The sequence below is a fragment of the Frankia sp. EI5c genome (genome assembly GCF_001636565.1).
Taxonomy (GTDB): Bacteria; Actinomycetota; Actinomycetes; order Frankiales; family Frankiaceae; genus Parafrankia.
In genome coordinates this window covers 287,389-343,454 of the sequence record NZ_LRTK01000006.1, presented here as the reverse complement: position 1 = coordinate 343,454, position 56,066 = coordinate 287,389, and the positions used below count along the sequence as shown (strand labels likewise).

Genomic DNA, 56,066 nt, shown 5'->3' with positions numbered 1-56,066 from the left:
CTGGCGGGCGCTGGCGGTGCGGGTTAACGCGGGTGAACGCGGGCGGACGGTGGCGGGTGCGGGTGGGTGCGGCGAGTGATCTGACGGTGGCGGTCAGCGTTCCGGGTGGCGGCGTGGGTGTGGCGGTGCGGTGACTGAAGAGCTCGCTGTGTCTCTTCGGGAGAGGTGTTGACAACCCCGGTGGTGGAGGGGGCGCAACCCCGGCGGGAGCGGAGACACAACGAGGTCTTCAGTCGCTGTCGGCGCACACCCGCGGACGGGCGGCGCGGGGGTGGGTGGGGCTGTTTCGGGGCCTGTGCGGGCTCTGAAAGCCCTGGTGGTGGCGTTGCGGCGGGTTCGGTCGGGCCCGGTGGCCCGGTGGCGGGGCCTCGGCCGGCTGGCCGCGGGCCGAGGTGCCCGCGGGCGGGGCGGTGGACGTCGCCGGGGCGGGGCGGCGGTGTCCCGTTACTTGCCCGGGGCCGTCGCTCGTCGGGCCCCGCGGCCCGGCTCGGCACCCGGAGTTTCCCGTCCGATCAGACAGGTCTGTCACCCCGGGCGGCGGGCGGGGGCCCCGGGCTGGCCGCCCTCACCCCAGCGTCGGGTCAGCCGCCGCGGCCTCAGCTCTGCGGGCGCAGCCGCAGGGGCAGGCCGGCCACGGACAGCCACACCTCGTCCGACTCGGCGGCGAGCCGGGCGTTGACCTCGCCGAGCCGGTCGACGAACCGGCGGCCCACCGGCGTGGGCGCGACCGGTCCCGAACCGGCCTCGTCCGTCACCGCGACGACCCGGCGCCGGGCGCCCCGCCAGGCCTCGACCAGGCGGTGCACGGATTGCTCGAAGTCGGGTTCGTCGAGCCGGGCCGCGACCCACAGCGAGATGCTGTCGATGAGCACCGGCGGGCCGGGGGTACGCAGCAGCGGCTCAAGATCGAGGGTTTCGACGGTGCTCCACCCGGCCGGCCGGCGGTCGCGGTGGGCCTCGACCCGGGCGGACCAGTCGGGGTCCGACCCGTCCGCGGGGTAGCCGGTCGCCACGTAGACGACGTCCGGCTCGGCGAGCAGCCGGTGCTCGGCCTGGGCGGACTTCCCCGACCGGGTGCCGCCCGTGACCAGCGTGCGCCGAGGCGGTGGCGCGGGCGGCGGTGCGGGTGCGGGCGGCGTGGGCCCAGGCGCCCGCGGGGCCGCGCCGGGTTCCGTCCGGCCGCCGGGCGTGACGTCCAGGACGGTGCCGTCCGGCGGTGCCTGCGCGCCGAGATCGCGCAGCCGTCGCGCCAGCTCGTCCCCGGGCGGGTTGCGGTGGCTGAGGTGGACGGCGAGCACGGTCGTCGACGCCGTGACGGCGCCGAGTGCCCGCAGTTCGGTGAGGAGGCGGGCGAACGACGGCAGATCGAGATGCTCGCCGAACCCGGGGCGGTCGCCGTTGTTCTCCTCCAGCAGCACGACGTCGAACGCGCGGCCGGCGAGCGCGGCCAGCGTCGGCGCCGGCAGCGGGGCGGCGGTGTCGCAGCCGTAGAGCAGCCGGGCCCCGTCCGGGGCCGTCAGGTCGTAGAGCACCGCCGGCCCGATGCCGGCGTCCCCGTGCCGGGCGGCGACCGGGCGCACCAGGTACCCCGGCTCGCCGTCACCGGGCCCGCCGAGGGCGATCGGCTCGCCGGCGGTGGCGGGCAGCAGGCGCAGTGGCGACTCGCCGCCGCCGGGTTCCCGGCCCTCCCAGCGGCGCAGGAAGGCGCGGCAGACGTCCAGCGCGGCCGGGGGAGCGACGACGTCCAGCGGCTCAGCGGCGACGGTCGACCAGGACCGCCACATCAGCGCCTCCGGGCCGAGGTGGTCCGGATGGGCGTGCCCGACGAGGACGTGGCGCAGCCCGGCGAGGCTCACCCCGAACCGGGCGGCGGCCCGGGGCACGTCCGGCCCGAAGTCGATGAGCAGCCGGCCGTCGACGAGGACTGCCGTCTGCCCGCGCGGCTCATGCGCGCGGGCCCACTCGCAGGAGGCGCACTCGCACCACGGGTTCGGCCATCCGTCGGCCGAACCCGTGCCCAGCAAGGTGAGCTGCACCGTGCGACGACCCCCCTGCCCGCGGCCGGGGCGATCAGTGGTGGGAGTGCGGGTGGCGCTTGCGCTCCCAGAGCGTCATCAGCGTCAGGACCACGGCGAGGGCCGCGATGGCGCCGAAGGTGAGGAGGGTGGCGGCCCACCAGACCATGCCCCCCTCGTGGTGCTCGGCTGTTTCGGCGAGTACCGCCGCGGCGGTGTAGGCGGGAGTCACTGCTGCCTTCCTCTCTCCGAGCTGGACTGCTCCGTCGTCGGACTGCTCCGTCGCTGGACTGCTCCGTCGCTGGACTGCTCCGTCGCTGGCGCCGCGTGGACTGGACGGTGGAGCCGGCGCCGGGCCGGGGCCGCGCGAGGGTCGCGTGGCCGGAACCGACGTTACCGACCCGTGGGCGGCTGATGCCCGCCTGCGGGTGGAATCCGTGGGGCCATCGGCTCGGGATGGTGCATCCGGATGTCCCGGACGCCCCTGGCGGATGCGGCCCGCATCCACGGCCCGCACGCGCTTGGATGGGGTAATGGGCATTTCCCGGGGTCGGTGGTGGCCCCGGCCAGGCGGTCGACCAGGCGGTCGACGCCGCCGGACGTCGGGAAGGACGTGGACCGTGAGCTGGACCTGGCGGTACGAGGGAGAGGACGGCTCGGTCGTGGCGGTGGGGGGAGCGAACGGGTCGGAGTCGTTCACCAGCCAGGGTGACGCCGAGACCTGGATCGGCGAGAGCTGGCGCGAGCTGCTGGAGCTGGGGGTCGCGCAGGTGAGCCTGCTGGAGTCGGGAGAGCGCGTCTACGGGCCGATGAGCCTGCGCCCGGTGACCTGACGGGCAGGCGGCCGGGCCGCCCGCGGGCCCATGCCCGGCGGGCAGCAGAGCCCGGCCGCGGAAGTCACATCGATCGGGCCCGAACGGGTTGACATCCACCGGGCTAACGCTGTTAGCTAAGACCGTGGCTAACGGCGTTAGCCAACGCTGGCGGAAGCTGGAGCGAAGGTGGAGATCATGTCTGATGTCAGTGACTCGGTGCGGCACTACCGGCGGCCCGGCTGGTTCACCAGGAACGTCATGAACCGTTCGGTGGCGCTGTTCACCAGGCTCGGCGTGAGCGTGTGGGGCAGCCGGGTGCTGGAGGTCCGCGGCCGATCCTCCGGCGAGATCCGCCGCACGCCGGTGAACCTGCTGGCGCTGGACGGGCGGCAGTACCTCGTCTCGCCCCGGGGGCACGGCCAGTGGGTGCGCAACGTGCGGGCCGCCGACGGCGAGCTGGCGCTCGTCCTGGGCCGTCGGCGGACGGCCTTCCGCGCGGTCGAGCTGACCGGCGCGGAGCGGATTCCGGTGCTCCGCGCCTACCTGGAGCGGTGGAAGGCGGAGGTGGGAGTGTTCTTCGACGGCGCCGGCCCGGAGTCCTCGGACGAGGAGCTGGCGCGGATCGCCCCGCGGCACCCCGTCTTCGTGCTCAGCCCGCTGTGACGATCCCCGATCCGGGTCCCGATCGCGGTCCGGGTCCGGGTCCGGGTCTCGGTCCGGGTCTCGGTCGCGGCGCGGCCGCGGTGCCGCTGCCGCGGATCGCGCCGCGGCCACCGGCGCCGAACCGCTCGCCGCGGCTCACCGAGATTCTCGGCGCCGCGCTGCGGCTGCTGGAGGACGAGGGGGCCGAGGCGCTCACCATGCGCCGGCTCGGCGAGGTGCTCGGTATCCGCGCTCCGTCGCTGTACAAGCACCTGCCCGGCAAGGGCGCGGTCGAGAACGCGCTGGCCGAGACCGCACTGTGGGAGATCGGCGACGCGCTGCACCGCGTGGTGGACGCCGCCGGCCCCGACGACGTCGTGATCCGGCTGCTGGCCGAGTACCGGCGGTTCGCGCGGGAACGGCCGAACCTGTACCGGCTGGTGGCCGCCAACCCGCTCGGGCGCGCCGCGCTCACCCCCGGCCTGGAGGACTGGTCGGGCGAGCCGTTCTATCGGGCCACCGCCGACCCGTACCTGGCCCAGGCCCTGTGGGCGGCGGCGCACGGCACCGTGCTGCTGGAACTCGACGAACGCTTCGTGCCCGGCTCCGACCTGGCCCGGACGTGGGCGGCGCTGGCCTGGGTCTTCACCGCCCGGTGAGCACGGCCACCCCCACCCGCCGCCCCCGCCCGGCGGACGCGGGCCGTCAGCCGCCTTCCGGCTCCAGGATCGCGACGCTCGCGAGCACCTCGTCGATCCGGGCCAGCAGCTCCGGCTCAAGGACCACACCGGAGGCGCCGACGTTGTCCTTGACCTGCTCGGGCCGACTCGCGCCGACGATGGCCGAGGCGACGTTGTCGTTCTGCAGGACCCAGGCGACGGCGAGCTGCGCCATGGTCAGGCCGGCCTCGGCCGCGATCGGGCGCAGGTTCTGCACCGCGGTGAGGACCTCGTCCGTCAGAAAGCGGGCGATGAAGCCGGCGCCCGCGGCCGTCGCCCGGCTGCCGGACGGCGGCGGCGCGCCGGGCAGGTACTTGCCGGTGAGCACGCCCTGCGCGATGGGTGACCAGACGATCTGCGAGATGCCGAGGTTCCGGGATGTGGGCACCACGTCGGTCTCGATGGTCCGGTACAGCATCGAGTACTGCGGCTGGTTGGAGATGATCCGGTCCAGGCCCAGCTCGCCGGCGATCCGCACGGCGTCGGCGATCTGCGCAGCCGTCCACTCCGAGACCCCGACATAGAGGACCTTGCCGGCGCGCACCAGGTCGTCGAAGGCGCGCAGGGTCTCTTCCAGCGGCACCGTCGGGTCGTAGCGGTGGGCCTGGTACAGGTCGATGTGGTCGGTGCCCAGCCGGCGCAGCGAGTTGTGCGCCGACTCGATGATGTGCTTGCGCCCCAGGCCCTTGTCGTTCTCGCCGGGGCCGGTCGGCCAGAAGACCTTGGTGAACAGCTCGTAGGACTCCCGGCGCACGCCGGTGAGGGCCTGGCCGAGGACGGTCTCGGCCCGGGTCTGGGCGTAGACGTCCGCGGTGTCGAAGGTGGTGATTCCCGAGTCGAAGGCCGCGCGTACGCAGGCCGTCGCGGCGTCGGCTTCGATCTGGTCACCGTGCGTGAGCCAGTTGCCGTAGGAAATCTCGCTGACCGACAGTCCACTGCGTCCGAGGCGTCGATGCTTCACAGTGGAACCCTTTCACACCGGCGCCGGCCCGGTACCGCCCCAGGCCGGCAGCGGGCCGGGTGAGACCGGGCCAGGCCGGGCGGTGCGGGGAGACGGCGGGGAGACGGCGCGGACGCGGGAGCGTCAGCGATCCGTCCGGGAAACCCGGGGCCGGGGCATGCGCCAGCGGCGGGGAAGCAGTGCCCGCTGCGCGGCGTAGGCCCGCACCCGCACCCGGGAGTCCGGGTACTTCTCGGCGACCTTGCGGCTGACCTGCCGACCCAGCACGATCGAGTCCACGACGACCGCGATGATCCCGAACAGCATCAGGACGCTCGCCGCCGTCCGCACGTACGAGTTCGGAACCAGGCCGCCGACGAAGTAGACGACGGCCGCTCCGAGGAAGACCGGGCCGATGTTGATCCTCGTGTCCACGAAGTCACGGGCGAGGACACGCTCGGGCGCCTGTTCGCGGGGCGGGAGGTCCTTCACGTTGCCGGACGTCATGGCCGCGCGGTACCGCTGGGTCTGCTCCCGCCGCTCGGCCCGCGCCAGCCGGCGGGCGTCCTTGCTGTTCGTCGCGGTGCGTGCGGAGCCGGCGCTCCCACGGGGCCGGGCGGCCCGGGCCTGCGCCCGGGTCGGGGTCGGTCGCCCCTTCCCGGTGGTCGCCCGGGCGCTCGCGGGGGAGCCGGCCGTCGGCCTGACGGACCCGCCGGCCGACGGCTCCTCACCGCCGGGCTGGTCCGTGCCAGCCTCGGTGTTGCGCTTCTTCAGCAGAGCCATCAGGGCAGCGCCAACATCTGGTCCAGGGCCTTTCGGGCGTATGTCGCGACCTCGGGGTCGACGGTGATGCGGTTCACGGTCTCCCCACGGACGAGCGCCTCGAGTGTCCACACCAGGTGTGGCATGTCGATGCGGTTCATCGTGGAGCAGAAGCACACCGTACGGTCGAGAAAGACGATCTTCTTGTCGGGATGGCGGTTCGCCAGCCGTTGTACCAGGTTCAGCTCGGTTCCCACCGCGAACGCCGCCCCGGGCGGGGCAGCGTCCACCACCNTGATGATGTACTCCGTGGAGCCGACCAGGTCAGCGGCCTGGACCACCTCGCGCTGGCACTCGGGGTGCACCAGTACCTGTACCCCCGGGACGCGCCCGCGCACCTCGTCCACGCACTCCCGGGTAAACCGGCCGTGCACCGAGCAGTGCCCGCGCCACAGGATCATCCGGGCGTCCCGCAGCTGCGCGCGGGTCAGCCCGCCGCCGGGCCGGCGCNGGTCGTAGACCACGCAGTCGGCCTCGGACATGCCCAGTTTGTCGATGGCGGTGTTGCGGCCCAGGTGCTGGTCCGGCAGGAAGATCACCCGCCGCCCGCCCCGCTCGCCGAACGCCCAGTCCAGCGCCCGCTCGGCGTTGGAGGAGGTGCAGATCGTGCCGTCGTGACGGCCGGTGAACGCCTTGATCGCGGCGGAGGAGTTCATGTAGCTGACCGGGACGGTGTCCGCGGCGACACCGGCGTCGAGCAGATCGTCCCATGCCTGCGCGACCTGCTCGGCGGTGGCCATGTCGGCCATCGAACAGCCCGCGGCGAGGTCCGGGAGGATGACCCGCTGGTGGTCCGCGGTGAGGATGTCCGCGCTCTCGGCCATGAAGTGCACGCCGCAGAACACGATCGAGCTGGCGTNGGGCCGGGCCGCGGCCTGCTGCGCGAGCTTGAAGGAGTCCCCGGTGACGTCCGCGAACGCGATCACGTCGTCGCGCTGGTAGTGGTGGCCCAGGACGAAGACGTCCTCGCCCAGTGCGGCCTTGGCCGCCGCGGCCCGGTCGGCGAGCCCGGGGTCGGCGGCCGGCGGCAGGTCCCCGGGGCACTCCACCCCCCGCTCGCTGGCCGGGTCGGCGTCGCGCCCGAGCAGGAGCAGAGCGAGCGGCGACGCGGTGACGCCCAGGCGGTCCAGGGCTGGGTTGACGGTCATGTCCGCTCCTTCGGGCCGGTCCGGGTGGGCCGCCGCGCTCGCTGCTTGTGGGCTGGTCGTGCTCTCGTGGGTCTGGCCGTGCCGGTGGGTCCGGTCGTGCGCACAGCCGGTGCCGCCCGGTCGGGGCGGCGCTCGCGGCCGGTGGCGCTCCCGGCCGAACTGCCTGCCAGGAGGCTGCGCGCCAATCGCGAAAGTGTGTCAACCATGACAGTGTCCCGGGTGACTCCGAGCGCTAATGGTCGTTCAGACTCTAACTCTGGATCGCCTGGTCTGCGCGAACTTGGACCGGTCGGCCCACCCAACCCGGGGCGGATGTCACTTGCGCGTCGTGGCCGAGCTCCAACTCGCTGGCTACGATGGGAAGCGGATCCCTGCTCGCGGTGTTGAGCAGGAACGGCGGCACGGCAGGTGTGCCGCCCGTGGGGGGTGGTCGTTGTGGCGGCGCCTCCCGCGTACAGCAGCCATGGGTACCAGCCAGCCTGGTGAACCAGGCACGTCCACAAGGGCAGGGAGCAGCCCCTATGACCGTGCAGGACACAACCGAGACCGAGACCAGGCCGAGCAGCGTCGTTCTCACCGACACGGCCGCCGGCAAGGTGAAGACCCTGCTCGAGCAGGAGGGGAGGGACGACCTCCAGCTCCGGATCGCCGTGCAGCCGGGTGGCTGCTCTGGCATGCGCTACCAGCTCTTCTTCGACGAGCGGAAGCTTGACGGCGACACCGTCCTCGACTTCTCGGGCGTCAAGGTCGCCGTTGACCGGATGAGCTTCCCCTACCTCGGCGGCGCGACGATCGACTTCGTCGACACCATCGAGAAGCAGGGCTTCACGATCGACAACCCGAACGCGCAGGGCTCCTGCGCGTGCGGCGACTCCTTCCACTGATCGAACCCGGGCGGGGCGGGGGCCGTCCCGGCGGCCCGAGTCCCCGTTCCGATCGGTACGGGAGTCTGATTTCTCAGTAGGCGGAGCCCGGTGTGACAGCGTTCGTCACACCGGGTTCTGTCGTTCCCGGAGCCGGCGGCCTCGTCGCGGCGCTCAGACGTCGTTGCCCGCGGGCCGTGTGGCGGGCGGTAGGCTGCGCCTTCGTGCGTATCGCCGTGACTGGTTCCATTGCCACCGACCACCTCATGCGCTTTCCGGGGCGGTTCGCCGAGCAGCTGCTTGCGGACCAGCTTGAGCGGGTCTCGTTGTCCTTCCTCGTGGACGAACTCATGATCCGTCGCGGCGGTGTCGCGGCGAACATCAGCTTCGGCCTCGGGCGCCTCGGCCTGAACCCGATCCTGGTCGGCGCGGTCGGCGAGGATTTCGCCGACTACCGGTCCTGGCTGGACCGCCACGGGGTGGACACCGCCTCCGTCTGGGTCAGCGAGATCGCCCATACCGCCCGGTTCGTGTGCACCACGGACAGCGACCTCTGCCAGATCGCCTCGTTCTACCCCGGAGCGATGAGCGAGGCGGCGAGTATCGAGCTTCGTCCGGTGGCCGAGCGGTTCGGTGGGCTCGACCTCGTCGTCATCAGCCCGAACGACCCGCGGGCGATGCTCCGGCACACCGAGGAGTGCCGGGAGCGCGGCTACCCGTTCGCGGCCGACCCCTCCCAGCAGCTCGCGACGATGGACGGCGAGGGCATCCGCTCCCTCGTCAGCGGCGCGGCATACCTGTTCTGCAACGAGTACGAGAAGGCGCTGCTGGAGTCCAAGACCGGCCTGACGGACGCGGAGGTCCTCGGCGGGGTCGGTGTGCGGGTCACCCCCTCGGCAAGGACGGCGTCCTCATCGAGTCGTCCGAGGGCGAGACGGTGAAGGTTCCCGTCGTGCCGGCGCGCAGCACCCCCGACCCGACCGGGGTGGGTGACGCGTTCCGGGCGGGTTTCCTGGCCGGTGTCTCCTGGGACCTCTCGCTGGAGCGGTCCGCGCAGGTCGGCGCGCTGCTGGCGACCCTGGTGCTGGAGACGATCGGTACCCAGGAGTACAGCCTGGAGCAGGCCGAGGTCGCCAAGCGGCTCACCGAGGCCTACGGGCCCGCGGCGGCCGCCGAGATCACCGAAAGACTGCGGACGGTCTGACCCGCGCACGGGCTCCGTCGCAGACCCCGCTCACGGGGCCCGCCGGGCGGCGGCGCCGCCCGGCGGTGCGATCAGCGGCACCGGCGGACGAGGTAGGAGTCACCGCCGAGTGGCGGGTGCTGCGCCGCGACCAGTTCGTGGCCACGCATCCGGCACCAGGCGGCCACGTCGGCCGCCGCCGCGGGGTCGTCCGCCAGCAGCTCGATGAGCTGGCCCACCTCGACGTCGCCCAGGTGCCGGGCGAGCTCGATGATCGGTATTGGACAACGCCGGCCGCGCGCGTCGACGACAGCGCGGGCGGGCTCAGCGCGGGCAGGTTCAGCGCGGGCAGGTTCAGTGCCCCCGGCCGGCGGCGGCGGCCCGCCGGTCACAGGCCCACCGCTCCGGCGCGCTCCCGGATGGCGCGCACCGCGGGGGGCAGCGCGGCCAGCAGCGCGTGGACGTCCGCCTCGGTGGAGTCCCGGCCGAACGAGACGCGCAGGTTGCCGTGGGTCAGCGCGCCCATCGCCACCAGCACGTGGCTCGGGGTGAGGGTGTCGGAGGTGCAGCTCGACCCGGAGCTGACGGCGATGCCGGCGCGGTCGAGCTCGGTCAGCAACGCCTCTCCTTCGACATACAGGCACGAGAAGGCCACCACATGCGGCAGCGCGACCGCCGGCGCGGTCCCGCCGGGGCCCAGCAGCTCGACGTCCTCGACCAGGGCGGGCAGTCGGGTGCGGAGCAGGTCCGCGTAGCCGGCGATGCGCCGCGCCTCCTCGTCGATCTCGGTGGCCCGCACCGCCAGCGCGGCCGCCGCCGCGACGATCGCGGGAACGTTCGGGTAACCGGGTACGCGCCCGTACTCACGCTCGTCCGTCGGCGCGGGCCCGGCCCAGCGGGTGCCGGTCCGAACCACGAGGATCCCGACCCCGGGTGGGCCGCCGAACTTGTGCGCGCTCGCGGTGAGCAGGTCCGCACCCAGCGCGGGCAGATCGACCGGCACCCGCCCCAGCGTCATCGCCGCGTCGGTGAACAGCGGGACGCCGCGTGCCCGCAGCAGCCCCGCGACCCGGGCCACCGGCTGGACGGTGCCGACCTCGTGGTTGGCGTGCTGCAGGGCGGCCACGGCGGTGCCCGGGTGGGCGTCGAGGGCGGCGGCGAAGGCGTCCGGATCAACCCGCCCGTGGCGGTCCACCCCGATCGTCACGACCTGGCCCCCGGCACCTTCGTGGCGCTGGGCGGCGTGCAGGACGCTGGAGTGTTCCACCGCACTGACCAGGACCACGGCGCCGGCCCGGCGGCGGGCCGCGGCGGTACCGAGAAGTGCCAGGTGCGCCGCCGCCGTGCCGCTCGCCGGGAAACTGATCTCGGGGGCGCGGGCACCGATCACACCGGCGACGGTCTCCCGGGCGGCGTCGAGCAGCAGGCGTGCCCGGCGCCCCTCGCGGTACAGCCGCGCGGGGTCGGCCCAGCCGTCGTCGATCGCGGCGAGCAGCGCCTCCCGGGCGACCGGATGCAGCGGCGTGGTCGACGCGTGGTCGAGATAGGCCGGCACCAGAGTGACGCTACGCCCGTTGCGGAGCATCCGGGCACCCCCGCGGCGGCGGGGGACGGGCATTCGCGCAGGGAGGGGAAAGGCCTTGCGGGGTGTCGTGGAGAAAGCAGATGGCCGATACGGCCGTCGGGGGTCCGAACGGGCCCCACCGTCGGCCCGGATCGAGGGCACTCCGGCCTGTCCACGATGCCCCGCGGGTCGTGTCTCACAGCTCCGGACGGGGCCTGCGGCGAGAAGCTCGACCGCTGCTGGGATACGCTGCTGCCGCACCATCTACAGCGTGTCGAAGACAGTCGGAAGACGAAGCAGCGAGGCCGGTTGGACCGGCCGGCCCGCGAAGCGTTTCTACGCGGTCGCGAGGCGGTGGCGGAACTCGGATCCGTCCCCGCCCGCGCGCCCGCTAGTCGTGGGAGGCAGGACCTGGTGAGGAGATCCTTCGGTCGGACCCGGCCGTCGCTCGCGGATGTCGAGGACACGCCGATGGCCCCGGCTGACACCGCTGATGCGGACGAGCTGGCGAGCCGTCGGGTTGGACACCGACGGCCGGCCCGGCGTCGCGTGGGTGCGCGCATGGGCGCCATGCTGGCTGCCGTAGGCCTGCTGGCGACCGCCTGCGACGTCCCCAATTTTGGATTCCCGGAGGGTGTGACCAACCACACCCCGCGGATCTTGAACATGTGGCAGGGCTCGGTGATCGCCGCCCTGGCCGTCGGTGTGTTCGTATGGGCCCTGATCTTCTACGCGGTCGTCGTGTTCCGGAAGCGCAGTGATGTTCTGCCGCGCCAGGTCCGGTACAACCTTCCCGTCGAGATCCTTTACACCGTCGTGCCGGTCGTGATCGTCGCGGGCCTCTTCTACTACACCGCCCGGGACGAGTCCGAGATCACCAAGCTCTCGGACAACCCCGACGTCACGGTGAACGTGATCGGTTTCCGGTGGAACTGGCAGTTCCAGTACCTCGACACCGGCAAGACGCCGGGCAGCAACCAGGTCGAGGTCACCGGACGTCCCGGCGAGGCGCCGGTGCTGGTGCTGCCGGAGGGCCGGTCGGTCCGGTTCGTGCTCACGTCGCCTGACGTGATCCACTCGTTCTGGGTTCCCGAGTTCCTGTTCAAGCGGGACGTCGTCCCCGGGCGGATCAACGAGTTCGAGCTCACCGCAACCAAGACCGGGACCTTTGTCGGTCGATGCGCCGAGCTGTGCGGTACCGACCATGACCGGATGACGTTCTACGTCAAGGTCGTGCCCGGTGCCGAGTACGACCGCTTCATCGAGGAACGGGAGACCGCCGCGATCAGCGCGGCACCGTCCTCCGGCGCCACCACCGGGAGTGTCCAGTGACCCTTCTGCACGAGTCGCCGGCCGGCCCGGCCGGGCACGCCCACGAGGCGGCGGACTCGCACTACAAGCCCCCGATCGCGAATCTGCTGGGCTACCTGCGGACGACGTCCCACAAGGACATCGCGATCATGTACTTCCTGACGTCGTTCGTGTTCTTCGTGGTCGCCGGCATCCTCGCGATCTTCATCCGTGCCGAGCTGGCCCGCCCGGGCCTGCAGCACTTCTCGAACGACCAGTACAACCAGTTCTTCACCATGCACGGCACGCTGATGCTGCTGATGTTCGCGACGCCGCTGGCGTTCGCGTTCGCCAACTACCTCGTGCCGCTGCAGATCGGCTCGCCGGACGTCGCCTTCCCGCGGCTGAACGCGCTGTCCTACTGGCTGTTCCTGTTCGGCAGCCTCACCGTCTTCGCCGGGTTCCTGACCCCGGGCGGAGCGGCGTCGTTCGGCTGGTTCGCGTACGCGCCGCTGAGCAACGCGCAGTACTCGCCGGGCGTCGGCTCGGACCTGTGGGTGCTCGGGCTCACGGTGCAGGGTCTCGGCACCATCCTCGGTGCCGTCAACTTCATCACCACGATCCTGTGCCTGCGTGCCCCGGGCATGACGATGTTCCGGATGCCGATCTTCTGCTGGAACCTGCTGGTCACCTCGATCCTGGTGCTGGTGGCGTTCCCGGTGCTGGCCGCCGCGCTGCTGGCGCTGGCCGCGGACCGAAGGTTCGGTGCCCACATCTTCGACGCCGAGAACGGCGGCGCGATGCTGTGGCAGCACCTGTTCTGGTTCTTCGGGCATCCCGAGGTCTACATCATCGCGCTGCCGTTCTTCGGGATCATCAGCGAGATCATCCCGGTGTTCTCCCGTAAGCCGCTGTTCGGCTACAAGGGCCTGGTGTTCGCCACTGTCGGCATCGGCGCCCTGTCCGTCGCGGTGTGGGCGCACCACATGTTCGTCACCGGCGCCGTGCTGCTGCCCTTCTTCGCCTTCCTGTCGTTCCTGATCGCGGTGCCCACCGGGATCAAGTTCTTCAACTGGATCGGCACCATGTGGCGCGGGCAGCTCAGCTTCGAGGCCCCGATGCTGTTCGCGACGGGCTTCCTGGTGACGTTCCTGTTCGGTGGTCTCACCGGTGTGCTGCTGGCCAGCCCGCCGATCGACTTCCACGTGAGCGACAGCTACTTCGTGGTCGGGCACTTCCACTATGTCGTGGCCGGCCTCATGTTCGCCGCGTTCGCGGGCGTCTACTTCTGGTTCCCGAAGGTCACCGGCCGGATGCTGGACGAGAAGCTGGCGAAGCTGCACTTCTGGTCGCTGTTCCTGGGCTTCAACGCGACCTTCCTGGTGTTCCACTGGCTCGGCACGCAGGGCATGCCCCGGCGGTTCGCGGACTACGGCCCCGACGACGGCTTCACCACGCTGAACACCGTCGCGACGGCCGGTTCGTTCCTGATGGGCCTCTCGACGTTGCCGCTGCTTTACAACCTGTGGTACTCCTACCGCAAGGGCCCGATCGCCGCGGTCGACGACCCGTGGGGTTACTGCAACTCACTGGAGTGGGCCACGTCGTGCCCGCCGCCTCGGCACAACTTCCGGTCGCTTCCGCGTATCCGCTCCGAGCGTCCGGCCTTCGACCTGCACTTCCCGGGGGTCGTCGGAAAGGCGGATTACCACGCCACACCGGAACTCGGTCAGGGAGCAGCACGATGAAGGTCGAAGGCTTCATCTTCAACTTCTTCGGGATATTCGCCGGTGCGGCCGCGCTGGTCTACTGGTTCTGGGCGAAGGACCCGACCGGGACCGCCGCGCTGACGCTCTGCGCCGGCCTCGGCTTCCTGGTCGGCGGCTACCTGGTGTTCACCGGCCGCCGGATCGGTATGCGGCCGCAGGACCTGCCGGACGCGGAGGTCGTCGACGGGGCCGGGGAGCTCGGGCACTTCACGCCGGGCAGCTACTACCCGTTCTTCCTCGCCGCGAGCGCCTCCGTGGCCGCGATGGGCCTGGCCTTCGGCATCTGGCTCACCATCCTGGGTGGCGTGATGACCTTCGTCGCCGCCGTGTGCCTGGTGATGGAGAACTTCTGGCACCCGCCGCTGCCCGAGGACTGATCCAGCAGGTTTCGCGCGAAGGGCCGCGGTCCGGGGGGATTCCCGGGACCGCGGCCCTTGTCGTGTCTGCCGCCAGCCGTGGCCGCGTGGCCCGGCCGGGGTGTGGGGCCCCGCGCTCAGCCCCGGGCTCTGGCCGCGTTCTGGCTCGCGGCGGCCCAGCGCCGCAGGGTGTCGGCGGCCGAGCCGGAGTCGATGGCCTCGGCGGCCCGCCCGAGCTGGGCCGCGATCTGCTCGGTGACGGGCGCGTCCGTGGGGCCGACGGCCGCGACCAGCGCGGCGGCGGTCGCGAGCAGGACGGCGTCCCGCACCGGCCCGGTCTCGCCCGAGAGGATTGTGCGCACCACGCCCGCGTTGTAGGTCGCGTCGGCACCCCGCAGGGCAGTCGTGTCCGGTGGCGCTATGCCGAGGTCGCGCGGATCGAAACGGTCCCGGCGCACCCGTGCCACGCCGGCTCCGCCCGCCGGCCCGCCCGGCGCGGTGACGACCCAGACGGTGGACGGCGCGGCGGTGGTCAGCTCGTCCAGCCCGTCGTCGCCGCGGAAGACCAGACCGCGGGTACCCCGGTCGGCCAGGACGTCGGCGACGATCGGGGCGAGCCGGGCGTCGGCGACACCGATCGTCTGGGCACCTGGCCGGGCGGGGTTCGCCAGCGGGCCGAGGATGTTGAAGGCGGTCGGCACCCCCAGCTCCTTGCGGGTGCTGCCGACATGCCGCATGGCCGGGTGGAAGACCGGCGCGAAGCAGAACGCGATGCCCGCCGCCGCCAGGCAGGCCTCGACACCGGCCGGCGGCAGGTCGATCACCACGCCCAGTTCGGCCAGGACGTCCGCCGACCCGCTCGCCGAGGACGCGGCACGGTTGCCGTGCTTGACGACGGTGACCCCGGCCCCGGCCGCCACGATGGCGGCCATGGTCGACAGGTTCACCGTGTTGGAGCGGTCGCCGCCGGTGCCGCAGGTGTCGACGGCCGCGGTTCGCAGCTCGTCGGCGAGGGTGAGCGGCTCGGCGATGCTCAGCATCGTGCGGACCAGCCCGCCGATCTCCTGGGCGGTCTCGCCCTTGGCCCGCAACGCGATGACGAATCCCGCGACCTGGGACGGAGTGGCCAACCCTCCCATGATCTGCTCCATGGCCCAGGCCGTCTGGTCGGCGGCGAGGGCCTGGCCGGCGAGCAGCGTGCCGATCAGATCCGGCCAGTTGTCGGTGGCCGGGCGCACCGCGGCGGTGCCGGCGGCGTTCGTGGGAGCGGGTGAGGCCGCGGTCGTGGGGGACGGCACGGCCGTCGCCGGCCTCGGTGCCGAACCTGTGCTCGTCATGGGTGTGCTTCCGTCTGCGTCGGGGTGCGTGGGGCCCGGCGGTCGGGCGCGACCACGTCGTCGCGCCCGCGAGGACGTGGTCGCCGGGGTCGTCCAGGTGTTGCTGGGCCGTCCAGATGCGCTGGGCCGTCCAGGTGTTGCGGGCGCCGCGGGGCGCGGCGCTAGTGCGAGCGGGTGTTGACCACCGGACGGCGCACCACGGTGCCGCCGGCCCGCTCGCGCAGCAGCCGGACGACCTCGTCGGTCAGTGTGCCGGGGTCGACGGGGTGGCTGACCACCGCGTCCGCCTGCGACCACGTCGCCAGCCACCGGTCGTCACGCCGGGCGACCAGCAGGAGGGTGGGCGGGCAGTTGGCGACCTCGTTCTTGAGCTGCCGGGACAGCCCCATCCCGCCGGACGGGGTGGCCTCGGCGTCGAGGATGCACAGGTCGGCCTCGCCGTGGTCGACGGCGTCGATGAGCGACGCCGCGTCGGTCACCTCGACGAACTCGATGTCGCCGAGGTCGGCCGCGGGACGGCGCCCGACGGCGGCCAGGACGCGCTCTCGGACGTCCGGCTTGGTCGCGTAGACGAGGACGGTGCTCATGGCGTCCACGGGCCTTTCAACGGGCGACCGCCGTGGCGGCGATCGGGAACGACTGCCGGTACCGGCACTGCGTGGGCACCGGCCGGCGGTCTGGGACCTGGGGCCTTCCGGACCTCGGCATGACCGCGAGAGGCCCCGGCCGTGGTGTCGCTGGTCGCGCCATCCCGGTATCCGCCCNGAAGGCTATCTGTTCGCGGCCTGGCGGTCGCGCGCCCATCCGGCTCCGCCGACACTCCGTGACGACCTGTACGGTCATGGCCGCGTGCGCGGGACATCATCATCGAGCCGGGCCCGCGGCCGCGGGCGGTGCCCCGCCTGACCGGCCAGCCGGATGGTCCAGACCGGAGGGGTTTGCCATCTGACGCGAGTATCAGTGATACTGATACTCGTTCTCAAAGTTTGTCCAGCGTCCGGCCCGCCGCTCGAGATCCCGCGGGACCCCGGCGCGGGCGGCGCCAACCGATGACGGGCGTGATCGATGCCGGAGCGGACCGAACTGCGTCTCACTCCCCAGCGCGGTGCTGTGCTGGGGGTGCTGAAGGCCGCCGACGATCATCCCACGGCGGCCGAGGTCTACGAGCGCGTGCGGATCGCTGCCCCTGGGATCGGCAGCGCCACGGTGTACCGCGCGCTCGCGATGCTGGTGGCGACCGGCCACGCCCTGGAACTGAACCTCGGGGACGGCTCGGCCGCCAGGTACGACGCCAACACCAGCCGGCACGACCACGCCGTGTGCGAGCGGTGCGGCCGCGCCGCGGATGTCGACCATCCCGTCCCGGACGGGATGGTGGCCGAGATCGCGCGGCGGTCCGGCTTCACGATCACCGGTTACGACCTGCAGTTCCGAGGTCTGTGCCCGGAGTGTCAGACCGCCGGCGCGGGCCACGTGCCCGGGCCGGCGGGCGCGGCAGAACATTCACCAGGAAGCTGAAGGAGTTCGCATGCCGAAGCTTGACGGCACCAAGACGCACGAGAACCTCAAGGAGGCCTTCGCCGGCGAGAGCCAGGCGAACCGCCGCTACCTGTACTTCGCCCGCCGGGCGGACATCGAGGGTCTGACCGACGCCTCCGCCCTCTTCCGTGACACCGCCGAGGGCGAGACGGGCCACGCGTTCGGGCACATGGACTTCCTCGCCGAGGTCGGCGACCCGGCGACGGGCGAGCCGGTCGGCAGCACCGCGAAGAACCTCGCGAGTGCCGTTGCCGGCGAGACCTACGAGTTCACCGCGATGTACCCGGGCTTCGCGAAGACCGCCCGCGAAGAGGGCTTCGACGAGATCGCCGACTGGTTCGCGACGCTGGCCCGCGCGGAGAAGACCCACGCCGGCCGCTTCAAGAAGGCCCTCGACGCGGTGACCGCCGAGGAGACCGCGGACGCCTGATCGCGACCGCGCCTCGGTCGGGCGAACAGCCCGTCGGAGCACCAGGGGGTGGGCGCGGGAGAACTCGTGCCCACCCCCGCCCGGGTCGGTCGGCCGCACCCCGCCCGGGACTTCGGCCCAGGGCCGGTGGACCCGCTCCGGCGGGCGCCCCGGCCCGCGCCGGTATCTCGCGGTCACCCGGGCCGGCCCGTGTCCGGTCCCTGGCAGGTCCCGCCCACCCGGATACTTCTCGCAGGTCCGCGGAGGTCCCTGCGCCCCTCGCGACGAGGCAGGAGGTAGCACGATGGCGTTCACCATCGCCGACATCACGACGGACCACCGGTCCTACTCCGCCCGGCGGAGCTCCGCCCGCGCGCGGATGATCCCGATCCGGGCCGAACGGCGCGTCCGGGTCGGGGACATTCTGCTGTTCGAGTTCGAGAACGCGGAGACCCTGCGGTACCAGGTGCAGGAGATGGTCTTCACCGAGCGGCTCACCGCCCCCGACGACGTCGCCCACGAGATCGACGTCTACTCGCGGCTGCTGCCGTCCAGCCACGCGCTCACCGCCACGATGTTCATCGAGCTCGACGAGCTCGGCGCGGTGCGCGACGAGCTGCGCCGTCTGGACGGCGTCCAGCGCGCCATCTCGCTGGAGATCGGCGGGGTCGTGGTGCCCGCGGTCGAGGTTCCCGGCATCGACGAGGACCCGGACGCCCCGAGCGAGACGGTGTCGGTGCACATGTTCCGCTTCCCGCTCACGGACGAGACCCGCGACGCGTTCCGCGATCCCGAGGTCCCCGTCGAGCTGGTGGTGGACCACCCGTCGTACAGCGACGCCGCACCCGTCGTCGGCGCCACCCGGCGCAGCCTGATCGCCGACCTCGCGCTGCCGGGCTGACCTCCCGGGACCGCCGTCTCCGGGATCCGTGGGACCTGCCGGCCGGCTCGGCCGTTATCTCGGACCGGGCCGGGTATGCGTGCCTGCGACAGGCTCGATGCCCGGCCCGAGGGGAGCGGTCCCGTGACCGACGACGACGCCCGCCGCGACGGCGACGACTTCGACCGTGCCCGGGAGACCGGCGCGGACCGCACGTACCCCCACCAGACCCGCGGTGACCTGACCGACGGTGATCTGGTCGGTGGTGATCTGGTCGGTGGTGAGCCGGCCGGCGGGACCACCCGCGCAGGCGACGCGCTGCACCGGCTGGCCCGCGACCAGGACGACTCGGCGGCGCTGGGTGCGCTCGCCACCTCGGACATCCTCGTGCCGGACCTCAGCGACCCGGGGCGGGACAACGGCGACGCGCGGGTGGTGAAGCTCCCCGTCGCCGAGCAGCCCGACGGCCGGCAGTTCGTGCCCACGTTCACCTCCGAGCGGCGGCTGGCCGACGCCCTGCCGGGGGTCGGCCGCTACCGCCGGGTGCCGCTCGGGGCGCTGCTGCGGATGTGGCCCTCCGAGGACCTCATGCTCGCCGTCGACCCCGGGACGGAGGAGGGGCTGACCTTCCCCGCGGAGGGCATCCGCGCGCTCGCCGCACTCGCGGACTGAGCCGTCCGGGCCACCGCGAGCACGGCGCGCCGTCACAGGTGAGGGACACAACAACCGGCGGGCCGCCAAGTGGTCCCCCGGCGTGGCGGACACCTCATCGGGTACCAGAACCTGCGTATTAGCAGGCAGTTCGGGTGTGATCCGCGCGATTTTCGATCTTCTGGACGCGCGTTTCGCGCGTCGTCGACGCCGTGTAGTCCTACCGATTGTCGAACCTACGGTGGCGCGTGCGGCGTCACATGCCAGAATGACCGTCGTGGCCTCAGCCCCTGTCCTCGAGAAGGCTCCTCCAGCGCACCCGGCGGCCAACCGTCCCTCGATGGTCTCGGTCGGCACGGTGGTGTGGCTGTCGTCGGAGCTGATGTTCTTCGCGGCACTGTTCGCGATGTACTACACGATCCGCTCGGTCAACAGCGGTAACTGGCCGCCGGTCACCGGCGACCCGGCCGGGTCCGAGATCGGTCCCGTGCACCTGCACGTCCCGTATGCGCTCTTCTTCACGGTGATCCTGGTCCTGTCCAGCGTGACCTGCCAGCTCGGAGTCTTCGCCGCGGAACGCGGCGACGTCATCGGGCTGCGCCGCTGGTACCTCATCTCGCTGATCATGGGGATCGTCTTCGTCGGCGGTCAGGCCTGGGAGTACTTCAAGGAGAACGAGTTCACCCTGGCGTCGCATGGCTACGGGTCGGTGTACTACCTGACCACCGGGTTCCACGGGTTGCACGTGATCGGTGGGCTGGTCGCCTTCGTTCTGGTGCTGGCCAGGTCGACCTATGGGCGCTTCACGCCCGAGAAGGCGACGTCGGCGATCGTCGTGTCGTACTACTGGCACTTCGTCGATGTCGTCTGGATCGCCCTGTTCGCCACCATCTACCTCCTCCAGTGAGCGACATGACCACATCCAAGGCATCCGAATCCGCGGGGTCCTCGTCCGCGGGCGAGGCCGGCAGATCCCGGCTCGTCCCGGCGAGGATCGCCCGGCGATCCCGGTCGACCTCCGCGCGTCGCCGTCGACGGTCGTCGTCCATCGTCCTGCTCCTCGGCCTGCTGGCCACGGGAGTGATGTGGACGGTGCTCGCTCCCGGGGGCAACGCGACGGAGACTCCGGACGCGAACGAGGCCGTGCGCCAGGGTCGCGCCCTGTACCTGCAGGGGTGTGCCAGCTGCCACGGCCTGGAGGCCCAGGGGTCCGCCGAGGCTCCGAGCCTGATCGGTGTCGGCGCGGCCGCGGTGGACTTCCAGATGTCCACGGGCCGCATGCCGCTCGCCGCGCCCGNGGCGCAGGCCGACCGCAAGGACCCGCTCTACTCGGAAACACAGATCGACCAGGTCGCGGCCTACATCCAGTCGTTGGGTGGCGGCCCCGAGGTCCCGAACGTCACGGAAGCCGAGCTCAACGACGCCGACCTCGCCGAGGGCGGAGAGCTCTTCCTGACGAACTGCGCCCAGTGCCACCAGGCCGCCGGCGCCGGCGCACCGCTGACCTACGGGAAGTTCGCGCCGTCGCTCAGCCAGGCCACCACCAACCAGGTCATCGAGGCCATGCGGACCGGACCGGAGTCCATGCCGGTGTTCGGCCCGGGCCAGATCACCGATGAGGAGGCCGTCGCGGTCGCCGCGTACGTCCGCCACCTCCAGGAAGCCCCGGCTCCCGGTGGTGCCTCGATCGGCAAGTACGGCCCGGTTCCCGAGGGCCTGGTCGCGATCGTCATCGGTCTTGGCGCGCTGCTCGGCGTCTGCCTCTGGATCGGAGCGAGGCAGNAACTGTGAGCGCCAGCCAGGGTCCGACCGGGCCGGAGTCCGCGGCCGGCGACGAGCAGCCGCCGGATTCCCCCGAGCGCCGCATGCACTACGCCGGCTATCAGGGAGAGCCGGCCGACAAATCAGACCAGGACTCGATGAGCAGCATCTTCAAAAGGACGAAGCACCCGGTCGACACCGCCGGGCACGCCAAGGACGCCGCCGACCCCCGAGCCGGTGGCCCGGATGTCCCCGACGCGGGACATGACGGACCCGAGGTGCTCGGCACACCCCCGCACCAGACCGACTCCTCCCAGAGCCCGGAGACCACGGTCATGCGGTCCGGTGGTGCCGCCACCGCGACGGCGCGGGGCAGCGGTGGCGGCGGGGGAGTGGTCCCCCGCGCGCCGCACACCGCGGAGTACGACCGGCGGGCGTCGCGGCGTGCCGAGCGGCTCATCGCCTTCTGGTTCGCCATCTCCGTCGCCGGCACGGTGGGCTTCGTCATCACCAACTTCGTCGGTGACAAGCACGAGGCGTACTACACGCCCTGCATGGGCGCCGCGCTCGGCATGGCGCTCGGTGGCCTCGGGATCGGCATGGTCCTGTGGGCCAAGCGCCTGATGCCGCATGAGCACGCGGTGCAGGAGCGGCACGAGTTCACCTCCTCGCAGGAGGAGATCGCGCTCACCGAGGACGAGGTCGCTCTCGGCTTCGCCGACACCGGCCTCGCCAAGTACCCGCTCCTGCGGCGCAGTCTGCTGGCCGCCGGCACGGTGCTCGGTGGGCTGCTGGTCGTGCCGCTGCTCAACCTGACCAACAGCAAGCCGGGCAAGAAGCTCGACCACACCCACTGGGTCAAGGGCGCCCGCCTGGTCAACCTGCAGGGCCGCTACGTCAAGCTCGGCGACATCGCGATCGGTGGCATCGAGACGGTGCTCCCGGCGATCCCGGTGAAGGAGGCCGACGGCAGCATCTCCTACGAGCCGAAGGTCGACCTGCACGCCAAGGCGGACAGCACCACGATCCTCATCCGCCTGGAGCCCGGCGTGAACAAGCCGCGCGAGGGCCGCGAGGACTGGGCCGTCGACGGTCACGTCGCCTACTCGAAGATCTGCACGCACGCCGGCTGCCCGGTCAGCCTCTACGAGCAGCAGACCCACCACCTGCTCTGCCCCTGCCACCAGTCGGTGTTCGACGTGCCTGACGGGTGTCGGGCGATCTTCGGGCCGGCGAGCCGCTCCCTGCCGCAGCTCGCCATCGCGGTGGATGACGAGGGCTACTTCATCGCCCGTGACGGGGACTACACCGAGCCCGTCGGCGCCGCGTTCTGGGAGCGCTCATGACCACCGAATCCGCACCCGTGCCGAAGTTCCAGAAGCGGCCGACGCCGGCGCGCAAGGTCAACCGCGCCATCGACGAGCGGTTCGGGACCCAGACGGCGATCCGCCGGAACTTCAACAAGGTGTTCCCGGACCACTGGTCCTTCCTCATCGGTGAGATCGCGCTCTACAGCTTCGTGGTGCTGCTGCTCACCGGCATCTATCTGACGCTCTTCTTCGACCCGTCGAACGTTGAGATCATCTACAACGGCTCGTACGTGCCGCTCAAGGGCGTCGAGATGAGCCGCGCCTACGCGTCGACGCTGGACATCAGCTTCGACACCCGGGCCGGTCTGGTGTTCCGCCAGATCCACCACTGGGCGGCGCTGATCTTCGTCGCGTCGATCATCGCCCACATGATGCGGGTGTTCTTCACCGGGGCGTTCCGCAAGCCGCGTGAGGTCAACTGGCTGATCGGCATCGGCCTGCTGATGCTGGCGCTGGTCGAGGGTTTCGCCGGCTACTCGCTGCCGGACGACCTGCTCTCCGGCACCGGCCTGCGGATCGCGGCGTCGATCGCCCAGTCCATCCCGGTCATCGGTACCTGGGCGTCGTTCCTGGTCTTCAACGGCGAGTTCCCGGGCGAGAACTTCATCCCGCGGCTGTACGTGGTGCACATCCTGCTCGTGCCGGGCATCCTGCTNGCGCTGATCGGTGCGCACATGGGCATCCTGTGGCACCAGAAGCACACCGACTTCCCCGGCCCGGGCAAGACCGAGCACAACGTGGTCGGCCACCGGGTCTTCCCGGTGTTCGCGGTGAAGTCCGGCGGCTTCTTCATGCTGACCTTCGCGGTGCTCGCCCTGCTCGGCGGCCTCGCCCAGATCAACCCGATCTGGACGTTCGGCCCGTACGACCCGGCCAAGGTCAGCTCGGCGTCCCAGCCCGACTGGTACATCGGCTTCCTGGACGGGTCCACCCGGCTCATGCCGCCGTGGGAGTTCCGCGGCCTCGGGCACACCATCCCGGCGCTGCTCTGGCCGACGGCCATCCTGCCCGGCGTGCTGTTCACGCTGGCTGCGCTCTACCCGTTCCTGGAGGCGAAGTTCACCGGGGACCGGGCGTCGCACAACCTGCTCCAGCGCCCGCGGGAGACCCCGACCCGCACCGCGCTGGGCGTGATGAGCCTCAGCTTCTACCTGGTGCTGTGGATCTCCGGTGGTAACGACATCATCGCCCACACGTTCAGCATCTCGCTGAACGCGATGACCTGGGCGGGCCGCATCGGCCTGATCGTCGTTCCCCCGATCGCGTACTGGGTCACCAAGAAGCTGTGCATCGCGCTGAACGAGCGGGATCACGAGATCTCGGCGCACGGCATCGAGACCGGCATCATCCGCCAGCTCGCCAACGGCGAGTTCGTGGAGGACCACCGGCCCAAGCCGCCGCCGGTGTCCGACTATCCGCAGGTGCCGACCGACCGGATCCCGCTCCCGAGCGGCAACGGCGACGGCGGTCACGGCAAGGGGCTCGCGCGCCGGGCCGGCGCGGCTGTCGGTGGCTTCTTCACCGAGGAGTCCGAGAAGCCGGTCGCCGGTGGCACGGGCTCCGGCGTGGGCGGTGGTCCCGGCAAGCACTGAGCCGCCGCGCATCGCGGTGCCGCGCGCCCCGCGGGCGGCACCGGCGTCTGGAGGAGCCGAAGAGCCGAAGGGGCCTCGCGAAGGGCCATCCCCGTCACCGACGGGGATGGCCCTTCGTCTTTGCCGTCAGGATGTGGGCCAGACCGGGTCGTGGCTGTCGTCCGGCCGGGCGAACCGCTGGGCGGCCCGGATCGCGCCGTGTGCCGGCCAGCTCCACTCGCCTTCCAGCCGCACCAGGCGGACTCCCGGGGCCGCCAGCCACCGACCGATCCGCTCGGTCTCCTCCACCGACGCGGCGGGGGTCGGGCCGGGGGCGGGCCGGACGGTCTCGGCGCTCGCCACGACCGCGTCCACCCACGGCCTGGGGTCGATGCCGCGCGGCACCGAGGCGGCGGAGACGAGACGACCGTGCCGGATCACCGAGAGATCCCAGCCGGCGTCGGCGGTGGGTGCCGCGGCGACTATCTCCGGGACGCGGGTCAGCGCGGCGAGCCGCTGCCGGCGCGCGGCCGCCCGCAGGTAGCCGGCCAGCCGGTCGCGCACCTCGCCGGCCTCCTCATAGCGCTGCTGTGCCGCCAGCTGGGCGATCTGGCGCCCGAGGGCATCCTGCACCGGCGCCGGGTCGCCGGTCATGGCGTCGCGGGCGGCGTCGATGACCGCGCCGTACTCCGCCACGCTCTGCCGGCCGTCGCACGGCGCGCCGCAGCGCCCCAGCTCGGCGAGCACGCACGCGGCCGTCGGGCGGCGCGGCGTCAACCGGGTGGTGCACTGCCGAACCGGGAGGGCGGCCAGCAGCGCGGCCTGCGCCTCGTCGGCCGCCCGGGTGCTGGTGAACGGGCCGAGGTAGGTGACGCCGTCCCCCAGGGAGCGGACCCGGGAGAGCCGGGGAAAGGGCTCGTCGGTCAGGCGCAGGTAGACCGCCCGCTCGGGGTTGCGGGAGCGGCGGTTGTAGGGCGGTTTGTACTGGGCGATCAACCGCAGCTCCCGTACCTGCGCCTCCAGGGCGTGCGCGCAGCCGATCGCGTCCACCCGCTCGGCGAGGGCGACCATCTCCGCCATCCGGGTCCGCGGCTCGCTCGCGGTGAAGTAGTTGCGCACCCGGGAGCGCATCGAGCGGGACGTGCCGACGTACAGCGGCCGGCCCGATCCGTCCCGGAAGATGTAGACGCCGGGGCCGGTCGGCAGGTCGTCGGCGAGGTGGCGCTTGCGCCGCTGGGCCGGGGAGACCCGCGCGCTGTACTCCCGCAGATCCTCGATCGTGCTGATGCCCAGGTTGCCCAGGCGCTCGAACAGCCCGTGCAGGACGTCGACCGTGGCCCGGGCGTCGGCGAGCGCCCGGTGGTTCGGCCGGGTCGGGCTGCCGAACAGTGCGGCGAGCGACGACAGCCGGCAGTCCGGCGACTCGTCCCGGGTCACCACCCGGCGCGCGATCCGCACCGTGTCGAGGTGCTCCCAGGACGGGACGGGGTAGCCGCAGGACTGCGCCGCGGCGCGCAGGAAACCGAGGTCGAACGGCGCGTTGTGGGCGACGAGCACGGCCCCGCGGGAGAACTCCAGGAAGGTCGGCATGACCTCGTCGAGGGCGGGCGCGGTGACCAGCATGGCGGTGGTGATGCCGGTGAGCACGGTGATCGCCGCCGGCACCGGGCTGGTGGTGCGGACCAGGGTCGACATCTCGCCGAGGACCTGGCCGCCGCGCACCTTCACCGCGCCGATCTCGGTGATCTCGGCGGTCGCCGGTGACCCGCCGGTGGTCTCCAGGTCGACGACGACGAAGGTGAGGTCGGAAAGCGGACGGCCGAGCTCCGCCAGGCTCGCCTGGCGCGGCATCCCACCGGAGCGGACGGGAACAGGGCACACGGGGCACACCCTAGGCGGCGGGTGCGACATTCCCGCGCCTTGCGGACGTCGGATCAGGCGTCGGCTCAGGCGTAGGGGCGGGCGAACGCCGTGGGCCCGGCGCTCATCAGGCGGAACTCGTTGCCCTCGGGGTCTCGCAGCACGTAGCCCGTCTCCCCATGTGCCTCGTACCGGGACTGCTGGCTCGCGCCCAGCGACGTCAGCCAGCCGACCACCCGCTCGGCGTCGACCGCGTACAGCTCCAGGTGCAGCCGGTTGGTGTTCTCGTCGTCCGGCACCGCCTGGTCGTCCCGGCGACCCGGCCGGCGTCCCACCCACCGCGAGGAGCGCTGCCGGGGCCGCCGCCGCAGCAGGAGCTTGGGCCCGACTCCGGCGGGGTGGCGCAGCAGGGCCGCGTCGTCGGCCTGCTCGGACACCTCATAGCCCAGAGCGGCGGACCAGAACCGGATCATTGTGCCCACATCGGAGCAGTCGACACTGATACGGCCGACTCTGATGCCGTTCGTCTCAAACCTGGCCACTCGAAGCATCATTCCGTATGAACCGGCGTGTTGGTGCACTGGTGTGCTTCCGGCGTGTCCGACTGGTGGCCCCAATGCACGATTTTCCCGTTTTGTTCCAAAGTCAGGAAAACGGCGGGTTAACGTAGTGCCCTGGTCGAGCGGATTCCGGTGCCGTGGTGCCCGAGTCCGTCGCCGGGTCCGGCGGCCGGTCCGGGCGGATGTCGAGCCGCGCGTGCCACCGGGGTGATCTCGGTAGGGTCCCGCTATGACCAGTGTCTTCACACGGATCATCAACGGCGAGCTGCCGGGCCGCATCGTGTACTCGGACGAGGTCTCGGTGGCCTTCCTGTCGATCGCGCCGGTCCGTCCCGGCCACACCCTCGTCGTGCCGCGGCTCGAGGTCGACCACTGGATCGACCTGCCCGACGACGTGGTGCGCTCGGTCTGGAGCGCCGCGGCCACCGTCGGGCGGGCTATCGACACGGTCTTCAGGCCGCGCCGGGTGGCGGCGATGCTCGCGGGGCTGGAGGTTCCGCACACCCACGTCCACCTGTTCCCGATCGACTCGGAGTCACAGATGAGCTTCTCGCTCGCCGACCCGGATCCCGACCCGGCGATGATGGACGACGTGGCCGAGCGGCTCCGGGCCGCGCTGGCCGGCAAGGGCGCGCCCTGACCGCCGGAGTGCGTGTCGGAGTGCGTGTCGGAGTGCGCGTCGGACGGCCGGCTGGCCCTCCCGACGACCTGCCCGGTACCCGTCCCGGTCCGGAACGGAAGGCGTCCTGAGATCCCGCGCCCTCCCGCGGGCCGGCCGCTCCGTGGGCGGGAGGGCTTCGGTCNGGTAGGGCGCAGGATTTCGGGGGGCGCGCGGGCCCGCCAGGCTTCCGGACTACCGGGAGGGCACAGGACTGGCTGGCGGGTGCACCGCGCTCAGAGCTGGAACTTCGCCGCCTGCACGGCGAACAGCGGCTCCCAGTTCAGTGTGTGGTGGCCGGCGGGCGCGTCGATGATCAGCAGACCGGTGACCTTCTGGCCGGCCTTGACGTCGCTCGTGTAGAGCTCGGGCTCCACCGAGCTGAACTCGCCGTCGTAGCGGCTGCCGTCAGCTGTCTGGACGTAGAAGTCCGTCGGCGCCGCGGAGGTCTCTCCGCGGGAGACCTCCACGGTGGCGTTGACGACGTAGTAGGCGCCCTGGACGGGCGGGTCGCCGTACTCCTCGACCCGGCGGGTGGAGGTGCAGACCCAGTTGATGGTGACCTTGGCCTCGAAGTCGCTGATCGAGGACCTCGCGTTCCCGGTGACCGTCGCGCTGCCGCCGATGGTTGCCACCCCCGCGGGGGCCTGGCCCGGGGTGAGCGCGACGCAGCCCTCGGGCGCGTTGGGCTGCTGCGGCCCGGCGGCGCCGCCGTCGGCGGGCGCGGTTCCGGTGGGCCGGGGCGCGGCGCCCGGCAGCGTGGGAGCGGCGACCGGCCCGCTGCCGACACCCGGGCTGGCGGTGGTGGGGGCGGCCGTGACCGAGGAGTCGTCGTCCTTGGTGGCGAACACGATGACCAGGCCGAGAACGACGGCCGCGACGATCGCCAGCGGGACGATGATCAGGGCGGGGTTGCGGCGCTGCGGGGCCGGGCCGCCGGGCCCGCCCGGCTGAGGCCAGTTCCCCGGCTGCTGGTAGCCCTGCGGGTACTGGGCCTGGTAGTCACCCGGCGGGTACTGGCCCGGGTAGCCGGTGGGCTGCTGCCACCCTGTGCCCGGCTGTCCCGGCTGTCCCGGCTGTCCCGGCTGCCCGCCTGGCGCGGGCCACCCGGCGCCGGCCTGCCCGGGCTGTCCCCACGGCGTGTCGGTGCCCTGCGCCGGCCACTGCTGCTGCGGCTGCCCCGCTCCCGGCCAGGAGCTCTCCGGGGTGGGCCCCGCGGCGGGCGGCGTGCCCCAGCCGCCGACGGGGGTGGTCGCGGGCCAGCCACCCTCCTGCCCGGCCGCGGGGGCGCCCGTGCCCCACTGCGGCTGCGACGGGGGTATCGGCGCGGGCGGTGGTGTCGCCGTCGGGCCGGCCGGCTGGCCGCCCGCGTCCGGCGGCGGCTGCCAGGAGCTGTTCGGCGCCCTCCAGGTCTCCTGGTTGTCCTGACCGGGGGAGGGCTGGCCAGGTGGGGTCTGGTCGGTCACGAGGGTCCTCTCGACGGCCGCCGCCGCACATGCAACGAGGCAGAGCACACAATAAACACGGCGAGGTTACATAAGTCCGATTTCGGCTGCTCAATGGGCTCCATTCGCCGGTATCGGGTTCGTTGATCGAGTGCGCGGTATCGGCTGGCGGCAGCTGCCTTCGTCGCCGTGTGGCGGTGAATTTCACCGATGGCCGCCGTCCAATGCTGGTCGTCGCGGTTTGCGTTTGGATCGCCGCGTTCACGGGCGGACCGGCTTCAGGTCGCCGCCCCCCGTCGCCGGCTGGCGGCGTTCGGTAAGCGATAGCGCGCTCCGCGGGGCGGTGGCGGCCGGAGTCGGATCCCCGACAGCCGCGCGAGTGGCCCGTGGCTGTCGGAACAGCCAGCCGGGTCCGGGAAGGCGAGTCGACCGACCGATACTCTGGACTGTCGCTGTCGTCGTTCCGTTCCGGAGTCCCCGTGCCCGTGGTGCTGCATCGACCGCCCGGTCGGCCACGGTCGGTCAGCGGCCTGGACCGGTGCTTTTTCGTGTTCGTCTCGTCACCGCGGGCAGCCGCGGCGGTGCTGCGGCGGCCCGCCAGCCGGTGTAGGTCGGGCGAATGAACGAGGCGCTTCCCGCGGACGTACGCGCACAGGTGGTCTCGTACGCCGCGGACACCCTGGCCGACCTCGCGGAGGCGGTCGTGCCGCCCAGCCTGGTCGCGGTACGCCGGTTCAAGCCGTCCCGCCGGGCTCGCCTCGGGGCCGTCCCGCTCGCGTCGGCCATGGAGCACGACGCCCACTTCCGCGGCCGGGTCGCGGAATGGGTGCGCCGGACGAACCCGGACCTGGTCGCCGCCATCACCGCCCCGGACGGTCCGCCGCCCGCCGCGCCGCCCNCCCAGGTGGCCGCGATCGCGTACATCCTGCGCCACGCGGACTGGGCGGAGCTCGTCGAGGAGGCGGCCCGGTCGTCGGAGCGGGCGGTCTCCTCGGCGCGGATCGACGAGGCGGCCAGGGAGGTCAGCCGTCTCAACGAGCAGCTCGAGGCCGTGCGGCGGCTGGCCCGCACCGAGCAGGATCAGCTGCGCGGGCAGCTGGACCAGGCCCGGGCCGAGGCGGAGGATCTCCGCCGGCGGCTGCGGACCTCGGCCGACCGGGTCCGGCGGGCCGAGGCGGCCGCCCGGGAGACCAGCCTCGCCGCCCAGACGGAGCGGGACGCGGCGTTGCAGGCCGCCCGGGAGAGCGACGCCGAGGCCCGGCGCCTGCGGGCCCGGATCAGTGATCTGGAGGCGGCGGCCTCGGCGACCCGCCGGGACAACCGCGAATCCCGCAGCCAGGACGACGCGCGGATGCGGGTGCTGCTCGACACCCTGATGGCCGCGGCGAACGGCGTGCGCCGTGAGCTCTCACTGCCGACGACCGTCGCGCGGCCGGCCGACCTGCTCAGCCGCGCCGAGAACGGCCGCGGCTTCGACCCGTTCTCCGCCGTCGGCGCCCGCGGGCGGTCCGACGACGACCCCTCGCTCATCGACGACGTTCTCGTGATCCCGGGCCTGCATCTGATCATCGACGGCTACAACGTCACCAAGCGCGGCTACGGCAGCCTGACCCTGCAGGCGCAGCGGGCGCGGCTGCTGGCCGGCGTCGGTGCGCTGGCCGGCCGCTCGCTGGACACGGAGGTGACGGTCGTCTTCGATGCGACGGCGGTCCTGGCCCGCCCCGTCGGCGTGGCGATGCCGCGTGGCGTGCGCGTCGTGTTCAGCCAGGCCGGCGAGCTCGCCGACGACGAGATCCAGCGTCTCGTCCGGGCCGAGCCGCAGGGGCGGCCGGTGGCCGTGGTGACCTCCGACCGGGAGGTCGCGGACAACTGCGCCGCTCTCGGCGCCCGCACGGTCTCCTCGGACGCCCTGCTGGCGCGGCTGGATCGCTAGTCCGTTCCCGGCCGGCCGGCCGGCCCGGCCCGGCCGAGGCCCGGCACGGGCGAAAAACTGTCGGACCCCCCTTCTACCGTGTGCGGTGTCGAACTGGTGTCCGATTCCGCCATGATCGGCAGGCTCTCGCCAGAGCGCCCTGCCGGCCGCGCGGGTGGGGGCGAGAGGTGAGCACGATGCTGATCGACTGCGACGCATGTGTGGCCCAGAACGTCGCCTGTGAGGACTGTGTGGTGACCTTCCTGCTGGCCGCACCGAGCGGCGGTGTGGGCTGGGACGGCGGTGTGGGCTGGAGCGGCGGGGTGGGCTGGAACGGCGGTGTGGACTGGGACGATGACGAGCGCCGTGCGCTGGCGGCCCTGGCCGAGGGCGGTCTGATCCGCATGCCGCGGCGGTTCCGGGCGGCCTGACCGGCGCCGCGGCGGTGCCGCCCCGCGTTCGGCCGGTCTCGGGCCGGCGTCTTCGGGGCCGCCGCGGCTTGTCGCCGCCCGCGGCCGGAGCGGTCTGTGTGTGGGTGGCTGCGCCGGGAGGTCGCGTGTTGGCGTTGTGTGTCCCAGGCGAGCCCTGGCAGAGGTGATGCGGGAGCATGGCCGCGTGCGGGTGCTCGCTGTGACCAATGATTTTCCGCCCCGTCCGGGAGGAATTCAGGCTTACGTCCACAACTTCGCCTCTCGGCTGCCGTCCGACGAGGTCGTCGTCTACGCGCCGGCCTGGCGGGGCGCCGCCGAGTTCGACGCGGCGGCGCCGTTCCCGGTGGTGCGGCATCCCACGTCGCTGATGCTGCCCACCCCGGATGTTCTGCGCCGCGCGCGGGAGATAGCCCGGGCGGAGCGGTGCGACACCCTCTGGTTCGGCGCCGCGGCCCCACTCGGCCTGCTGGGAGCGAGGCTGCGCCGTGACATCGGCGTGCGCCGGGTGGTGGCCAGCACCCACGGCCACGAGGTGGGGTGGGCCGCGCTGCCCGGGTCACGCCAAGTCCTGCGCCGGATCGGTTCGACCACCGACGTCGTCACCTATCTGACGGACTACACGCGGGTCCGGCTCGCGCCGGCGTTCGGGCCGCGCCCCGACCTCGCCCGGCTGCCCAGCGGCGTCGACCCGGACCTGTTCCGTCCCGGTGAGGGGCGGGACGAGATGCGGAAGCGGTACGGCCTCGACGGCCGCCCCGTGGTCGTGTGCGTGAGCCGGCTGGTCCCCCGCAAAGGCCAGGACATGCTGATCAGGGCCCTGCCGGCACTGCGTCGGCGGGTACCGGGGGCCGCGCTCCTGCTGGTCGGAGGCGGGCCGTACCGGCAGGAGCTCGCCCGGCTGGTTCGGGAGAACGACGTCGCCGACCACGTGGTGCTGACCGGCTCGGTGCCCTGGGAGGAGCTGCCGGCCCACTACGCCGCCGGTGACGTGTTCGCCATGCCGTGCCGCAGCCGGCGGGCCGGGCTGGAGGTGGAGGGCCTCGGGATCGTCTATCTGGAGGCCTCGGCGACGGGCCTGCCGGTGGTCGCGGGCCGCAGCGGGGGAGCCCCCGATGCGGTCCTCGACAACCGGACCGGCGTGGTGGTGGATGGCCAGGACCTGCGCGGCCTCGTCCGCGCGGTCGGCGACCTGCTGGCGGACCCGGACCGGGCCCGCTCGATGGGCACGGCCGGGCGGGCCTGGGTCGAGCTGCGCTGGCGCTGGGACGTCCTGGCCGCCCAGCTGCGGGACCTGCTGGTCGCCTGAGCCGGGCCGGGCCGGGCGGGCTCCCGGAGCCCGGCTCCGCGCCCCGCTCCGGGAGCCCTCCGCGAGCCGCCCGGCTTCCGCGGCGCCCGTACGGTCAGCCGGTGGCGCCGGCCGGGGCGTAGATGCGCTCCACCGTGTCCGCGTAGCGCGCCAGCACCACGTTGCGCTTGACCTTGAGGCTCGGTGTGAGCTCGCCGTCGGCGATGGTGAAGTCCCGCGGCAGGATCACGAACTTCTTGATTGCCTCGGCATGCGAGACGGTGGCGTTGGCCGCGTCCACGGCACTCTGGATCTCGGCCGTGAGCTGGACGTCGTCGACGAGGTCGGCGGCGGTCGTCTCCGCCGGGCGGCCGTGCGCCTTCAGCCACCCGGGGAGCGCGTCGGGGTCCAGGGTGATCAGCGCGCCGATGAACGGCCGCTGGTCGCCGACCAGCATCGCCTGCCCGACCAGGGGGTGCTGCGCGATCCGCTGTTCGAGCGGGGCCGGCGCGACGTTCTTGCCCCCCGCGGTCACCAGGATCTCCTTCTTGCGGCCGGTGATGCGCAGATGCCCGGTCTCGTCGAGCGAGCCGAGGTCTCCGGTGCGCAGGAAGCCGTCCGAGTCCAGCGCCTCCTTGGCGGCGGTCTCGTTGTTGCGGTAGCCGCTGAGGACCAGGTCGCCGCGCAGGAGGACCTCGCCGTCGTCCGCGATGCGGACCGTGACCCNCGGCAGCGGCAGGCCCACGGTGCCGATCTTCAGGGATTCGGGGCGGTTCACCGTCGCCGCGGCGGTGGACTCGGTGAGCCCGTAGCCCTCGAGAATGACGAAACCGATGCCGCGGAAGAAATGGCAGAGCTGGTTGCTCAGCGGAGCGCCGCCGCTGATGCCGTGGGTGATGTTCCCACCCAGCGCGGCCCGCAGCTTGCCGTAGACCAGCCGGCTGAACAGTGCGTGCCGCAGCCGCAGCACCGGCCCGGGGCCGCCCTGGTCCAGGGCCCTGCTGTAGGCGACCGCGGTGGCCTCGGCGGCGTCGAAGATCCGGCCCTTGCCCGCGGCGTGCGCTTTGGCCCGGGCACCCGCGTACACCTTCTCGAACACCCTCGGCACCGCGAGGATGAAGGTCGGCTGCACTTCGGCGAGGTCCGCCAACAGGGTGTTGATGTCCGGCGCGTAGGCGATGCAGCGGGCGTTGTTGATGATGGTGCACTGCATGGTCCGCGCGAGCACGTGGGCCAGCGGGAGGAACATCAGTGTCGACGCGTCTTCGGTGAAGTGGTTCGGCATGGTCACCGCGCTGGCCATGGCGTTGAACAGCAATGCGCGGTGCGAGAGCTCGCAGCCCTTCGGCCGGCCGGTCGTCCCCGAGGTGTAGATGATCGTGGCGATGCTGTCGGCCACGACCTCGGTGCGGGCGGCGGCGAGCTGCTCCGCGTCGACGCCCGCGGCCGCCNCGGCCTCGCCGAGCGTGTCCAGCGCGCCGCGGTCCAGGACGAGCACGTCCCGCAGGGCGGGCAGCCGGTCGCGGACCTCGGCGACCAGCGCCGCGTGGGCGTCCGTCTCGACGGCGGCGAGCACCGTCCCCGAGTCGGAGATGATCCATTCGATCTGGTCCGCGCTCGACGTCTCGTAGATCGGCACCGTGACGGCACCCGCCGCCCAGACCGCGTAGTCGAGGACCGTCCACTCGTACCGGGTGCGGCTCATGATCGCGAACCGGTCCCCGGGCCGCAGGCCGAGGGCGACCAGCCCGGCGGCGGTGCGCACGACCAGGTCACGGAACTCGCGTGCGGTCATGTCCGTGTACCCGCCGCCCGCCCGGTAGCGGACGATGACCTTGTCCGGGACGCGTTCGGCGTTGGCGAACACGTCGTCGGTGAGCGTCATGTCGTCCGCCACGGTGACCTGGGCGGGAGAGGTGTACTCGCGCACGGGAGCTCCTTGGAAGGCAGGCCGTCCGGCTGGGGACCGCTGATGCCGGTGTGCTGGTGGACGGGCGTGTGGTGCTTCGAGGGCCCGGTTTTCGTCTTTGTGCCGACAGTGGGTCAAGTGACGTTAGCCTGTGAGCCGCGCCACCGCGAGTACTCCACTGCGCGCACCTCCGTCGTTGTGCCCGTTGTGGTCTCTGGTGTCTGGTCCCGCCGGCGGCGCGCGGATGGTGCCCGGAACGGTCGCTCCCCTAAGCTCATCCAGGTGCGGGTGCATGTTGTGAGCGATGTCCACGGGCGTTCGGACGCGCTCCCGGCCGCCGCCGAAGGCGCGGATGCCTTCATCTGTCTCGGTGACCTGATCCTGTTCGTCGACTACCGGGACCACAGTCGCGGAATCATGGGCGACCTCTTCGGCGCCGAGGCGGTGGGCCGGATGATCCAGCTGCGCACCGAGCAGCGTTTCGACGAGGCGCGCGAGTGGTCCCGCAGTCTGTGGGGCGGCCTCGACGGCGACCGCGCGGACATCGTCGAGGCCGCCGTCCGGCGCCAGTACGCGGCCATGTTCGCGGCCTTCCCCACGCCGACCTACCTCACCTACGGGAACGTCGACCGGCCGGACCTCTACCCGGACTTCCTGCGGGACGGGGTGCATCTGCTCGACGGGCAGACCACGGAGATCGGCGGGCTGACGTTCGGGTTCGTGGGCGGCGGGCTGAAGACGCCGATGAACACCCCCTTCGAGATCGACGACGAGGACTACGCCGCCAAGGTGGCCGCCGTCGGCGCGGTGGACGTCCTGTGCTGCCACATTCCCCCGCACGTCCCGGAGCTGGTCTACGACACCGTCGCCGGGCGGTTCGAGCGTGGCAGCAAGGCCGTGCTGGAGGCAATCCACGAGACCCGGCCGCGGTACGTGCTGTTCGGGCACGTGCACCAGCCGCTGGTCGCGGAGCTGGAGATCGGGGCCACCCGCTGCGTCAACGTGGGCCACTTCAACGCACGAGGCACGCCATACGTCCTCGAGTGGTAGGAGACCCGGTGCGGCGCTCGGGTTCCGGTAGCCTCAACGATCGATCGGGCATTCGTCCTACGCCCTGTGGCACGGGTCGGTCGGCACCGCCGGCGTCAGCGGGCGGCCTCGCTCGTCGGACCCTCGGGTCGGCCGGGCGATGAGATGTGGAGGTGCGGACGGCTTATGGCGGATCACGCGGAGTCGTCGATCGTCATCGAGGCCCGGCCGGCGGTCGTGATGGGGACGATCGCCGATATCGCCGCCTACCCGACCTGGGTCGGCCAGATCGAGGAGGCCGAGATCCTCGAGGTCGGCCCCGAGGGCCGCCCGCGGCAGGCCAGGTTCCGGATCAACGCGGTCGTGGTGAAGGACGAGTTCGTCAACGAGTACACCTGGAAGGGTGACGAGCAGGTCACCTGGAGCCTCGTCTCCGGTCAGGCGATGTCCGCCCAGGACGGCGGCTACACGCTGCGTGACCTCGGCGACGGTCGCACCGAGGTGACGTACGAGCTCACGGTCGAGCTGAAGGTCAAGCTTCCGGGCCTGCTGCGCCGCAAGATCCAGGGCGGCATCGTCGACGCGGCGCTGAAGGACCTGAAGAAGCACGTCGAGAAGCTCGCCGAGAGCTGACTGCCGGTGCGGTGTGTGTTCCTGACGGGTAAGGGCGGGGGCGGGACCACGACGGTCGCGGCGGCGACCGCCACCCTCGCGGCCCAGCGTGGCCATCGGACCCTCGTGGTCTCGGTGGATCCGGCCGCCGGTCTCGCCGGCGTCCTGGATCATCCGCTCGGGCCGACCGAGGTCGAGCTCGAACCTGGGCTCTTCGCCATCCAGACCGACCTTCGGCATGCCTTCGCCGAGCGGTGGCCGCGGGTCCGGGAGATGATCGCCAGCTGGGCGCCCGACTCCGATCTGGACCTCCTGGAGGTCGAGGAGCTTCTGCGGCTGCCCGGCGCCCTGCCGGCGCTCACCCTGCTGGAGCTGCGTGACCTGGTGCGGGCTGACCGCTATGACGTGGTGGTCGTCGACGCGGGGCCGGCCGGCTCCGCCCTGCGCCTGCTGGCCAGCCCGGAGACCCTCGCCTGGGGCTGCCGCCGGCTCGGCCCGCCGGACGGCGCGCTCGCCCGCTGGATGCGGCCGCCGCTGTCGCTGTCCGGCCGGCTCGTCGGGCGCCTCGCCGCCATGGCCGGCCCGGCCTACCAGGCTGTCTCCGAAATGGCGGCGCTCGCCCACGAGATGCGGGCGCTGCTCGCTGATCCGGCGATCACCAGCGTGCGGCTGGTACTGACCCCCGAGACGTCCGCGCTGGCCCAGGCCCGACGAACGCTGAGCGGCCTCTCGCTGCACGGCATCGGGGTGGACGCCGTGATCGTGAACCGGGTGATCGGTCATGACGGCGGCGACGCCTGGCGCGCGGGCTGGGCGGCGGCGCACCGCGACCAGCTCGTCGAGATCGCGGCCCTGGTGGCCCCGTTGCCGGTCCTGGCCGCGGCCTACCGGGCCGGCGAACCGCTCGGCCTGGAGGAGCTCGCCGCCTTCGGGGCCGCGGCGTACGGCCCGCGCGATCCCGCCGCGGTGCTCAGCGACCACCACGGCGGTGAGGGGGCCGCCCCGCGAGTGGAGCGCACCGAGGCCGGCTACGTCATGTCGTTCGGGCTCCCGTTCGTCGACCGCTCGGAGGTGGATCTCGCCCGCGTCGGGGACGACCTGGTCGTCAGCGTCGGGGCGGATCGGCGGCACGTCCCGCTGCCGGCGGCCCTGCGCCGATGCGACGTGCTTGACGCCCACCTCGCCGAGGATCGGCTCCTGGTCTCGTTCGTGCCGGACCCCGCCCAGTGGGTGCGCGCGTGACCGGCTCCGCGGAACCGGGTGCGTCCGGGCCGGGTGCCGCCGGGCCGGGCCCCACCGGGGAGGGTGCGCCCGGCCCTGGCCGGGGGAACGGTCGGCACACCGGCGGCCGTGGTGAGGGCCCGCCGGAGCGCGAGGTCGTAGGCTCGCTGGCGCGGGAGGCCGCGCTGCTGGCGGCCGCCGTGCAGGAGTGGATGGCCGCGAACGGTGCCCCCCACGGCGGCGAGAGTGATCCCGGCGAGAGTGATGCCGGCGAGAGTGATCCCGGCGAGTCCGGTGCCGGGCGGGCCTCGGCCCAGGCCGGGCACGAGTGGCCGTGTTGCGCCTGCCCGGTGTGCCGGGTCCTCGGCAGCCTGCGCGGTGAGCACGCGGAGGTCGCGGGTCATCTCATCGATGCCGCGACGTCGCTCGGCGCCGCCTTCCGGGCCGCCTGGGGGGCGTGGGCCACGGACCCCCGCCGCCGGGCGCCGGAAGATGCCCGGCCATCGTCCGGCGCCCCGTCGCAGACGTCGTCCGCGGGGCCCTCCCGGCCCCGCATACAGAAGATCAATGTGAGGTGAGAGCCCAGTGACCACCGGGTCAGCGACCGTCCCCGCGGGGGACGGAGACCTGGCGATCGGAGTCGATGTCGGCGGGACCAAGGTCGCCGCCGGTGTCGTCGACGCCCAGGGAACCGTGCTGGCCTCCGCGCGGCGACCCACCCCGAGCCACGATCCGGCCGAGGTCGCCGACGCCATCGCCGCGCTTGTCGCCGAGCTGCGGCAGCGGTTCACCGTCCACGCGGTCGGCGTCGGCGCCGCGGGCTGGATCGACAACGACCGCTCGACCGTGCTTTTCGCGCCGAACCTCGCCTGGCGGGACGAACCGCTGCGGGACGTGCTGGCGAGCCGGGTCGGCCTGCCGGTGGTCGTCGAGAACGACGCCAACGCCATGGCCTGGGCCGAGTATCGCTTCGGCGCTGGCCGGGGCCACAACGACCTGGTCTGCGTCACGGTCGGGACGGGTATCGGCGGCGGCATCGTGCTGGACGGCCGGCTGCACCGGGGCGCCTTCGGGATCGGCGCCGAGATGGGTCACATGCAGATCGTGCCCGACGGCTATGGCTGTGGTTGTGGGAACAACGGCTGCTGGGAGCAGTACGCCAGCGGGCGGGCTCTCGTGCGGGCGGCCCGCGCGATCGCCGTGGAGTCGCCCGAGGCCGCGCTGCGGATGCTGCGCGGGCGCCCGGCCGACGAGCTGAGCGGCCCCGACGTCACGGCGGCGGCACAGGACGGCGACCCCGCGGCGCTGGCCTGCCTGGAGGACGTCGGTGGCTGGCTCGGTCAGGGCCTGGCGAGCCTGGCCGCGATCCTCGACCCGGGCCGCTTCGTCGTCGGCGGCGGAGTCTCGGACGCGGGTGAGCTGCTCGTCGGCCCGGCTCGTGCCAGGTTCCGCGCGTCGCTGTCGGGCCGTGGCCACCGGCCGGAGGCCGACGTGGTGGTGGCCACGCTGGGCTCGGCCGCGGGCATCGTCGGGGCCGCCGATCTCGCCCGCCTCTGAGCCGCCGACAGCCGGTGCTCCGTGCCGCCGTGCCCGGTCAGGCCTGGTAGTCGGCGACGAGCTCGGTCGCGAGCTGTTCGAGGAACAGCCCGGCGTCGGCGACGACGCCGAGGGCCTGCGCCGAGGTCCGGTCGGTCAGCCCGGCCACCGTGGACGGGTTCATGTCGACGCAGGCCACCGGGACCGACGCGGGCAGGATGTTGCCGGTGGCGACCGAGTGCAGCGTGGTCGCCACCATGACGGTGAAACCGACGCCGGGCAACGCGGCCCGCATCGCCCGCTGGCCGGCGATCACGTCGGTGTACACATCGGGCAGCGGGCCGTCGTCGCGGACGGAGCCGACGAGCACGAACGGCTTGCCGGCCTTCACCATCGCGTGCATGATCCCCTGCGTCACCAGCCCGGATTCGACCGCGGCCCGGATCGACCCGGCCCGGCGGATCGTGTTCACCGTGCGGATGTGCTGCTCGTTGCCGCGTTGCACCCGCCGGCTGTGCGGCGTTCCGAGGCCGAACGAGCTGCCGAAGACGGCACGTTCGAGGTCCAGGGTGGCCAGCGCGTTCCCCGCGAACAGCACGTCGACGTAGCCGGCCTCCACCAGCGCCGTCAGCGCACGGGAGGCGCCGGTGCTGACCACGGCCCGCCCGGCCACCCAAAGGACCTGGTAGCCCTCCGCCTTGACCTCGCGGATCTGCCGGGCCACGGTCCGTACGAGCACGGCCTGCGGCCGGTCCGCGCTGGAGCTGAAGGACATCGACGCGAACTCGCCGTGCAGCCGCGACGAGTGGTCCGAGACGGGCAGGACGACCTTGACGCCGTCGACCCCGCAGACGATCTGGTCGCCGACCCGCACGTCAGCCACGGGAACGGTGCGCACCCGGCCGCCGGAGACGACGAGCCCGCAGTCCATCTCGGGGTGCTCGACGGGGACCCACTGGCCGTCGAGGTGCACGACCGTCTCGAGGTTCGTCGTCGAGTAGAAGTCCTCCGGGAACACCCCGTCCGCGTCGGCGGGCCGGGTCACCGCCTCGCCGGGAACGAGTTTGTTCACCCCGTGGACCTGGACGCGCATCAGAATGCGGGCCAGCGTCGACTCCGAGTCCGCGCCGACGGTGATGACAGCGTGGGACTCGTCGTCGTGGGTCCGACCAAGATCGATCTTGTCGACCCGGTAGTCCCCGCCGTAGGCCAGGACATCGTCCAGCACCCGCGCCAGCACACCGGTGTCCATGAGGTGTCCGTGCACCTCGACCTGCTCGTGGAAACGCACGCCGCCGCCCTTCCGCTGTCTCGCCAGTCGCGAGTTCGCCTGTCGCCGTGGTCCCGTACAACCACCGCGGCAGCCCGCGCTGGTTGCGCAATGCCGATGTGCCGGACGGGCCCCTCGGCTCGCCCGGCGCATCGGTGTTGTCGCTGTGATCAGACGACCGCGCCGTCGTCCGGTCCGTCGAAGTCCGTCGGGAGCCGGTCGCCCATGCGAGCGACCAGCGTGCCGACGCCGCCGAGAATGAGCAGAACACCCGCGACATCCCGGGAACGCGCCTGGGCCATCCCGATCAGTGACGGCACGACCAGGATCGCCACGCCGAGCGCGATGGAGCCGAGCGCCCAGCGGGTGACCGGCCGCAGCTTCGGTATCGGCGGCGCCGGCGGCGGGATGTAGTGGTCGTCCTGGTCGCCGGCCGGGGTGGCGCCGTCCGCTCCGAACACGGTCCAGCCGGCGCCGTCGGGACTGCCGGGGCCGGCGGACCTTCGACCGGGCGCGGTGCCTGCCGGTGGGCTGCCCGCCGACGGGGCGGCGCCGTCCGCGGAGGCGCCCGCGCCCGCTTCCGGCGAGCCGGTGGGTCGAAGCCCGCCCGGTTCGCCGCCGCTGTCGGCTTCGCCGGGTGCGGCCGGCGGCAGGGTCGGCTCGCCGGGGTCGTCCCCGGCCAGGTGGCGACCGTCCGGGGGCAGGCCGTCGGGCCGCCGGCCGGTCGGCCGGATGATGATGATCGACGGGCGCCGGGGGCCGTCGAGGTCCTCGGCGGCCGGCCACAGCCGCTCGCCCTGGGCTGGTTCCCTGTCGAAACGCGCCACCAGGTCGAGGAACGCGGCCTCGTCGTCGGCCGGATCGCGTGGTGTTCCCGCGGGGCCCTCCGCGGCGGCAGCCGGGCGGCGCGGGTCCGCCGGACCGGCCGGCGGCGGCGGGGTGTCCGAGCCCCCGGCCGGCAGCGGGTCGCTGTCCCTCGCGCCACCCGCCGGTGATCCGGATCCAGCGCTGCCGGACCCCGCGCTGCGGGACTCCGTGCCGGTGGTGCCGGACTCCGCGCCGCCGGACCCCGCGCCGCCGGATCCCGTGGTGCCGGGCTCCGGGCCGCCCGCGGGCTCGCCGGTGCCGTCGGAATCGGCGTCCCGCCGCCCGGAACCCGCGGGGTTCTCAGCCATCGTGACCACGCCTCGGCTCGTCCGGCCGCGGCTCGTCCCGCCCCGGCGCCCCTGCGGGGGAGTGTGTGGTGACGAAATCCACACTCCCCTTGAAGATCGTCTCGCGGTCGTTGTCGAGCGTGGCCACGTGGTAGCTGTCGTGGAGCAGCCGCTCCTCGACCGGGGCGGAGGTGATGCCGGCCAGCAGCAACCGGCCGGATGTCGGCTCGACCACATGGTCGGTGGTACTGCGGTAGGCCACCACCGGACACGTGATCCGCCCGAGATCCGCGCGGGTGAGCGCCCACAGCTCACGCAGGGACACGAACGCCCGGGTCGGCACCCGTGAGTAGCCGACCTCGCGCACCCCGGGCGCACGAATGTCACCCGCGACACCGGGGAACGTCGGCATCACCCGCCACAGCAGCGGCGCCAGCGCGGCGATCCGCCGGTCCGTCCCGAGGCTGGCGTTGACGGTCACCGCTCCGGCGACCCGCGGCCCGTGCTCCTCCGCGAGGCGCAGTGTCAGCGTGCCGCCCATCGACAGGCCCATGACGAAGACCCGCTCGCAGGAGCGGCTCAGCTCGCCGAACGCCGCGTCGGCGGCTCCGTACCAGTCATGCCAGGTGGTAGCCGCCATGTCCTGCCACCGGGTGCCGTGGCCGGGAAGCAGCGGGCAGCTCACGCGCAGCCCCGCGGCGGCGAGGTAGTCACCCCAGGGCCGCATGCTGTGCGGCGAGCCGGTGAAACCGTGGACGAGCAGCACGCCGGTGCTGCCGTCGCCACCGCCACGCAGGTCGAAGGGCTCGGCGCCGGGCAGGACCGCCGGCTCCGGGACTCCCGCCATGGTCATCCGCTCCCTCCGCGTCGAGTGCCCGTGACTCTCCCGCCGCGGCTCATGGCGCGGGCACTCCTGGTGACGGTGCGTGTGCAGTTGGCGGGCCGCCCGTGAACCGACCGGCCGGCCGGGAAGTGCCCGACGTGACTGTCGGTCGTCCCCGGCGGGGTCGGTTCGGGGGTGGCCCGGTGCGCCCCTCGTCGCGAGGGAACCCACACCGACAATCGCATGCTCGCATGCCGGGGCGCGACTGGCCATGGTCGTGTGCTTATCCATCATCCCGGACGAACCGGCCGGCGCTGGGGGTTGTGCTCTCCTGGTGTCCTTCGGAGCTTCCCGGCGCGACCGGGCGTGTCCCGCACGACCGCCTCGTCCGCAGGGGGCTGCCTGGTGGTTATCGACGAGTCGGGCCGGCCCGGGGCCGCCGCGGCGGTGCGACAACGGAGAATGACACTCCGACGTCGCCGCCCGGCTGGTGGACGATGTCGTGAGGGGTCCATATGGTCACCCCGGGCAACCCGTCCGGTCCGTTCCTCGTTTCGTCGGGTGCGGGGGGTTCGGGCCCGGTTGACCGGGAACGCCGTCCACAGGCGGCGGTGNGACGAAGCGGGGAGCTTGCGTGTTGTACTGGGTCGTCAAGGCCATCCTGACACCGGTGCTGAGGGTGTTCTGGCGGCCGTGGGTCGAGGGCCTCGACCAGGTGCCCGCCCGGGGGCCGGCGATTCTGGCGAGCAACCACCTGAGCTTCCTGGACTCCTTCTTCCTGCCGCTGGTGGTGCCCCGGCGGATCACCTTCCTCGCGAAGAGCGACTACTTCACCGGGGCGGGCTTCAAGGGGTGGAGCAAACGCAAGTTCTTCAAGGGCGTCGGCCAGGTGCCGATCGACCGCAGTGGCGGCCGGGCCAGCGAGGGCGCGCTGCGCACCGGGGTGCGGGTGCTCGGCTCGGGTGAGCTGCTCGGCATCTACCCGGAGGGCACCCGCTCACCTGACGGGCGGCTCTACCGCGGCAAGATCGGTGTCGCGCGGATGGCCCTGGAGGCCGGTGTGCCCGTGATCCCGGTCGCGATGATCGGGACGTTCGAGGTCCAGCCGCTGGGCAAGCTCGTTCCCCGGATCCGCCGGGTGGGCATCCGGATCGGGCGTCCGCTCGACTTCTCGAGGTACGCCGGAATGGCCGATGACCGCTTCGTGCTCCGGTCGATGACCGACGAGATCATGTACGAGTTGATGTCGCTGTCCGGCCAGGAGTACGTCGACATGTACGCGCAGCGGCGGAAGGAGGAGCTCGCGGCGGCGCGCGAGGCACAGGCCCGCGAGGCCCAGGCCGGGGCGGACGCCGACGGCCGGGCGCAGCCCGCGGCCGAGACCCGCAACGGCGCGCAGCCCAGGCCCGGCGCCGAATCCGGGCCCACGACCGCCCCGCATGCCTCGGTGGCGCCGCAACAGACCACACCGCAGACCTCGGCCGCACCGCAGAAGAGGGAAACGCCGCAGGTACAGCCCACCGCGCAGCAGCCGGCTGGAACGGGTCCGGGGTCGGCTGCCGCCGCCGGTTCCTAGGCCGGTCTGAGCCGTTCCGGGAGCGCACGGCAAGATTGCACGGTGCGCGGCATGAATGGTGGTTCGCGAAACGGATCCGGCCGCCGGGCCGGCTGGTCGGCCGCGATGCTGACCGCCCTTCTGGTGTTACTTCCCGTGGTCCCCGGCGCCCACGCCGGCGCCGGCCTGGCCGCGCGGGCCGCGGCCGCCACCGCGCCGGGTACCGCCCCGGCCGCGCAGGTACCGGCGGCAACGGTGTCCCGGACGGCGAACTTCCTCACCGATCCCAGCGGCCGGGTCGTGCTGCCACGCGGGGTCACCGTGCCGGCGGGAACGGTCCCCACCGCCGACGACCTGCGGCGCTGGCTCGAATACGGCTTCACGGCCGTCCGCCTGGAGATCCCGATGACCGCCGGCGGGCGGTTCCCGCCCCACGGCGCGCAGCCGCCGGCCGGGGACCAGGAGCAGGGCGGGCTCGAGCAGGCGGGCGCCCTCGTCCGGGAGCTGACCGACCGGGGCTTCCTGGTGGTGATCGGTATCGTCCCCGGTGCGGCCGGTTACCCGCCCTCGACGTCCGATCTGGTGGCCGGCCTGCGGCGCCTGGCCAGTCGTTTCAGTGCCACCGGCGGGCTGGTCGGCTTCGAGGTGCCGACCTCGAACGCGCTTGACGAGCTCAGCGCCGGGCTGCGGTCCGGTGACGCGCACCACACGTTGTGGGCCGCGCAGCCGGCACCGTTCGCGCCGGCGGCCCGGGTGGCCGCCAACGCCGGCGCCGGGTACATCACCGGCTGGGCTGACGGCTCGGCGGCCACCGCCGGTGCGCTGGCGGACGCCGCGGACGCGTTCAACCTCGGCTGGTTCTACGACGCGCCCGCCACCGGCCGACCCTCAACCGGGATCGGGGCGGGCCAGGTGCGGGCACTCGCCACACCTCCGGCGCAGATCGTCCGGCCGTACCCGGCCGCGGTGGCGGGCACGCCCAGGTCCTACGGGAGTGACGCGGCGGGGGTGTTCCGGCTCGCCTACCAGCCGGCACGGGCAGCCGGTGGTGCCTTCCCGGCCGGTACCGCCACCGCGATCGTCCTGCCCGGGTGGAGCTTCTCTTCGGGCTACCAGGTGCGGGTGACCGGTGGCCAGGTCACATCCGCGCCGGGTGCGGGGGTGCTGTGCGTGGTGGCCGCCGCCGGGGCATCCCAGGTGACGGTCGAGGTGGCGCCGGCCAGCGGCGCCGCTCCCGTCGCTCCCGCCCGTGCCGGTGCGGGGAACTGCCCGGCGGCCACCTCCGCGCCGGGGGCGGGCAGCTCCGCGCCGGTGGCGGAGGAACCCGGAGCGCGGGACGGTGGCGAGCGCGCGGCCGGGGAGGCCGACAGCGAATCCCCCTCCCCGCTGCTGTTGCTGGTGCTCCCGCTGCTGGGCGCCGCGCTGGCGGCCGCCGTGCTGGGGCCCGTCTTCCGGCGGCTGCGTCGCCGCTGACGGCGACTGACGGTCGCTGATGGCAGCCTCCTGCCACGGCCTCGGGCTCACGGGGCACACTGGACGGGTGGGCGGCCGATACTTCTATGACACCGAGTTCATCGAGCGCGACGACGCCGGCCATCACTGGCTTGACCTGGTGAGCATCGGGATCGTCAGCGAGGACGGGGCGCGGGAGTTCTACGCGGTGTCGACGGAGTTCGACCCGTCCCACGCCGTGCCGTGGGTGCGCCGCAACGTCCTGGACAGGCTGCCTTCGCCGGCGAGTCCCGCCTGGATGTCCAGGGAGCGCATTCGGGACGAGGTGGCCCGCTTCCTCACCGCGGACGGCTCCCCGGAGCTGTGGGCCTGGTACGCCGCCTACGACCACGTCGTCCTGTGCCAGCTCTTCGGGAAGATGCCGGCGTTGCCGCGCCGCCTGCCGCGGTTCACCCGCGACCTGCGGCAGCTCTGGGAGGACCTGGGCAGCCCGCCGCTCCCACCGCCGCCGCCCGACGCGCACGACGCGCTCGCCGACGCCCGGCACAACCTCGCCCGCTGGCAGGTGCTCGCACCGCTGCGCCAGCGGACGTTCGCCGCGGTCCCGTCGTCCGGCCCGGGCTGATCCGCGCCGCTGCCCGGCGGTGGTGATCCGCCGCGCGCCACGCCGAGCTTTCGCCACGCATCGTCATCGGATCGTCACGCATTTAGGCTGCCGCCGGAGTGCGGGAGATCGGGGGCGACTCGGGAAGAGAGGCCCTGGCGTGAAGATCGGTGTACTGACCGGGGGTGGCGACTGCCCCGGCCTGAACGCGGTGATCCGCGGCGTCGTGCGCAAGGGGGTCGGTGTCTACGGGCACAGCTTCGTCGGATTCCGGGACGGTTGGCGAGGGCCGCTGGACAACGACACCATCCCGTTGGACGTCGGTGCGGTGCGCGGCATCCTGCCCCGCGGCGGGACGATCCTCGGGTCCAGCCGGACGAATCCGTTCGCCACGGCCGACGGACCGGCCCGGGTGCGGGAGACGCTGGAGCGCACCGGCGTCGACGCCCTGATCGCCATCGGCGGCGAGGACACGCTCGGCGCGGCGGCGCGCCTGCACGCCGAGGGCGTCCCGGTGGTCGGGGTACCCAAGACGATCGACAACGACCTGTCCGCGACCGACTACACGTTCGGTTTCGACACGGCCGTGAACATCGCCACGGAGGCGATCGACCGGCTGCACACGACGGCCGAGAGTCACCACCGCGTGCTGGTGGTCGAGGTCATGGGCCGGCATGCCGGCTGGATCGCTCTGCACAGCGGCATGGCCGCGGGAGCGAACGTCATCCTCATCCCGGAGCGGCCCTTCGACATCGACAAGGTCTGCGCCTTCGTCGAACAGCGGTTCGCCACCCGGTACGCGCCGATCATCGTCGTCGCCGAGGGCGCGACGCCGATCGCCGGCACCGCGATGGTGAAGGANGGCGAGCTGGACGCCTTCGGTCACGTGCGCCTGCAGGGGATCTCCGCGCTGCTGGAGACCGAGATCCGGGGGCGGACGGGGCGGGAGACCCGGGCGACGGTGCTGGGACACGTCCAGCGGGGCGGGACGCCGACGGCCTTCGATCGCTGGCTGGCAACCAGGTTCGGGCTGCACGCCGTGGACGCGGTGCACGACGGCGACTTCGGAAAGATGGTCGCGCTGCACGGGACCAGGGTGGAGCGGGTCCCGCTCGCGGCGGCCACCGGTGAGCTCAAGACCGTTCCCGAGCACCTGTACGCGGAGGCGGAGGTCTTCTTCGGCTGAGGCAACCACGAGCGAGCCGCCGGCCGGCTGGCGGCCCGGGCGCCGGCCGGTGGCCCGGGCGCCGACGGGTCGGCGGGCGGCTGGCGGGCTCGTCGGCGGGCAGGCCACCGGGCTGTCGCGGGTGCGGAGAATAAAAGGGGCGGAGATATTGCCGGCGGAGCCGTACCCTGGTGACTCGTGAGCAACGAGCTGGACATCTGGCGGACCCTTCCTGCCAGGCAGCAGCCCTCCTGGCCTGACCAGGAGGAACTGGCGGCGGCGTTCGCCGAGCTGTCGGGCCTGCCCCCGCTGGTGACCGCGCCCGAGGTGCGGTCACTCACCGAGCGTCTCGCGATGGTCGCCCGGGGGGAGGCGTTCCTGCTCCAGGGTGGGGACTGCGCGGAGACCTTCGCGGCCAACACGGCCGACAAGATCCGCGACAAGGTCAAGACGCTGCTGCAGATGGCGGTGGCGCTGACGTACGGCGCCAGCACACCTGTGGTCAAGGTGGCCCGCATCGCGGGGCAGTACGCCAAGCCGCGGTCGGCCGACATCGAGACCTCGACCGGGCTGCCGTCCTACCGGGGCGACGCGGTGAACGACATCGCACCGACCCCGGAGGCCCGCCGGCCCGACCCGAAGCGGATGGTCGCCGCCTACCACCAGAGCGCCGCCGCGCTGAACCTGGTGCGCGCCTTCGCGACCGGCGGGTTCGCCGACCTCTCCAAGGTCCACGAGTGGAACAAGGCGTTCGTGCGCGACTCGGCGGCGGGGCGCCGCTACGAGTTGATGGCCGTCGACATCGAGCGTGCCCTGGCCTTCATGGCCGCCTGCGGCATCGATCTCGACCGGACGGCGGCGTTGACCGGCGTGGAGATGTTCACCAGCCACGAGGGTCTGCTCATGGAGTACGAGCGGGCGCTCACCCGCACCGAGGAGTCGACCGGCAAGGTCTACGATCTCTCGGCGCACATGATCTGGATCGGCGAGCGCACCCGTGAGCTCGACGGCGCGCACGTCGACTTCCTGTCCCGGGTCGGCAACCCGATCGGCTGCAAGGTCGGGCCGTCCGCGACACCGGACCAGGTCCTCGCGCTCACCGAGCGGCTCANCCCCGAGCACATCCCCGGCCGCCTCACGCTGATCGCGCGGATGGGTGCCAAGCGCGTGCGGGACGTCCTGCCGCCGATCATCGACAAGGTGAACGCGGCCGGGCATCCCGTGGTCTGGTCGTGCGACCCGATGCACGGCAACACCCGTGACGTCGGCGGGGTCAAGACCCGGCACTTCGACGACGTCCTTGACGAGGTCTTCGGGTTCTTCCAGGTGCACCAGGGGCTCGGTACCCATCCCGGTGGGCTGCACATCGAGCTGACCGGGGAGAACGTGACCGAGTGTCTCGGCGGCGCCGAGCAGATCGGCGAGGCCGACCTGGGCGGTCGCTACGAGACCGCCTGCGACCCGCGGCTGAACACCGGCCAGGCGCTCGAGCTGGCCTTCCTGGTCGCGGAGATGCTGCAGCAGACCCGCGCGGATCGGCACGCCCACAGCCGCTGAGCGGACCGCCCGGTCCGGATCACTTCGGACCGAGGGGTGACGCCGCCTGGCTGGCGTCACCCTCGGCTGGCTCCTGTCAGTTCGACGGCGTGGCCGACGCCCGCGGCGCGGGCGGTGCCGCCGGTGTGCGGTCGGCCTCCAGCGGGCTCGGCTCTTCGCGCGGGCTCGGCTCTTCGCGCGTGCTCGGTGCCGCACCTCCGCTCGGCACGGCACTCGGGCCCGGCGTATCCAGCGGCTCCGGTGTGCCCGGCGTATCCGCCGACTCCAGCGCGTCCCGCGCGTCCGGCGGCTCGAGTGACTCCGGCGAGTCCCGCGCATCCGTCGACTCCGGCGTGCCCGGTGCGCCGGGCGTCTCCGGCGCGTGCCGCGCGGTCGAGCCGGTCGGAGTGCCCGCGGGGCTCGTCGGTGACGTGGGCGCATCGTCGGTGGGTTCCAGCGCATCGAGCACCGACCAGGCGGTCGAGTCTGTGTCCGCTGCCACGGCGGTGCCGGTGTGCGGCACGGCTCCGGCACCCGCCTCCGGATCCTCGCCCGCTTCCGGGGGCGTCGCCGACCGCTGAGCCGGCTCGTCGGCCGGCTGGCTGGCGACCGGCGGCTCCGCGGCACCGGCGGGTGCTTCGGGGGTCACCGGGCTCCGCGACGGAGCCCCCGCTGAGTCCGCTGAATCCGCCGCGTCGGTGGATCGGGGGGGATGTGCGGGGAGCGGCAGGCTCGGCACGATCCCGCCGGCGTCGCCGATCGCCGGTGGGCTGGTCGGAGCCGGCGTGGTCGACGGGCGAGGGGGCGGCTCCCCGTCCGTCGCTCCGCCGGGACCAGCCGCCGGCGTCGTCGTGGTGGGCCGGGGGCCGCCGTCCGCGGTGGGGGCGGCCGCGTGCTGGGCCTCCCCGACTGGCGAGGGGCCCGGAGCCGGTGTGCCGGGACGCGCGGCGGTGAAGCTCAGTACCGAGCTGACCTCCCGGATGATCCGGCGGGCCTCGGCGACCTCGGGCGGGGAGCTGTCTCCGAACGAGTCGAGCAGGGCCTCGATGCGGGTCGACTGGTCCGCGGCGAAGTCGTTCAGCATCCGCCAGGCCTCGGCGTTGCCTGCTCGTACCTCGTCGATCAGGACCTGGCTGGCCGCGGCGGCATCCGCGCACCAGTCGCGGAGCAGGGCCGTCGCGGTGCCCATCTCGGGTGCCCGCGGGGATGCGTCACCGGCCGGCCCGGCTGGCTGATCCGCCTCGTGCGGGTGGGCCGGCGGAGCCGCCGGCCAGGGAGCGCCCGACGGGACGGGCGGGCCGGTGGTCGGCTCCGCGCCCGCCCGGGCCGGCGCGGACGGCGTGCCGGCCCGGCCCGCGCTGTCGGGACGGGGGCCCGCGACAGCCGTGAGCTCGGTCATTCTGGTCCGCGCGACCGCGAGCTGGACCTTCGCACGGTCGACCCGGTTGGCCGCCAGGCTGATCTGGATCTGCTCCACCTGGCGTTTCACTCCGTACAGGAGTTCGCCGGGCATGGCCTGCCCGGCACTCACCGCGACGCTGACCGTGGTGACGGTGGCCGCCAGCGCTCCGACCAGCGCGGGCCGGGCCGATCGCAGCACCGGCCGCAGGCCCGTCCCGCCCGGGCGGGTGACGATCGTGGCGTTCCCGAGCCCGACGGCTGCCCCGATCTTCTCGGCGTCGCGGATCGGGCCGGCCGCCAGCGGAGGGAACCCCACGGTTCGCCGGTCGGATTCTCGCTGGCCGATGCGCCGACGGGGACCGTGCGGTGGCTCGGTGAGGGTCGGTGGTTCGGTGAGGGTCGGTGGCTCGGTGACATGCGGTGGCCCGGTGACAGGCAGGGCGAGGAGCCGGGCGCGGGTCTCGGCGCGGGCGGCGGGGGACATCGCCGGCACCGGCAGCGCTCGCAGCGCGGCGACAGTGCGCGCCAGTTGCCGCTCCGATTCGTCGCGGGGCGGGCGCTGGCTCTCGAACAGTGCCGCCGCGCTGCTCGCCCGCCGGCCACGCCGACGCGGTCCACCATCTGCCGCCACGCCGTCCCCCCGCGCTCTGGCTCCGGTACACCTCTCACAGCCGCCCTACGCGGCCAGGTTGAAGATCGAATGTACCCGATCGGGGCGGCGGCATCGGTGACGCCGACCCGTGTCACCGGATCGGTGACACGGAGATCCCGCTGTTCACGGCGGGCCTGCGGGGCCTGCGGGGCCTGCGGTCAGATGTTCAGCCGTTCGTCGTTCAGTCGTTCAGCAGTTTCATCGTCAGCCGTACGGTGCTGCCCCGCTCGATCTTGCTGCCGGCCTTCGGGCTCTGCGAACCGACCCGATTGCCGATGGAGAACGTCCGGCCTGCCTTGAGCCCCACCCGCTTCAGCGCCTTCTCGGCGTCGTTCCAGGTCTTGCCCACGACGTTCGGCACGGTGACCATCACCCCGCTGCCGTCGCCGCCCTCGTCGTCGGTTGCCGTCTCCTCCTTGGCGACGAAGAGAGTCACCGTGCCGCCGGCGTTCACCCGCTGGCCCGGGTCGGGGGAGGTGCGTGCGACCTGGCCCGGGTCCACGTCGTCATCGCTGACCAGTTGCTGGTTTACGGTTAGACCGAGGTTGAGCGCCTCGAGGCGGGCCTTGGCCTCCGCGAAGGTCAGCCCGACGAGGTCCGCGGGGATCTCGGCCGAGGCCGGCCCGCTGCTCAGGACCAGGTTCACCGGCGTGCCCGGGTCGATCACCGTGTCAGCCGGCGGATCGCTGCTGACGACCTGCCCGGCCGCCACCGTGTCGCTCACCGTGGTGCTCAGCCCGCCGACCGACAACTTCGCCGTGGTCAGGCTGGTCCGTGCCTGGTCGGCGGTCTGCCCGACCAGGTTCGGCACGGTGGTCTTCGGTGGGCCGGAGCTCAGCCGCAGCGTCACGACGGTGTTCTTCCCGACCTTGGTGCCGCTCGCCGGGTCCTGCTCGGCGACCTCGCCCTTGTCGACGGTGCTGCTGGCGAGCTCGGGACCGTAGCGGAAGGTCAGGCCGGCCGCACGCAGGTCCTCCTCGGCCGCCTCCTTGGCCAGCCCGACGAGCAGCGGGACCTCGGGCCCCGGGCTGCCCACGATCGCGCGCAGCATGAGCACTCCGAGGACGAGGCACAGCACGACCACAACCGCGATGGCCGCCGGGCCTGCGGGCAGCCGGCCGGAGCCCAGCCCGCCGCGCGGCCGGCGGCGGCGCCCCTGACCGCCGCCCATGTTGATCATGCTGGTCGGGGTGATCGGCGGCCGCGGCGGCGCCGGCCGCGGGTTGGCGGCCGCCGGCGAGGCCGGCATCGGGCCGGTGAAGCCCGAGTGGTACTCCTCGTCGTCGCCCGGTGCGGGCAGGTAGGGGAGGATCGCGCGCAGCTCGGCGAGCAGCGCGATGCCGTCGGCCGGCCGGAGGTTCGGGTCGCGGGCGGTCGCCCGCAGAGTCAGCGCGTCCAGCTCGGGCGGGACCTCGGGGACCTCCGAGGATGGCGCCGGCACGTCACCGTGGACCGACTGGTAGGCCACCGACATCGGCGTCTCGCCGGTGTGCGGCAGATGGCCGGTGATCATTTCGAAGAGCATGACGCCCGCGGCGTAGACGTCGCTGCGCATCCCCGCGGTGCCGTNGGTGACCTGCTCGGGCGCCAGGTAGCCGACGGTTCCCAGCACCACGCCGCCGGTCATGGCCTGGGTCGGCTGGGTTACGGGCCGGGCGAGCCCGAAGTCGGCCACCTTCACCTGGCCGTCGTCACCGAGCAGGATGTTCTCCGGCTTGATGTCGCGGTGGATGATCCCAGCCGCGTGCGCGGCGGCGAGCGCCTCGACGACCGGTTCGAAGATCTCGACGACCTCGGCCATGGACAGCCGCCCGCGGGCGCCCAGGTACTGGCGCAGCGACCGCCCGCGCACCAGCTCCATGACCAGGTAGTGCAGGACGCCCGCCGATGTCCGGTCCGACCCCTGGTCGAGGATGGAGACGACCCGGGGCGTACTCAGGCGGGCGACGGCGTTCGCCTCGCGGTGGAAGCGGGCCACGAACTCCGGGTCGTGGCTGAGGTTCGGGTGCATGATCTTGAGCGCGACGAAGCGGTCGAGCCGGTTGTCGTGCGCGACGTACACCGTCGCCATCCCGCCGACGGCGAGCCGCTCCTGGGCGGTGTACCGGCCGTCGAGAAGACGACCGATGACAGGGTCGGCCACCGTGGCATCCACGGGGACAGTTTACGATTGGCCGTTCTGACCGTCGGACAGTGGTCTAACTCCGCGGACCGTTGCGAGTCACCGCCAAGCGGGCGGGACCTTGGTCACGAATTCCGCGGGCCGCGGCCGGTGACATGTCCGTCACCTGCGACTTTGCNGGGGCCCACTGGTCCTTTCGTCNCGTGCGCCTAGACTGTGACCGACCGGGGAGCCCGCGGACGTGGGCTGAGAGGCCGGCCAGCATGCCGCCGGCGACCCGCAGACCCGATCGCGGTCATGCGCGCGTGGGGAGGACCCTTCTGATGACCCGACAGACCACGCCGGCGCGGCGGCAGGAAGTGGAGCCGTCCAGCCGGCCCGGCAGCGCCGGGGGAGATCTCGGCTCGGCCTCGGCCGGTGGCGGCGTTCCGCGTACCGCTGGTGACGATCCGCTGCTCATCGCCGGCACCGCATACGCCAGCAGGCTGCTCGTGGGCACCGGCAAGTTCGCGAGCCACGAGATCATGCGGGCCAGCCTCGTCGCCTCGGGGGCGGACATCGTCACCGTCGCCCTGCGCCGGGTCGACCTGTCCCGGGTGGGGGAGGGTGACGTCCTCGACTTCGTGCCGGCCGGGATGACGCTGCTGCCGAACACCTCCGGCGCGCTGGACGCGGCCGAGGCCCTGCGGCTGGCCCGTCTCGGCCGGGCGGCCACCGGCACCGGGCTGGTGAAGCTGGAGGTCACGCCGGACCCGCGCACACTGGCGCCGGACCCGATCGAGACCCTGCGCGCCGCGGAGCTCATGGTCGCCGACGGCTTCACGGTGCTCCCGTACTGCTCGGCCGACCCGGTGCTGGCCCGCCGGCTGGAGGAGGCCGGCTGCGCGACGGTGATGCCGCTGGGCAGCTGGATCGGCTCCAACCGGGGTCTGCGCACCCGCGACGCGATCGAGGCGATCGTCGAGACGGCGGGGGTGCCGGTCGTGGTCGACGCCGGCCTCGGCGCGCCTTCGGACGCGGCGGAGGCGATGGAGATCGGGGCGGACGCGGTCCTGGTCAACACCGCCATCGCGGTCAGCGCCGACCCGGTCACAATGGCCCGGGCGTTCGCGCTGGCGACCGTCGCCGGGCGGCTCGGGCACCTCGCCGGCCGCGGGCGGGCCGGCGGCGCGACGGAGGCGGCGGCCTCCTCACCGCTCACCGGCTTCCTCGGCGCGCTTCCCGGCGCGGGCGCCTGAGGTGGCCAGCCCACCAGGCCTGTTCGCCCGCGAGCTCGCCGCGCTGGACATTCCGGGGCTGGCCCGGTTCTCGGTCGAGACCGGCCCGGCCGAGGTGGATGCCGTGCTGCGCCGGGCGGCCGCCGCCGGGCGGGGCGACGCGGCCCGGGGCGACGCCGGCGGGCGGCTCGGCCTCGCCGACCTCGCCGCGCTGCTCTCGCCGGCGGCCACCGGCCGGCTGGAGGAGCTGGCCCAGCTCGCCCAGGCGACCACCCTGCGGCGTTTCGGGCGCGCGGTCAGGCTGTTCGCCCCGCTCTACGTGTCGAACGCCTGCCTGTCGTCGTGCACCTACTGCGGCTTCGCCAAGGGGCTGGCCGTCGTCCGCCGCACCCTGACGGCCGAGGAGGCCACGGCCGAGGCACGACTGCTGGTCGACCGGGGCTTCCGGCACCTCCTGCTGGTCTCCGGGGAACACCGCGTCGAGGTCTCCGCCGACTACCTGGTCGACATCGTCGAACGGCTCCGCGCCTTCGTCCCGTCGATCAGCATCGAGACCCAGACCTGGTCCGACGACACCTACTCCCGGCTGGTCGCGGCCGGGCTCGAAGGGGCCGTCCACTACCAGGAGACCTACGACCGGGATCGTTACGCGCAGGTCCACGTCGCCGGGTGGAAACGCGACTACGACCGTCGGCTGTCGTCCTTCGAGCGGGCCGCCGGCGCCGGGGTCCGCCGCCTCGGCCTGGGCGTCCTTCTCGGGCTGGCGCCGGACTGGCGTGCCGACGTCCTGGCGCTCGCCGCGCACGCCGCCTTCCTCGGCCGCCGGTTCTGGCGGACGGAGGTCTCGGCGGCGTTGCCCCGAATCAAGCCGAGCGCGAGTGGCTTCCCTCCGACCGTCGTGGTGGGCGACGCCGAGTTCGTCCAGGCCCATGCCGCGCTGCGGCTGTTCGAGCCCGACCTGGCGATCTCGCTGTCGACCCGGGAGCCGGCGGCACTGCGCGACGGGCTCGCCCGGATCGCGGTGACCACCATGAGCGCCGGCTCGTCCACCGAGCCCGGCGGCTATGCCCGGCCAGGCACCGCGCAGGAGCAGTTCTCGATCTCCGACGAGCGCTCACCGGCGGAGATCGCGGCGATGCTGGTCGCCGCCGGCTACGAACCCGTCTGGAAGGACGCGTTCCCGCTGGTCGACGCGGCGGGGNAGGCAACCGCGACCGGGCGGACCGGGTGACCAGGTGACCGGGCGACCGGGCGACCGGGCCAACGATCTTCCGTCCTGGTGCCGCGGACCGCCCGCCGTTGTGGTCAGGACGACTAGTGCGCGACGCGTGAACGGCCGTCCCAGTAGCCTCTGACCGCATGGATCGGGTGGGCTGATGGACCGCATAGTTGTCGTCGGTGGCGGGCTTGCCGGGGGGCGGGCCGTCGTCGAGCTGCGCGAGCAGGGATTCACCGGCATGATCACATTGGTCGGTGCCGAGCCGCACCGGCCGTACGATCGGCCGCCGCTGTCCAAGGCGGTGCTCTCGGGGCGCACGGACGACACGACTCTCCCGCTGGAGCTCGACAGCGCCGAGCTGCTGCTGGGCCGCCGGGCAACCGGGCTGCGCCCGGGCGTGCTGGAGACCGACGGCGGGCCGCTCGAGTACGACGGGCTGGTGCTCGCCACCGGCGCGGCTCCCGTGCGACTGCCCGGCTTCGACGGTCAGCGCGCCCTGCGCACCATCGACGACGCGCGGGCGCTGCGGGAGACGCTTCGGCCGGGCGCGCGGCTGGCGGTGGTCGGCGCGGGCTGGATCGGGGCCGAGGTCGCCACGCACGCGGCCGCCCACGGCGTGGCCGTGACCGTGGTCGAGGCCGGTGCCAGCCCGCTGCTCGCCGCGCTCGGCGCCGAGATCGGCGGGCACACGGTGCCCTGGTACGCGCAGGCAGGCATCGACCTGCGGCTCGGCACCGCCGTCGCGGAGATCAGGGCGGACGGACTGGAGCTGGCGGGCGGCGAGTTCCTGCCCGCGGACGCCGTCGTCGTCGGGGTCGGGGTCCGGCCGGACGTCGCCTGGCTGGAGTCCTCCGGGCTGTCGCTGGACCGTGGCGTCATCGTCGACGAGTGGCTCTCGGCGGTTCCGGGTGCGGGTCCGGCCGGCTCCGGCGGCACCGGCTACCGGCCCGGCTCCGTGGTCGCGGTGGGCGACTGCGCGGCGTGGTGGTCGCGGCGTTACGAGCGCCGCATGCGGGTCGAGCACTGGGAGTGCGCCCAGGAGTCCCCGCGGGTCGCCGCCGCCACCCTGCTGCGTTCACTGGCCGGTGGCGAGCCGGCGGCGGAGTCCGCGGACGTCTACAACCCGGTGCCGTACTTCTGGTCGCAGCAGTTCGGGCGCATGATCCAGTTCGCCGGGCTGCCGGGGCCGGACAGCACGCTGGTGCTGCGCGGCGACCCCACCGCTGTCGCGCCGGCGGGCGCCAAGCGGGCTCCCGGCTGGTCGGCGGGCTGGTTCGCGCCGGACGGCCGGCTGGTCGCCCTGGTCACGGTCGCCCGGCCGCTGGACATGGTCGCCGGCCGCCGGATGCTGCTCAGCGACGTGTCGCCGGACGTCGCGAGGTTCGCCGACCCCGACGTCCCGCTGAAGGAACTGGCCGCGCAGCCGGCCTGACGGCGACCGGAGGGCTGGGGTCAGGGCCGGGAGTCGGGGTCCGCCCCGGCCCGGGCCCCGGCACGGAGAAGTCCGTGTCCCGATGTGAACCAGTTGTTCCGAAGCGGGTCGGCTCTACTAAAGTGCCTGCGTGCCACGCATTCACCTGGTGTCGAACCTCCCCGGCGTGAATGCGCTCGGTGATCATCTGCGCGCGGCCGGCCTCGGCCCGACCTCGGCGCGGTCGGCCGACGCGCTGCTCGTCCTCATCGACCGTCCGCTCGACCATGTGGAGCAGGATCTGCTCGACCGGGCCCGGCAGTCGGTGCCCGTGCTGCTCGCGGGCCCGACGGTCCGGTCGCTGTCACCGGACAGCCCGCTCA

49 protein-coding genes, 14 pseudogenes and 1 riboswitch (1 of these 64 running past the window's edge) are annotated in these 56,066 nt (G+C 73.0%); of the genes and pseudogenes, 39 read left to right on the top strand and 24 right to left on the bottom strand.

What is annotated here, in order from left to right:
* Window positions 1–596 precede the first annotated feature (596 nt).
* Together UG55_RS04880 and UG55_RS29370 are read right to left on the bottom strand one after the other, a co-directional pair.
* A complete protein-coding gene (locus UG55_RS04880) occupies window positions 597–2,036 on the bottom strand; it encodes a bifunctional adenosylcobinamide kinase/adenosylcobinamide-phosphate guanylyltransferase (protein ID WP_066063392.1) in 1,440 nt (479 codons plus the stop codon).
* A 34-nt stretch (window positions 2,037–2,070) separates the two neighbouring features.
* The gene (locus UG55_RS29370) at window positions 2,071–2,247 is read right to left on the bottom strand and encodes a hypothetical protein (RefSeq protein WP_199865031.1); all 177 of its coding nucleotides are present in this window, start codon (window positions 2,245–2,247) and stop codon (window positions 2,071–2,073) included.
* A gap of 388 nt (window positions 2,248–2,635) precedes the next feature.
* Here UG55_RS29370 and UG55_RS04875 point away from each other — a divergent pair, with 388 nt between their 5' ends.
* The 3 genes from UG55_RS04875 (at window position 2,636) to UG55_RS04865 (ending at window position 4,131) form a co-directional block, all read left to right on the top strand.
* Window positions 2,636–2,848, top strand: a complete 213-nt coding sequence (locus tag UG55_RS04875; RefSeq protein WP_066063390.1) for a hypothetical protein — start codon at window positions 2,636–2,638, stop codon at window positions 2,846–2,848.
* 177 nt (window positions 2,849–3,025) lie between these two features.
* Window positions 3,026–3,493, top strand: coding sequence for a nitroreductase/quinone reductase family protein (locus UG55_RS04870; protein WP_066063574.1), 468 nt, complete (start codon window positions 3,026–3,028; stop codon window positions 3,491–3,493).
* Between the two features lie 80 nt (window positions 3,494–3,573).
* Window positions 3,574–4,131 (top strand): TetR/AcrR family transcriptional regulator, encoded by a 558-nt coding sequence (locus tag UG55_RS04865; RefSeq protein ID WP_066063571.1) that lies wholly within the window; start codon window positions 3,574–3,576, stop codon window positions 4,129–4,131.
* Window positions 4,132–4,177: 46 nt separating this feature from the next.
* On the opposite strand, the gene UG55_RS04860 is transcribed toward UG55_RS04865, so the two are convergent.
* The 6 genes and pseudogenes from UG55_RS04860 to nadA (UG55_RS32510) all read right to left on the bottom strand — a co-directional run.
* On the bottom strand, window positions 4,178–5,152 hold the full coding sequence (locus UG55_RS04860) for an aldo/keto reductase family protein (protein ID WP_066063388.1): 975 nt from the start codon (window positions 5,150–5,152) through the stop codon (window positions 4,178–4,180).
* Between the two features lie 123 nt (window positions 5,153–5,275).
* On the bottom strand, window positions 5,276–5,914 hold the full coding sequence (locus UG55_RS04855) for a DUF3043 domain-containing protein (RefSeq protein ID WP_066063386.1): 639 nt from the start codon (window positions 5,912–5,914) through the stop codon (window positions 5,276–5,278).
* Window positions 5,914–6,187, bottom strand: a pseudogene (gene nadA / locus UG55_RS32525) (quinolinate synthase NadA); the annotation flags it as partial. The gene UG55_RS04855 and the pseudogene nadA (UG55_RS32525), both read right to left, overlap by 1 nt.
* Before the next feature lies 1 nt (window position 6,188).
* Window positions 6,189–6,403, bottom strand: a pseudogene (nadA, locus tag UG55_RS32520) (quinolinate synthase NadA); the annotation flags it as partial.
* Window position 6,404: 1 nt separating this feature from the next.
* Window positions 6,405–6,812: pseudogene (gene nadA, locus UG55_RS32515) on the bottom strand (quinolinate synthase NadA); the annotation flags it as partial.
* 1 nt (window position 6,813) lies between these two features.
* A partial coding sequence (gene nadA, locus UG55_RS32510; protein ID WP_242423737.1) for a quinolinate synthase NadA occupies window positions 6,814–7,101 on the bottom strand: 288 nt, incomplete at its 3' end.
* Window positions 7,102–7,622: 521 nt separating this feature from the next.
* Here nadA (UG55_RS32510) and erpA point away from each other — a divergent pair.
* Complete coding sequence (gene erpA / locus UG55_RS04845) at window positions 7,623–7,985, top strand: iron-sulfur cluster insertion protein ErpA (RefSeq protein ID WP_066063380.1); 363 nt, start codon at window positions 7,623–7,625, stop codon at window positions 7,983–7,985.
* Window positions 7,986–8,188: 203 nt separating this feature from the next.
* Window positions 8,189–9,168: pseudogene (locus tag UG55_RS04840) on the top strand (carbohydrate kinase family protein).
* A 71-nt stretch (window positions 9,169–9,239) separates the two neighbouring features.
* Here the strand turns inward: UG55_RS04840 and UG55_RS26880 are convergent.
* Complete coding sequence (locus UG55_RS26880) at window positions 9,240–9,539, bottom strand: sulfurtransferase TusA family protein (RefSeq protein WP_083986403.1); 300 nt, start codon at window positions 9,537–9,539, stop codon at window positions 9,240–9,242.
* Window positions 9,536–10,732, bottom strand: a complete 1,197-nt coding sequence (locus tag UG55_RS04830) for a cysteine desulfurase family protein (protein WP_396230802.1) — start codon at window positions 10,730–10,732, stop codon at window positions 9,536–9,538. Before UG55_RS04830 ends, UG55_RS26880 begins: the two co-directional genes overlap by 4 nt.
* A 450-nt stretch (window positions 10,733–11,182) precedes the next feature.
* Here UG55_RS04830 and coxB point away from each other — a divergent pair, with 450 nt between their 5' ends.
* The 3 genes from coxB to UG55_RS04815 are packed head-to-tail and all read left to right on the top strand — an operon-like array spanning window position 11,183 to window position 14,147.
* Window positions 11,183–12,043 (top strand): cytochrome c oxidase subunit II, encoded by an 861-nt coding sequence (gene coxB, locus UG55_RS04825; RefSeq protein WP_066063565.1) that lies wholly within the window; start codon window positions 11,183–11,185, stop codon window positions 12,041–12,043.
* On the top strand, window positions 12,040–13,749 hold the full coding sequence (gene ctaD, locus UG55_RS04820; RefSeq protein WP_066063377.1) for a cytochrome c oxidase subunit I: 1,710 nt from the start codon (window positions 12,040–12,042) through the stop codon (window positions 13,747–13,749). Before coxB ends, ctaD begins: the two co-directional genes overlap by 4 nt.
* Window positions 13,746–14,147 carry a cytochrome c oxidase subunit 4 gene (locus UG55_RS04815; protein WP_066063374.1) on the top strand — a complete coding sequence of 134 codons (402 nt, stop codon included), beginning with the start codon at window positions 13,746–13,748 and terminating at the stop codon, window positions 14,145–14,147. Before ctaD ends, UG55_RS04815 begins: the two co-directional genes overlap by 4 nt.
* 116 nt (window positions 14,148–14,263) lie before the next feature.
* Here UG55_RS04815 and trpD read toward each other — a convergent pair whose 3' ends face one another.
* A complete protein-coding gene (trpD, locus tag UG55_RS04810) occupies window positions 14,264–15,463 on the bottom strand; it encodes an anthranilate phosphoribosyltransferase (protein ID WP_083986402.1) in 1,200 nt (399 codons plus the stop codon).
* Between the two features lie 161 nt (window positions 15,464–15,624).
* Window positions 15,625–16,050, bottom strand: coding sequence for a hypothetical protein (locus UG55_RS04805; RefSeq protein WP_066063561.1), 426 nt, complete (start codon window positions 16,048–16,050; stop codon window positions 15,625–15,627).
* 478 nt (window positions 16,051–16,528) lie between these two features.
* On the opposite strand from UG55_RS04805, the gene UG55_RS04800 reads away from it, so the two are divergent.
* The 10 genes and pseudogenes from UG55_RS04800 to UG55_RS32490 form a co-directional block, all read left to right on the top strand.
* Window positions 16,529–16,981 carry a Fur family transcriptional regulator gene (locus tag UG55_RS04800; RefSeq protein ID WP_066063372.1) on the top strand — a complete coding sequence of 151 codons (453 nt, stop codon included), beginning with the start codon at window positions 16,529–16,531 and terminating at the stop codon, window positions 16,979–16,981.
* Window positions 16,982–16,991: 10 nt separating this feature from the next.
* Window positions 16,992–17,432 carry a rubrerythrin family protein gene (locus UG55_RS04795; RefSeq protein ID WP_066063369.1) on the top strand — a complete coding sequence of 147 codons (441 nt, stop codon included), beginning with the start codon at window positions 16,992–16,994 and terminating at the stop codon, window positions 17,430–17,432.
* Window positions 17,433–17,715: 283 nt separating this feature from the next.
* Window positions 17,716–18,312: a DUF3501 family protein gene (locus UG55_RS04790; protein ID WP_066063366.1), complete on the top strand. Its 597-nt coding sequence runs from the start codon at window positions 17,716–17,718 to the stop codon at window positions 18,310–18,312.
* A gap of 123 nt (window positions 18,313–18,435) precedes the next feature.
* Entirely contained in the window at window positions 18,436–18,963 is a 528-nt protein-coding gene (locus UG55_RS04785) for an SseB family protein (RefSeq protein WP_242423736.1), read from the top strand.
* Window positions 18,964–19,210: 247 nt separating this feature from the next.
* A complete protein-coding gene (locus tag UG55_RS04780) occupies window positions 19,211–19,849 on the top strand; it encodes a heme-copper oxidase subunit III (protein ID WP_066063363.1) in 639 nt (212 codons plus the stop codon).
* Between the two features lie 5 nt (window positions 19,850–19,854).
* Window positions 19,855–20,239, top strand: a pseudogene (locus UG55_RS32505) (c-type cytochrome); the annotation flags it as partial.
* Window position 20,240: 1 nt separating this feature from the next.
* Window positions 20,241–20,724, top strand: a pseudogene (locus UG55_RS32500) (c-type cytochrome); the annotation flags it as partial.
* Between the two features lie 5 nt (window positions 20,725–20,729).
* The gene (locus tag UG55_RS04770) at window positions 20,730–22,049 is read left to right on the top strand and encodes a ubiquinol-cytochrome c reductase iron-sulfur subunit (RefSeq protein WP_066063361.1); all 1,320 of its coding nucleotides are present in this window, start codon (window positions 20,730–20,732) and stop codon (window positions 22,047–22,049) included.
* Window positions 22,046–22,728, top strand: a pseudogene (locus tag UG55_RS32495) (cytochrome bc complex cytochrome b subunit); the annotation flags it as partial. The gene UG55_RS04770 and the pseudogene UG55_RS32495, both read left to right, overlap by 4 nt.
* A 1-nt stretch (window position 22,729) precedes the next feature.
* Window positions 22,730–23,665, top strand: a 936-nt coding sequence (locus UG55_RS32490; RefSeq protein WP_242423735.1) for a cytochrome b N-terminal domain-containing protein, incomplete at its 5' end; no start/stop codon positions are given.
* 126 nt (window positions 23,666–23,791) lie between these two features.
* Here UG55_RS32490 and UG55_RS04760 read toward each other — a convergent pair.
* Together UG55_RS04760 and UG55_RS04755 are read right to left on the bottom strand one after the other, a co-directional pair.
* A complete protein-coding gene (locus tag UG55_RS04760) occupies window positions 23,792–25,495 on the bottom strand; it encodes a DEDD exonuclease domain-containing protein (RefSeq protein WP_066063354.1) in 1,704 nt (567 codons plus the stop codon).
* A 95-nt stretch (window positions 25,496–25,590) separates the two neighbouring features.
* Window positions 25,591–26,058: a VOC family protein gene (locus UG55_RS04755; protein WP_066063351.1), complete on the bottom strand. Its 468-nt coding sequence runs from the start codon at window positions 26,056–26,058 to the stop codon at window positions 25,591–25,593.
* A gap of 235 nt (window positions 26,059–26,293) precedes the next feature.
* Between UG55_RS04755 and UG55_RS04750 the strand changes: the two genes are divergently transcribed.
* Complete coding sequence (locus tag UG55_RS04750) at window positions 26,294–26,704, top strand: HIT family protein (RefSeq protein ID WP_066063348.1); 411 nt, start codon at window positions 26,294–26,296, stop codon at window positions 26,702–26,704.
* Window positions 26,705–26,958: 254 nt separating this feature from the next.
* Here the strand turns inward: UG55_RS04750 and UG55_RS04745 are convergent, their stop codons facing one another.
* Window positions 26,959–28,188, bottom strand: coding sequence for a DUF4352 domain-containing protein (locus UG55_RS04745; protein WP_066063343.1), 1,230 nt, complete (start codon window positions 28,186–28,188; stop codon window positions 26,959–26,961).
* Window positions 28,189–28,786: 598 nt separating this feature from the next.
* Here UG55_RS04745 and UG55_RS32485 point away from each other — a divergent pair.
* The 4 genes and pseudogenes from UG55_RS32485 to UG55_RS04730 all read left to right on the top strand — a co-directional run.
* Window positions 28,787–29,065, top strand: a pseudogene (locus UG55_RS32485) (hypothetical protein); the annotation flags it as partial.
* Between the two features lies 1 nt (window position 29,066).
* Window positions 29,067–30,100, top strand: a 1,034-nt coding sequence (locus tag UG55_RS04740) for an NYN domain-containing protein (RefSeq protein ID WP_242423734.1), incomplete at its 5' end; no start/stop codon positions are given.
* A gap of 176 nt (window positions 30,101–30,276) precedes the next feature.
* Window positions 30,277–30,510 carry a hypothetical protein gene (locus UG55_RS04735; protein ID WP_066063336.1) on the top strand — a complete coding sequence of 78 codons (234 nt, stop codon included), beginning with the start codon at window positions 30,277–30,279 and terminating at the stop codon, window positions 30,508–30,510.
* Between the two features lie 184 nt (window positions 30,511–30,694).
* On the top strand, window positions 30,695–31,816 hold the full coding sequence (locus tag UG55_RS04730) for a glycosyltransferase family 4 protein (protein ID WP_066063555.1): 1,122 nt from the start codon (window positions 30,695–30,697) through the stop codon (window positions 31,814–31,816).
* 94 nt (window positions 31,817–31,910) lie between these two features.
* On the opposite strand, the pseudogene UG55_RS32480 reads toward UG55_RS04730, so the two are convergent.
* The 3 genes and pseudogenes from UG55_RS32480 to UG55_RS32470 form a co-directional block, all read right to left on the bottom strand.
* Window positions 31,911–32,521: pseudogene (locus UG55_RS32480) on the bottom strand (long-chain fatty acid--CoA ligase); the annotation flags it as partial.
* A 1-nt stretch (window position 32,522) separates the two neighbouring features.
* A pseudogene (locus tag UG55_RS32475) lies at window positions 32,523–33,246 on the bottom strand (AMP-binding protein); the annotation flags it as partial.
* 1 nt (window position 33,247) lies between these two features.
* On the bottom strand, window positions 33,248–33,680 hold a 433-nt coding region (locus UG55_RS32470; protein WP_396230806.1), incomplete at its 3' end, for an AMP-binding protein.
* A gap of 306 nt (window positions 33,681–33,986) precedes the next feature.
* On the opposite strand from UG55_RS32470, the gene UG55_RS04720 reads away from it, so the two are divergent.
* The 5 genes from UG55_RS04720 to UG55_RS04700 all read left to right on the top strand — a co-directional run bounded on the left by UG55_RS04720 (window position 33,987) and on the right by UG55_RS04700 (window position 38,123).
* Window positions 33,987–34,754, top strand: coding sequence for a metallophosphoesterase (locus UG55_RS04720; RefSeq protein ID WP_066063330.1), 768 nt, complete (start codon window positions 33,987–33,989; stop codon window positions 34,752–34,754).
* A 165-nt stretch (window positions 34,755–34,919) separates the two neighbouring features.
* Window positions 34,920–35,366, top strand: a complete 447-nt coding sequence (locus UG55_RS04715) for an SRPBCC family protein (protein WP_066063327.1) — start codon at window positions 34,920–34,922, stop codon at window positions 35,364–35,366.
* A 6-nt stretch (window positions 35,367–35,372) separates the two neighbouring features.
* Window positions 35,373–36,587, top strand: coding sequence for an ArsA family ATPase (locus tag UG55_RS04710; protein WP_304440383.1), 1,215 nt, complete (start codon window positions 35,373–35,375; stop codon window positions 36,585–36,587).
* Complete coding sequence (locus UG55_RS04705) at window positions 36,584–37,144, top strand: hypothetical protein (RefSeq protein ID WP_128422843.1); 561 nt, start codon at window positions 36,584–36,586, stop codon at window positions 37,142–37,144. The genes UG55_RS04710 and UG55_RS04705 overlap by 4 nt, the downstream gene beginning before the upstream one ends.
* 7 nt (window positions 37,145–37,151) lie before the next feature.
* Window positions 37,152–38,123, top strand: a complete 972-nt coding sequence (locus UG55_RS04700; protein ID WP_066063318.1) for an ROK family glucokinase — start codon at window positions 37,152–37,154, stop codon at window positions 38,121–38,123.
* A 37-nt stretch (window positions 38,124–38,160) separates the two neighbouring features.
* Here UG55_RS04700 and UG55_RS04695 read toward each other — a convergent pair whose 3' ends face one another.
* The 3 genes from UG55_RS04695 to UG55_RS04685 all read right to left on the bottom strand — a co-directional run bounded on the left by UG55_RS04695 (window position 38,161) and on the right by UG55_RS04685 (window position 41,373).
* Window positions 38,161–39,393, bottom strand: coding sequence for a TIGR00300 family protein (locus UG55_RS04695; RefSeq protein ID WP_066063315.1), 1,233 nt, complete (start codon window positions 39,391–39,393; stop codon window positions 38,161–38,163).
* A gap of 149 nt (window positions 39,394–39,542) precedes the next feature.
* Window positions 39,543–40,547, bottom strand: a complete 1,005-nt coding sequence (locus UG55_RS04690; protein ID WP_128422842.1) for a hypothetical protein — start codon at window positions 40,545–40,547, stop codon at window positions 39,543–39,545.
* Complete coding sequence (locus tag UG55_RS04685) at window positions 40,540–41,373, bottom strand: carboxylesterase (RefSeq protein WP_066063553.1); 834 nt, start codon at window positions 41,371–41,373, stop codon at window positions 40,540–40,542. The genes UG55_RS04690 and UG55_RS04685 overlap by 8 nt, the downstream gene beginning before the upstream one ends.
* Window positions 41,374–41,983: 610 nt before the next feature.
* Between UG55_RS04685 and UG55_RS04680 the strand changes: the two genes are divergently transcribed.
* The 7 genes and pseudogenes from UG55_RS04680 to UG55_RS32455 form a co-directional block, all read left to right on the top strand.
* Complete coding sequence (locus tag UG55_RS04680; protein WP_242423764.1) at window positions 41,984–42,925, top strand: 1-acyl-sn-glycerol-3-phosphate acyltransferase; 942 nt, start codon at window positions 41,984–41,986, stop codon at window positions 42,923–42,925.
* 105 nt (window positions 42,926–43,030) lie between these two features.
* Window positions 43,031–44,377, top strand: coding sequence for a hypothetical protein (locus tag UG55_RS04675; RefSeq protein WP_066063550.1), 1,347 nt, complete (start codon window positions 43,031–43,033; stop codon window positions 44,375–44,377).
* 67 nt (window positions 44,378–44,444) lie between these two features.
* Complete coding sequence (locus tag UG55_RS04670) at window positions 44,445–44,981, top strand: polyadenylate-specific 3'-exoribonuclease AS (protein ID WP_066063311.1); 537 nt, start codon at window positions 44,445–44,447, stop codon at window positions 44,979–44,981.
* A gap of 139 nt (window positions 44,982–45,120) precedes the next feature.
* A pseudogene (locus UG55_RS32465) lies at window positions 45,121–45,821 on the top strand (ATP-dependent 6-phosphofructokinase); the annotation flags it as partial.
* Window position 45,822: 1 nt separating this feature from the next.
* On the top strand, window positions 45,823–46,146 hold a 324-nt coding region (locus UG55_RS32460; protein ID WP_242423732.1), incomplete at its 5' end, for a 6-phosphofructokinase.
* Between the two features lie 177 nt (window positions 46,147–46,323).
* Window positions 46,324–47,236 (top strand): annotated as a pseudogene (locus tag UG55_RS04660) (3-deoxy-7-phosphoheptulonate synthase); the annotation flags it as partial.
* Window position 47,237: 1 nt separating this feature from the next.
* Window positions 47,238–47,682 (top strand): 3-deoxy-7-phosphoheptulonate synthase (locus tag UG55_RS32455; RefSeq protein ID WP_242423731.1); only part of this gene is annotated, 445 nt, incomplete at its 5' end.
* A 76-nt stretch (window positions 47,683–47,758) separates the two neighbouring features.
* Here the strand turns inward: UG55_RS32455 and UG55_RS04655 are convergent.
* The 3 genes and pseudogenes from UG55_RS04655 to UG55_RS32450 all read right to left on the bottom strand — a co-directional run.
* Window positions 47,759–49,693 (bottom strand): DUF5667 domain-containing protein, encoded by a 1,935-nt coding sequence (locus UG55_RS04655; RefSeq protein WP_066063304.1) that lies wholly within the window; start codon window positions 49,691–49,693, stop codon window positions 47,759–47,761.
* A gap of 202 nt (window positions 49,694–49,895) precedes the next feature.
* Window positions 49,896–51,283 (bottom strand): annotated as a pseudogene (locus UG55_RS04650) (PASTA domain-containing protein); the annotation flags it as partial.
* A gap of 1 nt (window position 51,284) precedes the next feature.
* Window positions 51,285–51,869: protein kinase domain-containing protein (locus UG55_RS32450; protein ID WP_242423730.1), on the bottom strand; the 585-nt coding region annotated here is incomplete at its 3' end.
* 182 nt (window positions 51,870–52,051) lie between these two features.
* Window positions 52,052–52,162, top strand: a riboswitch (TPP riboswitch).
* On the opposite strand from UG55_RS32450, the gene UG55_RS04645 reads away from it, so the two are divergent.
* The 4 genes and pseudogenes from UG55_RS04645 to UG55_RS04630 form a co-directional block, all read left to right on the top strand.
* Window positions 52,160–53,074 (top strand): thiazole synthase, encoded by a 915-nt coding sequence (locus tag UG55_RS04645; RefSeq protein WP_066063298.1) that lies wholly within the window; start codon window positions 52,160–52,162, stop codon window positions 53,072–53,074. (Overlaps the previous riboswitch by 3 nt.)
* A 1-nt stretch (window position 53,075) precedes the next feature.
* Window positions 53,076–54,254 (top strand): annotated as a pseudogene (gene thiH, locus UG55_RS04640) (2-iminoacetate synthase ThiH); the annotation flags it as partial.
* A 175-nt stretch (window positions 54,255–54,429) separates the two neighbouring features.
* Window positions 54,430–55,704, top strand: coding sequence for an NAD(P)/FAD-dependent oxidoreductase (locus UG55_RS04635; protein WP_066063292.1), 1,275 nt, complete (start codon window positions 54,430–54,432; stop codon window positions 55,702–55,704).
* 130 nt (window positions 55,705–55,834) lie between these two features.
* On the top strand, window positions 55,835–56,066 hold the 5' end (the start) of the coding sequence (locus tag UG55_RS04630) for a Gfo/Idh/MocA family protein (RefSeq protein WP_066063289.1). Its footprint extends 1,358 nt past the window's final position; only the first 232 of its 1,590 coding nucleotides appear in the window; the start codon lies at window positions 55,835–55,837; its stop codon lies beyond the right edge, outside the window.

What these genes read in the sequence shown, in the direction of transcription:
- UG55_RS04760 (WP_066063354.1), bottom strand. Translation starts at nt 25,495, where the DNA reads ATGCCGCGCCAGGCGAGCCTGGCGGAGCTCGGCCGTCCGCTTTCCGAC.
- UG55_RS04800 (WP_066063372.1), top strand. Translation starts at nt 16,529, where the DNA reads ATGCCGGAGCGGACCGAACTGCGTCTCACTCCCCAGCGCGGTGCTGTG.
- UG55_RS04685 (WP_066063553.1), bottom strand. Translation starts at nt 41,373, where the DNA reads ATGGCGGGAGTCCCGGAGCCGGCGGTCCTGCCCGGCGCCGAGCCCTTC.
- UG55_RS04690 (WP_128422842.1), bottom strand. Translation starts at nt 40,547, where the DNA reads ATGGCTGAGAACCCCGCGGGTTCCGGGCGGCGGGACGCCGATTCCGAC.
- UG55_RS04790 (WP_066063366.1), top strand. Translation starts at nt 17,716, where the DNA reads ATGGCGTTCACCATCGCCGACATCACGACGGACCACCGGTCCTACTCC.
- trpD (WP_083986402.1), bottom strand. Translation starts at nt 15,463, where the DNA reads ATGACGAGCACAGGTTCGGCACCGAGGCCGGCGACGGCCGTGCCGTCC.
- UG55_RS04755 (WP_066063351.1), bottom strand. Translation starts at nt 26,058, where the DNA reads ATGATGCTTCGAGTGGCCAGGTTTGAGACGAACGGCATCAGAGTCGGC.
- UG55_RS04830 (WP_396230802.1), bottom strand. Translation starts at nt 10,732, where the DNA reads ATGCTCCGCAACGGGCGTAGCGTCACTCTGGTGCCGGCCTATCTCGAC.
- UG55_RS04645 (WP_066063298.1), top strand. Translation starts at nt 52,160, where the DNA reads ATGACCCGACAGACCACGCCGGCGCGGCGGCAGGAAGTGGAGCCGTCC.
- UG55_RS04815 (WP_066063374.1), top strand. Translation starts at nt 13,746, where the DNA reads ATGAAGGTCGAAGGCTTCATCTTCAACTTCTTCGGGATATTCGCCGGT.
- UG55_RS04735 (WP_066063336.1), top strand. Translation starts at nt 30,277, where the DNA reads ATGCTGATCGACTGCGACGCATGTGTGGCCCAGAACGTCGCCTGTGAG.
- UG55_RS04855 (WP_066063386.1), bottom strand. Translation starts at nt 5,914, where the DNA reads ATGGCTCTGCTGAAGAAGCGCAACACCGAGGCTGGCACGGACCAGCCC.
- UG55_RS04795 (WP_066063369.1), top strand. Translation starts at nt 16,992, where the DNA reads ATGCCGAAGCTTGACGGCACCAAGACGCACGAGAACCTCAAGGAGGCC.
- UG55_RS04780 (WP_066063363.1), top strand. Translation starts at nt 19,211, where the DNA reads ATGACCGTCGTGGCCTCAGCCCCTGTCCTCGAGAAGGCTCCTCCAGCG.
- UG55_RS04715 (WP_066063327.1), top strand. Translation starts at nt 34,920, where the DNA reads ATGGCGGATCACGCGGAGTCGTCGATCGTCATCGAGGCCCGGCCGGCG.
- UG55_RS04675 (WP_066063550.1), top strand. Translation starts at nt 43,031, where the DNA reads ATGCTGACCGCCCTTCTGGTGTTACTTCCCGTGGTCCCCGGCGCCCAC.
- UG55_RS04870 (WP_066063574.1), top strand. Translation starts at nt 3,026, where the DNA reads ATGTCTGATGTCAGTGACTCGGTGCGGCACTACCGGCGGCCCGGCTGG.
- UG55_RS04805 (WP_066063561.1), bottom strand. Translation starts at nt 16,050, where the DNA reads ATGAGCACCGTCCTCGTCTACGCGACCAAGCCGGACGTCCGAGAGCGC.
- UG55_RS04750 (WP_066063348.1), top strand. Translation starts at nt 26,294, where the DNA reads ATGACCAGTGTCTTCACACGGATCATCAACGGCGAGCTGCCGGGCCGC.
- coxB (WP_066063565.1), top strand. Translation starts at nt 11,183, where the DNA reads ATGGCCCCGGCTGACACCGCTGATGCGGACGAGCTGGCGAGCCGTCGG.
- UG55_RS04635 (WP_066063292.1), top strand. Translation starts at nt 54,430, where the DNA reads ATGGACCGCATAGTTGTCGTCGGTGGCGGGCTTGCCGGGGGGCGGGCC.
- erpA (WP_066063380.1), top strand. Translation starts at nt 7,623, where the DNA reads ATGACCGTGCAGGACACAACCGAGACCGAGACCAGGCCGAGCAGCGTC.